Source organism: Stenotrophomonas sp. YJH_SMC_32, from assembly GCF_059369975.1.
Genome location: NZ_JCAFTE010000002.1, coordinates 223,256 through 278,009, shown reverse-complemented (window position 1 = coordinate 278,009; position 54,754 = coordinate 223,256). Strand labels below are relative to the sequence as shown.

55 protein-coding genes, 9 tRNA genes and 1 riboswitch (2 of these 65 cut by a window edge) are annotated in these 54,754 nt (G+C 66.4%); of the genes, 47 read left to right on the top strand and 17 right to left on the bottom strand.

Features of this window, described 5'->3' with window-relative positions:
• The 6 genes from pilV to AC5P7S_RS05320 form a co-directional block, all read left to right on the top strand.
• Positions 1-318, top strand: partial view of a type IV pilus modification protein PilV gene (gene pilV / locus AC5P7S_RS05345; RefSeq protein WP_005415962.1) — the 3' portion only. The gene continues 180 nt to the left of window position 1, outside the view; 318 of the gene's 498 nt are visible here — the last part of the coding sequence; its start codon lies beyond the left edge, outside the window; its stop codon occupies positions 316-318.
• Between the two features lie 8 nt (positions 319-326).
• Positions 327-1,484 carry a PilW family protein gene (locus AC5P7S_RS05340; protein WP_065186108.1) on the top strand — a complete coding sequence of 386 codons (1,158 nt, stop codon included), beginning with the start codon at positions 327-329 and terminating at the stop codon, positions 1,482-1,484.
• 5 nt (positions 1,485-1,489) lie between these two features.
• Entirely contained in the window at positions 1,490-2,011 is a 522-nt protein-coding gene (locus tag AC5P7S_RS05335) for a pilus assembly PilX family protein (RefSeq protein WP_095378756.1), read from the top strand.
• 13 nt (positions 2,012-2,024) lie between these two features.
• Positions 2,025-5,792 carry a pilus assembly protein gene (locus AC5P7S_RS05330; protein ID WP_095378759.1) on the top strand — a complete coding sequence of 1,256 codons (3,768 nt, stop codon included), beginning with the start codon at positions 2,025-2,027 and terminating at the stop codon, positions 5,790-5,792.
• A 23-nt stretch (positions 5,793-5,815) separates the two neighbouring features.
• A complete protein-coding gene (locus tag AC5P7S_RS05325; RefSeq protein ID WP_005415966.1) occupies positions 5,816-6,223 on the top strand; it encodes a type IV pilin protein in 408 nt (135 codons plus the stop codon).
• A 47-nt stretch (positions 6,224-6,270) separates the two neighbouring features.
• Positions 6,271-6,347, top strand: a tRNA-Asn gene (locus AC5P7S_RS05320).
• A 52-nt stretch (positions 6,348-6,399) separates the two neighbouring features.
• On the opposite strand, the gene AC5P7S_RS05315 is transcribed toward AC5P7S_RS05320, so the two are convergent.
• Positions 6,400-6,945, bottom strand: a complete 546-nt coding sequence (locus tag AC5P7S_RS05315; protein WP_005415967.1) for a GspH/FimT family pseudopilin — start codon at positions 6,943-6,945, stop codon at positions 6,400-6,402.
• A gap of 128 nt (positions 6,946-7,073) precedes the next feature.
• Here AC5P7S_RS05315 and uvrB point away from each other — a divergent pair, with 128 nt between their 5' ends.
• From uvrB to AC5P7S_RS05300, 3 genes are all read left to right on the top strand, one after another.
• A complete protein-coding gene (gene uvrB / locus AC5P7S_RS05310) occupies positions 7,074-9,098 on the top strand; it encodes an excinuclease ABC subunit UvrB (RefSeq protein WP_095378762.1) in 2,025 nt (674 codons plus the stop codon).
• 106 nt (positions 9,099-9,204) lie between these two features.
• Positions 9,205-9,279 (top strand) — tRNA-Val (locus tag AC5P7S_RS05305).
• A gap of 98 nt (positions 9,280-9,377) precedes the next feature.
• Positions 9,378-9,452, top strand: a tRNA-Val gene (locus AC5P7S_RS05300).
• A gap of 126 nt (positions 9,453-9,578) precedes the next feature.
• On the opposite strand, the gene AC5P7S_RS05295 is transcribed toward AC5P7S_RS05300, so the two are convergent.
• Positions 9,579-9,881, bottom strand: coding sequence for a hypothetical protein (locus AC5P7S_RS05295; RefSeq protein WP_005415969.1), 303 nt, complete (start codon positions 9,879-9,881; stop codon positions 9,579-9,581).
• Positions 9,882-10,063: 182 nt separating this feature from the next.
• On the opposite strand from AC5P7S_RS05295, the gene AC5P7S_RS05290 reads away from it, so the two are divergent.
• Positions 10,064-10,204 (top strand): hypothetical protein, encoded by a 141-nt coding sequence (locus AC5P7S_RS05290; protein WP_005415970.1) that lies wholly within the window; start codon positions 10,064-10,066, stop codon positions 10,202-10,204.
• A 96-nt stretch (positions 10,205-10,300) separates the two neighbouring features.
• On the opposite strand, the gene AC5P7S_RS05285 is transcribed toward AC5P7S_RS05290, so the two are convergent.
• Positions 10,301-10,585 (bottom strand): hypothetical protein, encoded by a 285-nt coding sequence (locus AC5P7S_RS05285; RefSeq protein WP_005415971.1) that lies wholly within the window; start codon positions 10,583-10,585, stop codon positions 10,301-10,303.
• Between the two features lie 31 nt (positions 10,586-10,616).
• A complete protein-coding gene (locus tag AC5P7S_RS05280) occupies positions 10,617-11,384 on the bottom strand; it encodes a MipA/OmpV family protein (protein ID WP_005415972.1) in 768 nt (255 codons plus the stop codon).
• Positions 11,385-11,529: 145 nt separating this feature from the next.
• Between AC5P7S_RS05280 and AC5P7S_RS05275 the strand changes: the two genes are divergently transcribed.
• The 19 genes from AC5P7S_RS05275 (at position 11,530) to AC5P7S_RS05185 (ending at position 31,463) form a co-directional block, all read left to right on the top strand.
• Positions 11,530-12,201, top strand: coding sequence for a response regulator transcription factor (locus tag AC5P7S_RS05275; RefSeq protein WP_005415973.1), 672 nt, complete (start codon positions 11,530-11,532; stop codon positions 12,199-12,201).
• Position 12,202: 1 nt separating this feature from the next.
• Positions 12,203-13,546 carry a sensor histidine kinase gene (locus tag AC5P7S_RS05270; protein WP_095378765.1) on the top strand — a complete coding sequence of 448 codons (1,344 nt, stop codon included), beginning with the start codon at positions 12,203-12,205 and terminating at the stop codon, positions 13,544-13,546.
• 59 nt (positions 13,547-13,605) lie between these two features.
• On the top strand, positions 13,606-16,005 hold the full coding sequence (locus AC5P7S_RS05265) for a DNA internalization-related competence protein ComEC/Rec2 (RefSeq protein ID WP_095378768.1): 2,400 nt from the start codon (positions 13,606-13,608) through the stop codon (positions 16,003-16,005).
• Positions 16,006-16,008: 3 nt separating this feature from the next.
• On the top strand, positions 16,009-16,671 hold the full coding sequence (locus AC5P7S_RS05260; RefSeq protein ID WP_061478482.1) for a MotA/TolQ/ExbB proton channel family protein: 663 nt from the start codon (positions 16,009-16,011) through the stop codon (positions 16,669-16,671).
• Between the two features lie 3 nt (positions 16,672-16,674).
• Positions 16,675-17,097 (top strand): ExbD/TolR family protein, encoded by a 423-nt coding sequence (locus AC5P7S_RS05255; protein ID WP_005415977.1) that lies wholly within the window; start codon positions 16,675-16,677, stop codon positions 17,095-17,097.
• Entirely contained in the window at positions 17,094-18,842 is a 1,749-nt protein-coding gene (msbA, locus tag AC5P7S_RS05250; protein ID WP_005415978.1) for a lipid A export permease/ATP-binding protein MsbA, read from the top strand. The genes AC5P7S_RS05255 and msbA overlap by 4 nt, the downstream gene beginning before the upstream one ends.
• Positions 18,842-19,861, top strand: a complete 1,020-nt coding sequence (gene lpxK, locus AC5P7S_RS05245; RefSeq protein ID WP_095378771.1) for a tetraacyldisaccharide 4'-kinase — start codon at positions 18,842-18,844, stop codon at positions 19,859-19,861. Before msbA ends, lpxK begins: the two co-directional genes overlap by 1 nt.
• Positions 19,862-19,936: 75 nt before the next feature.
• Entirely contained in the window at positions 19,937-20,710 is a 774-nt protein-coding gene (kdsB, locus tag AC5P7S_RS05240; RefSeq protein ID WP_005415980.1) for a 3-deoxy-manno-octulosonate cytidylyltransferase, read from the top strand.
• Positions 20,707-21,195 carry a low molecular weight protein-tyrosine-phosphatase gene (locus AC5P7S_RS05235; protein ID WP_095378774.1) on the top strand — a complete coding sequence of 163 codons (489 nt, stop codon included), beginning with the start codon at positions 20,707-20,709 and terminating at the stop codon, positions 21,193-21,195. The genes kdsB and AC5P7S_RS05235 overlap by 4 nt, the downstream gene beginning before the upstream one ends.
• Positions 21,192-22,604, top strand: a complete 1,413-nt coding sequence (locus AC5P7S_RS05230) for an NHL repeat containing protein (RefSeq protein WP_005415983.1) — start codon at positions 21,192-21,194, stop codon at positions 22,602-22,604. The genes AC5P7S_RS05235 and AC5P7S_RS05230 overlap by 4 nt, the downstream gene beginning before the upstream one ends.
• Positions 22,601-24,445, top strand: a complete 1,845-nt coding sequence (uvrC, locus tag AC5P7S_RS05225; protein ID WP_053500510.1) for an excinuclease ABC subunit UvrC — start codon at positions 22,601-22,603, stop codon at positions 24,443-24,445. Before AC5P7S_RS05230 ends, uvrC begins: the two co-directional genes overlap by 4 nt.
• An 18-nt stretch (positions 24,446-24,463) precedes the next feature.
• Positions 24,464-25,090: a CDP-diacylglycerol--glycerol-3-phosphate 3-phosphatidyltransferase gene (gene pgsA, locus AC5P7S_RS05220; RefSeq protein ID WP_005412825.1), complete on the top strand. Its 627-nt coding sequence runs from the start codon at positions 24,464-24,466 to the stop codon at positions 25,088-25,090.
• A gap of 235 nt (positions 25,091-25,325) precedes the next feature.
• Positions 25,326-25,401: transfer RNA gene (locus AC5P7S_RS05215), tRNA-Gly, on the top strand.
• Between the two features lie 138 nt (positions 25,402-25,539).
• A complete protein-coding gene (locus tag AC5P7S_RS05210) occupies positions 25,540-26,646 on the top strand; it encodes an NAD(P)/FAD-dependent oxidoreductase (RefSeq protein ID WP_095378797.1) in 1,107 nt (368 codons plus the stop codon).
• 116 nt (positions 26,647-26,762) lie between these two features.
• Positions 26,763-26,838, top strand: a tRNA-Gly gene (locus tag AC5P7S_RS05205).
• 369 nt (positions 26,839-27,207) lie between these two features.
• Positions 27,208-28,671 (top strand): TolC family protein, encoded by a 1,464-nt coding sequence (locus AC5P7S_RS05200; protein WP_095378776.1) that lies wholly within the window; start codon positions 27,208-27,210, stop codon positions 28,669-28,671.
• A complete protein-coding gene (locus AC5P7S_RS05195; protein WP_095378779.1) occupies positions 28,668-29,807 on the top strand; it encodes an ABC transporter permease in 1,140 nt (379 codons plus the stop codon). The genes AC5P7S_RS05200 and AC5P7S_RS05195 overlap by 4 nt, the downstream gene beginning before the upstream one ends.
• Before the next feature lie 10 nt (positions 29,808-29,817).
• Positions 29,818-30,546, top strand: a complete 729-nt coding sequence (locus AC5P7S_RS05190; protein ID WP_095378782.1) for an ABC transporter ATP-binding protein — start codon at positions 29,818-29,820, stop codon at positions 30,544-30,546.
• Positions 30,543-31,463: an HlyD family secretion protein gene (locus AC5P7S_RS05185; protein ID WP_095378785.1), complete on the top strand. Its 921-nt coding sequence runs from the start codon at positions 30,543-30,545 to the stop codon at positions 31,461-31,463. Before AC5P7S_RS05190 ends, AC5P7S_RS05185 begins: the two co-directional genes overlap by 4 nt.
• A gap of 6 nt (positions 31,464-31,469) precedes the next feature.
• Here AC5P7S_RS05185 and AC5P7S_RS05180 read toward each other — a convergent pair whose 3' ends face one another.
• The 3 genes from AC5P7S_RS05180 to AC5P7S_RS05170 all read right to left on the bottom strand — a co-directional run bounded on the left by AC5P7S_RS05180 (position 31,470) and on the right by AC5P7S_RS05170 (position 34,215).
• Positions 31,470-31,721 carry a hypothetical protein gene (locus AC5P7S_RS05180; protein ID WP_229301604.1) on the bottom strand — a complete coding sequence of 84 codons (252 nt, stop codon included), beginning with the start codon at positions 31,719-31,721 and terminating at the stop codon, positions 31,470-31,472.
• Between the two features lie 192 nt (positions 31,722-31,913).
• A complete protein-coding gene (locus AC5P7S_RS05175) occupies positions 31,914-33,626 on the bottom strand; it encodes a hypothetical protein (protein ID WP_095378788.1) in 1,713 nt (570 codons plus the stop codon).
• Between the two features lie 115 nt (positions 33,627-33,741).
• Entirely contained in the window at positions 33,742-34,215 is a 474-nt protein-coding gene (locus tag AC5P7S_RS05170) for a hypothetical protein (RefSeq protein WP_005415993.1), read from the bottom strand.
• A 133-nt stretch (positions 34,216-34,348) separates the two neighbouring features.
• Between AC5P7S_RS05170 and AC5P7S_RS05165 the strand changes: the two genes are divergently transcribed.
• From AC5P7S_RS05165 to AC5P7S_RS05145, 5 genes are all read left to right on the top strand, one after another.
• A tRNA-Gly gene (locus tag AC5P7S_RS05165) sits at positions 34,349-34,424 on the top strand.
• A gap of 142 nt (positions 34,425-34,566) precedes the next feature.
• A tRNA-Gly gene (locus tag AC5P7S_RS05160) sits at positions 34,567-34,642 on the top strand.
• Between the two features lie 66 nt (positions 34,643-34,708).
• Positions 34,709-34,782, top strand: a tRNA-Cys gene (locus AC5P7S_RS05155).
• Between the two features lie 117 nt (positions 34,783-34,899).
• Positions 34,900-35,814, top strand: a complete 915-nt coding sequence (locus AC5P7S_RS05150) for an ADP-ribosylglycohydrolase family protein (protein ID WP_095378791.1) — start codon at positions 34,900-34,902, stop codon at positions 35,812-35,814.
• 218 nt (positions 35,815-36,032) lie between these two features.
• Positions 36,033-36,302, top strand: coding sequence for a hypothetical protein (locus tag AC5P7S_RS05145; RefSeq protein WP_005415995.1), 270 nt, complete (start codon positions 36,033-36,035; stop codon positions 36,300-36,302).
• A 22-nt stretch (positions 36,303-36,324) separates the two neighbouring features.
• On the opposite strand, the gene AC5P7S_RS05140 is transcribed toward AC5P7S_RS05145, so the two are convergent.
• Positions 36,325-37,401: an alpha/beta hydrolase family protein gene (locus tag AC5P7S_RS05140; protein ID WP_095378794.1), complete on the bottom strand. Its 1,077-nt coding sequence runs from the start codon at positions 37,399-37,401 to the stop codon at positions 36,325-36,327.
• Between the two features lie 188 nt (positions 37,402-37,589).
• On the opposite strand from AC5P7S_RS05140, the gene AC5P7S_RS05135 reads away from it, so the two are divergent.
• Entirely contained in the window at positions 37,590-38,423 is an 834-nt protein-coding gene (locus AC5P7S_RS05135) for an AraC family transcriptional regulator (RefSeq protein ID WP_095377482.1), read from the top strand.
• Between the two features lie 3 nt (positions 38,424-38,426).
• Here AC5P7S_RS05135 and crcB read toward each other — a convergent pair whose 3' ends face one another.
• Positions 38,427-38,819: a fluoride efflux transporter CrcB gene (crcB, locus tag AC5P7S_RS05130; RefSeq protein ID WP_005415998.1), complete on the bottom strand. Its 393-nt coding sequence runs from the start codon at positions 38,817-38,819 to the stop codon at positions 38,427-38,429.
• 81 nt (positions 38,820-38,900) lie between these two features.
• A riboswitch (Fluoride riboswitch) is annotated at positions 38,901-38,964 on the bottom strand.
• Positions 38,965-38,986: 22 nt separating this feature from the next.
• Positions 38,987-39,388 carry a helix-turn-helix domain-containing protein gene (locus AC5P7S_RS05125; protein ID WP_005415999.1) on the bottom strand — a complete coding sequence of 134 codons (402 nt, stop codon included), beginning with the start codon at positions 39,386-39,388 and terminating at the stop codon, positions 38,987-38,989.
• A gap of 111 nt (positions 39,389-39,499) precedes the next feature.
• On the opposite strand from AC5P7S_RS05125, the gene AC5P7S_RS05120 reads away from it, so the two are divergent.
• Both AC5P7S_RS05120 and AC5P7S_RS05115 read left to right on the top strand, forming a co-directional pair.
• Positions 39,500-39,703 (top strand): helix-turn-helix domain-containing protein, encoded by a 204-nt coding sequence (locus AC5P7S_RS05120; protein ID WP_005416000.1) that lies wholly within the window; start codon positions 39,500-39,502, stop codon positions 39,701-39,703.
• 359 nt (positions 39,704-40,062) lie between these two features.
• On the top strand, positions 40,063-40,299 hold the full coding sequence (locus AC5P7S_RS05115) for a hypothetical protein (RefSeq protein ID WP_005416001.1): 237 nt from the start codon (positions 40,063-40,065) through the stop codon (positions 40,297-40,299).
• A gap of 9 nt (positions 40,300-40,308) precedes the next feature.
• Here AC5P7S_RS05115 and AC5P7S_RS05110 read toward each other — a convergent pair whose 3' ends face one another.
• Positions 40,309-41,358 carry a 4Fe-4S dicluster domain-containing protein gene (locus AC5P7S_RS05110; RefSeq protein WP_005416002.1) on the bottom strand — a complete coding sequence of 350 codons (1,050 nt, stop codon included), beginning with the start codon at positions 41,356-41,358 and terminating at the stop codon, positions 40,309-40,311.
• Positions 41,355-41,642, bottom strand: coding sequence for a hypothetical protein (locus AC5P7S_RS05105; protein WP_014036651.1), 288 nt, complete (start codon positions 41,640-41,642; stop codon positions 41,355-41,357). The genes AC5P7S_RS05110 and AC5P7S_RS05105 overlap by 4 nt, the downstream gene beginning before the upstream one ends.
• A gap of 179 nt (positions 41,643-41,821) precedes the next feature.
• Here AC5P7S_RS05105 and AC5P7S_RS05100 point away from each other — a divergent pair, with 179 nt between their 5' ends.
• Positions 41,822-42,262 carry a group III truncated hemoglobin gene (locus tag AC5P7S_RS05100; RefSeq protein ID WP_032954077.1) on the top strand — a complete coding sequence of 147 codons (441 nt, stop codon included), beginning with the start codon at positions 41,822-41,824 and terminating at the stop codon, positions 42,260-42,262.
• Positions 42,263-42,306: 44 nt separating this feature from the next.
• Positions 42,307-43,716, top strand: coding sequence for an oxygen-independent coproporphyrinogen III oxidase (gene hemN, locus AC5P7S_RS05095; protein ID WP_032954102.1), 1,410 nt, complete (start codon positions 42,307-42,309; stop codon positions 43,714-43,716).
• A 21-nt stretch (positions 43,717-43,737) separates the two neighbouring features.
• Here the strand turns inward: hemN and AC5P7S_RS05090 are convergent.
• A tRNA-Leu gene (locus tag AC5P7S_RS05090) sits at positions 43,738-43,824 on the bottom strand.
• A gap of 130 nt (positions 43,825-43,954) precedes the next feature.
• Here AC5P7S_RS05090 and AC5P7S_RS05085 point away from each other — a divergent pair.
• The 4 genes from AC5P7S_RS05085 (at position 43,955) to AC5P7S_RS05070 (ending at position 48,096) form a co-directional block, all read left to right on the top strand.
• Positions 43,955-44,389 (top strand): BLUF domain-containing protein, encoded by a 435-nt coding sequence (locus AC5P7S_RS05085; RefSeq protein ID WP_005416006.1) that lies wholly within the window; start codon positions 43,955-43,957, stop codon positions 44,387-44,389.
• A gap of 143 nt (positions 44,390-44,532) precedes the next feature.
• Positions 44,533-45,819: a nucleotide sugar dehydrogenase gene (locus AC5P7S_RS05080; RefSeq protein ID WP_095377481.1), complete on the top strand. Its 1,287-nt coding sequence runs from the start codon at positions 44,533-44,535 to the stop codon at positions 45,817-45,819.
• Between the two features lie 55 nt (positions 45,820-45,874).
• Positions 45,875-47,497: an FMN-binding glutamate synthase family protein gene (locus tag AC5P7S_RS05075; protein ID WP_095377480.1), complete on the top strand. Its 1,623-nt coding sequence runs from the start codon at positions 45,875-45,877 to the stop codon at positions 47,495-47,497.
• Positions 47,498-47,634: 137 nt separating this feature from the next.
• The gene (locus tag AC5P7S_RS05070) at positions 47,635-48,096 is read left to right on the top strand and encodes a GNAT family N-acetyltransferase (protein ID WP_053500365.1); all 462 of its coding nucleotides are present in this window, start codon (positions 47,635-47,637) and stop codon (positions 48,094-48,096) included.
• A gap of 39 nt (positions 48,097-48,135) precedes the next feature.
• Here the strand turns inward: AC5P7S_RS05070 and AC5P7S_RS05065 are convergent, their stop codons facing one another.
• Entirely contained in the window at positions 48,136-49,383 is a 1,248-nt protein-coding gene (locus AC5P7S_RS05065; protein ID WP_095377479.1) for a TIGR03862 family flavoprotein, read from the bottom strand.
• Positions 49,370-49,804, bottom strand: a complete 435-nt coding sequence (locus AC5P7S_RS05060; protein WP_005416011.1) for an FKBP-type peptidyl-prolyl cis-trans isomerase — start codon at positions 49,802-49,804, stop codon at positions 49,370-49,372. Before AC5P7S_RS05060 ends, AC5P7S_RS05065 begins: the two co-directional genes overlap by 14 nt.
• 70 nt (positions 49,805-49,874) lie before the next feature.
• On the opposite strand from AC5P7S_RS05060, the gene AC5P7S_RS05055 reads away from it, so the two are divergent.
• From AC5P7S_RS05055 to AC5P7S_RS05040, 4 genes are all read left to right on the top strand, one after another.
• On the top strand, positions 49,875-50,240 hold the full coding sequence (locus tag AC5P7S_RS05055; protein WP_095377478.1) for a DUF6164 family protein: 366 nt from the start codon (positions 49,875-49,877) through the stop codon (positions 50,238-50,240).
• Between the two features lie 436 nt (positions 50,241-50,676).
• A complete protein-coding gene (locus AC5P7S_RS05050; protein ID WP_005416013.1) occupies positions 50,677-51,444 on the top strand; it encodes a sulfurtransferase in 768 nt (255 codons plus the stop codon).
• 191 nt (positions 51,445-51,635) lie between these two features.
• Positions 51,636-52,631 (top strand): LLM class flavin-dependent oxidoreductase, encoded by a 996-nt coding sequence (locus AC5P7S_RS05045; RefSeq protein ID WP_005416014.1) that lies wholly within the window; start codon positions 51,636-51,638, stop codon positions 52,629-52,631.
• A gap of 70 nt (positions 52,632-52,701) precedes the next feature.
• The gene (locus tag AC5P7S_RS05040; protein WP_095377477.1) at positions 52,702-53,199 is read left to right on the top strand and encodes a pyridoxamine 5'-phosphate oxidase family protein; all 498 of its coding nucleotides are present in this window, start codon (positions 52,702-52,704) and stop codon (positions 53,197-53,199) included.
• Between the two features lie 112 nt (positions 53,200-53,311).
• Here AC5P7S_RS05040 and AC5P7S_RS05035 read toward each other — a convergent pair whose 3' ends face one another.
• A complete protein-coding gene (locus tag AC5P7S_RS05035) occupies positions 53,312-53,971 on the bottom strand; it encodes an exopolysaccharide biosynthesis protein (RefSeq protein ID WP_053501113.1) in 660 nt (219 codons plus the stop codon).
• On the bottom strand, positions 53,955-54,754 hold the 3' portion of the coding sequence (locus AC5P7S_RS05030; RefSeq protein ID WP_005416017.1) for a hemolysin family protein. 505 nt of this gene lie beyond the right edge of the window; 800 of the gene's 1,305 nt are visible here — the last part of the coding sequence; its start codon lies off the right edge, out of view; the stop codon is at positions 53,955-53,957. The genes AC5P7S_RS05035 and AC5P7S_RS05030 overlap by 17 nt, the downstream gene beginning before the upstream one ends.

Here is a 54,754-nt window from a genome sequence, read left to right as displayed (position 1 = left end):
GACCTGATCGAACTGATGCGCGCGCAGCGCACCGACACCCTGGCCGGTGGCGCCTATTCCTCGGCCTCGTTCTCGGCCGGCTCGGTGAAGCCCAGCGGCGCCTGCGCCTGGCCGACCGGCGCCGCCGTGACGCCGCAGGCGAACGTCGCGCGCTGGCAGTGCGAGGTCGCACGCACGCTGGGCGAGAAGGCCAGCGCACAGGTGACCTTCGTGCAGAGCACCGGCGAGGTCACCGTGGCCATCAGCTGGGGTGACCAGCGCTGGGATCCGAAGGACCCCGACAGCCTTACCACCTTCGGCCTGACGACCTTCCTGTGAACATGCCCATGAGTCCAATTTCGCGCACCCGAGGCCTGTCGCTGATCGAACTGATGATCGCCATGGTCATCGGCCTGGTCCTGATGCTGGGCGTCACCCAGATCTTCATCGCCTCGCGTGCGGCATCGCGCCTGTCCGAAGGTGCGGCCCGTACCCAGGAGAACGCGCGCTTCGCGCTGGACTTCCTGCAGCGTGACCTGCGCATGGCCGGCCACTTCGGCTGCGTCAACGACCAGGCCCATGTGGTCAAGAACACCGGCGATGTGGGTTATCACCTGGGCATCAGCTCGGGCAGTGGCGACCCGCAGGATTTCTCGGTTCCGGTGCAGGGGTATGAGGCGGCAGGTACGGCGCCGGGCGCCACCCTGACCCTGGGCCGCGCGTGGAGCGCGGCGCAGTCGGTGCCGAAGAGCATCGCCAACCTCAAGCCGGCGCCACTGCCGGGCAGCGACATCCTGGTGCTGCGCCTGATGAGTCCGGAAGGGGCCGTGGTGACCGGCATCTCCGTGGCCGCGGGCGCGACCACGCTGACCGTCTCCAGTGATGGCATGGCCCGGCTGAAGGCCAACGCCGCAGGTGCGCCGACGGTCTTCGGCATAGCCGACTGCACCCGTGCCGACGTGTTCCCGGCCACCATCAGCGGTTCGACGGTGAAGGTGGACAAGGTCGACCTGAGCAACTATTCGATCAACAACGCGATGACCATGCTGTATCGCGCCGATGGCATGGCGTACTACATCGCGACCAATCCCAATGGCGAGCCGGCGCTTTACCGGGCACGCGCGAATGGCGCCGGCGGCTACGCAGATGGCGAGGAGCTGGTGGAAGGCATCGAGAACATGCAGTTCCTGTACGGACTGGATGCCACCCCGGATATCGCCCTGCCCACGCCGCCGACCGGTCGCATCGTCGACCAGCGCGTGGCCAGTGCGGTCAGCACCGGTACCGATGCCACCGCCGCAGGGCAGTGGCGCCGCGTCGGCATGGTGCAGGTCGGCCTGCTGGCGCGCAGCCCGCAGCGTGCGTCGGCCGAGGCGCCGGGCAGCGCGGCCACCTATCCGGCCATCCTCGGGGTGGGCTTTGCCCCGGCCAATCCTTACGACCAGCGCCATCGGGGCGCCTATGAAGCGTCCGTTGCGCTGCGCAACCGCTTGTTCGGGAACTGACGACCATGCGCACTCATCCTTCCTCCCGACGCCGTCCCTTCGTTGCCCAGGCACGACAGCAGGGTGCCGTTCTCTACGTCGCGCTGATCATGCTGGTGCTGCTGGCCCTGCTGGGCGTCATCGGCATGCAGGTGGCCGGCATGCAGGAGCGCATGGCGGCCGGCTACCGGGCGACCAACATGGCGTTCCAGAACGCCGAAGGCGCGGCACGCAGCGCCGAGAACGCGGTGGAGAACATCGCCAATCGCAAGGATGCCGGTGCCAATCCGGCCGTAGCGTCCGCCGACATCAGCCAGCAGTGCGATGACGGCTTCGATCCGTCGGCCTGGGTCGCGAAAACCAAGCTGGGCGGCAAGCCGGCCATCTATGTCCGTGAGATCCAGGGTTGCATCCAGGGGGAGGGTGCGCTGGACATGGGCAAGTCGGTGGAGAAGCCAACGCCGGTCTACCAGATCACGACCTATGCCGGTGATACCACCAGTGATGCGACGTCGCGTGCGGCGATCGATACCGTATTCAAGCTGTGAGGGTGGGGAACCCATGAACACTCGCAACCGCAGGATCCTGGCAGGCGTTGGCCTTGCCGTGTTGGCCGCTGGCGGCTATCTGGCGCATACCTTGTTTGCCGCACAGGCGCAGGGCGTGCTGGCACAGGAGCCGATGAACGTGCAGACCCGCGCGACACCGGCGTTCATCATGGCGGTGGACGATTCGGGTTCGATGAACTTCGAGCGCATGTTCCCCGGTGGTGACGGCCGCATGCGCTGGAACAGCAACACCAACAGCTTCTTCAACAACGACGGAAGCTTCTTCAGCGTGGGCTCGGCGTGTGCCAACAACTCGGTGGACTGTTACCTCTACCTTTACCCGCACGCGGAATTCAACAAGGAATATTCACCGGGCCGGGCCATTCCGCCGTTGGACATCTACGGTTTCGCGCGTTCGCATGTCTACAACGCCAGTTACTTCAATCCGGCAGTGACCTACCGGCCGTGGACCAATGCCGACGGCACGCTGTGGCCGAATGCCTCGATCACCCAGACCCGCGCCGATCCCCGGTCCGGGCAGCGCGGCTACAATGCCGTGTACAACATGACCGTCAATCGCGCCGAGACGTCGGAGAAGTTCCAGTTCGTCAGCGGCATGCGGATTCCCGACCTGTCCGGCACCGGCAATGAATACTATGTCGACAACTGGTGGGATGGCGGGTGGAAGACCGCTGCGATCAGCAACACCGGCAATACCACATACGCGATCAGCTACTTCCCGGCCACCTTCTACCTGCCGGCCGCAGCGCCTGCACCGGACGGATACAAGACCGACGACGCCAGTCGCCCGGTGATCAAGGGTGCCTGTGGTCCGGGCTGCGACATGCGCCGCTACCAGATCAAGCCGGGCAACTACTCGAGCCCGGCCGCCTACAACGCCGCGATCCAGAATTTTGCCAACTGGTTCCAGTACCACCGCAACCGCGTGCTGGCGATCGTCGGTTCGTCGACTGCGGCGCTGGTGAGCGTCGATACGATGCGCGTGGGCTACTTCACCATCAACAAGCTCAGCAACGCGACCATGTATGACATGGTCACCAATCGTGCCGATCTCTACAAGCAGATCTACACGCTCACCGGCAATGGCGGCACGCCCAACCGCCGCGCGGTTGAATATCTGGTCGACCAGTTCCGTCGTACCGATGCCGACGCCCCCGTGCAGCTGGCCTGCCAGCGCAATGGCGGCATGCTGTTCACCGACGGCTACACCAACTCCGGCAATGCACCCAACGGATCGTTCGGTGATGCGGACTCGGTGAATTCCACGCACCTGCCGTCCATTCCGTTCGCCGATGGCTACAGCAATACCATCGCCGACATCGCGGCGGCGGCCTATGCCGGCGCCCGCACACCCCTGCGCACCGGCACCAGCTTCCCGGCCGGCCAGGTGCCGGTCAGTGACAAGTGCAGTTCGCTGGACAAGAGCAGCCCGGACTGGAAGCGCCTGGACTGCCAGACCGACCTGCACATGAACTTCTACGGCGTGACCCTGGGCGCGCAGGGCAAGATCTATGGCGTCAACCAGGCAGCGACCGACGATCCCTACAAGAACCCGCCGAACTGGGCTGGCAACGGCAACCCGCTGAATGTCGACGACGGTACGGTCATCGATGAACTGTGGCACGCGGCCGTCAACAGCCGTGGCGAGTTCATCAATGCGCAGACGCCGGCCGACGTCACCGAGGCCATGCGCCGGGTACTGTCCTCGATCACCGGTGGTGCGTCGCCTTCAGGCACGATCGGTATCAGTGGTGCACGCATCGGTACCGGTTCGCTGGCGGTCACCCCGCGTTATGACATCACCAACAGCGGCACTGATTGGTCGAGCAAGCTGACCGCGTCCAGCGTCAAGGTCAACGCCAACCAGGTGGCCGAGCTCACCGAGGTGTGGGAAGCCTCCAGCCGCCTGACATCGTCCGGTCGCCGGATCGTCGCCAACAAGCTGGGTTCGCCGGTGGATTTCAACAGCGCCCGCATCAGCCTGCAGGACCTGTGCAGCAAGCCCAGCGGCAAGTACGCGACGATGCTGGTGTGCTCCACCGACAAGCTGACGGCGATCAAGGCTGATCTGGCCAGTGCCATCAACTATCTCAGTGCCGACAGCTCGACCGAGGTCCGCAACGGCGGCAAGTATCGTGACCGCACTACGCCGCTGGGTGACATCGTCAATTCGGCGCCGGTGGTGAGCTCGCCGCTGGACGACTACGGTTACCGCCAGTTGGGTGGCACCTACGCAAAGAGCTATACGGACTACCTGGCCATCAAGGCCAAGTCGCAGCGGTACATGGTCTATGTCGGCGCCAATGACGGCATGCTGCACGCCTTCGACGGCGGCATGAAGGCCGATGCCAAGCAGGACGGCACCGGTGGCACGGAGAGCTTTGCCTACATCCCGGCCACCGCGCTGGGCCACATGGCCAACCTGCTGTTCCCCTACAAGTCCGACACGGCCGACCAGACCTTCCGTCATCGTTACTACGTCGATGGTCCGGTGACGGTGTCCGATACGTTCAACGGCACCGCCTGGCAGACCAGCCTGGTAGGCACCACGGGTGCGGGTGGCCGTTCGGTGTTCGCACTGGACGTCACCACGCCGGGCAGCTTCGGCACCGGCAACGTGCTGTGGGAAATCAGTGACATCAATTCGTCGCTGCGGGATGAGGTGCGCAACAACATCGGTTTCGTGCTGGGCAAGCCGGTGATCGTGCCGGTGAAGAGTGGCACCGGCGTGGCCTGGAAGGCGATCTTCGGTAATGGCTACGGCAGCGCCAACGGCAAGGCGGTGTTGTTCGTGGTCGATATGGCCAGTGGCGACATCCGGATGATCGAAGCCGTCGAGGGTACCTCGGGCGCTGGCATCTCCGGTGACAACGGATTGGGCAATGTGGTCGTTGTCGATCGTTGGACCGGTACCAATCAGGATGCGCGCGGTCGTGATGGCCTGGCCGACACCGTCTATGCCGCCGATCAGCGTGGCGCTGTGTGGAAGTTCGACCTGACCAGCAGTGCGAATACCACGTTGACCGTGCCGATGTTCACCAGCCAGGTTGCCCAGGACTCCTCCAACAGGACCTACCGTCAGCCGATCACCGGTGGCATGACCGCGGCGACCGGTCCTTCGGGCGGCGTGATGCTTTACTTCGGCACCGGCAGCTTCTCCTTCACCAGCGACAAGGATGACAAGTCGCAGCAGGCGCTGTACGCCGTGAACGATCTGTCGGGCAAGACGGTGACCTCGACGGTGACCGCTGCCAACCTGGTTCCGTACACGGCCGCGGCCGCCGCTGCAGGCGTTGATGAGCGCAAGATCACCGCGGGTGCGGCGCCGGCCAACGCCCGCGGCTGGATGATCCAGCTGCCTGCCGGCAACGGTGAACGCGCAGTAGGTAACCCGATCCTGGTCAGTGGCATTGTCTTCATGCCGACCTATGTACCCAACATGGAAACGGTTGGCTGTTCGACCAGTGGTTCGAACTGGCTGTTCGGGTTGTCGTCGATCAGCGGCCTGCCGATGCTGGAGAACGTCCGTTATGGCTCGCCGACCGGCAGCCGACCCGCCTCCGGCACCGCAGCCATTGCATTGAAGACAGGAGGAACCGCGCCGGTGCGTGACGTTTCGCTGTCGGTGTTGCCACGTCCGACGGACAACAAGGCACCGCCCGGTGGCAGCTCCTGCTGGATGGCGGTGGGCGCTGCGGGCAGCCAGTCGCTGTATCTGCCTTACCCGTGCGGTCGCCAGTCCTGGCGCCAGCTCCAGTAACCCAAGTGCGAGGATCCACGCCCATGTTGCACACTCCCATGCCTCGCCGCGCGGCTGGCTTCACGCTGATTGAATTGATGATCGTGGTGATCGTCATCGGCATCCTGGCGGCGATCGCCATTCCGTCTTACCAGGAGTACGTGCGCCGATCGCATCGCGCCGTGGTGAAGGCGGACCTGGCCGAGTATGCGCAGCGTGCGGAGCGCTACCACACCAGCAACAACTCCTACACCGGCTACGCACTGCCGACCAAGGTGTCGCCGCGTGATGGAGGAACTGCGCGCTACAACCTGGATTACAAGGGAGACGGCACCAGCTTCACCATCACCGCCACCCCGCAGGGCACGCAGGCCAAGGACAGCTGTGGCAAGTTGAGCGTGGACCAGGCCAACCGCAAGACGGCCGACGGTGGCGTTGCCAGCTGCTGGTGAAACAGGTGTTGATCTTCCTGTAATCGACCAGTACAATGCGCCTCCCCGCCCGAATAGCTCAGCCGGTTAGAGCACTTGACTGTTAATCAGGGGGTCGTTGGTTCGAGTCCAACTTCGGGCGCCAGATACTGCAGAAGCCGCGAGAAATCGCGGCTTCTGCTTTTCTGCGCAGGCATTCAGCAGGGTGTATCGCGGTTCACGCGCTCACTCCGGACGCGGCCGCCATTGTTGACGATCAATGCGCCATGCAGCTGGTTGCCCGCGCAGATGCGCAGGGTCAGGTTGGCCCCCGGGCTGCGTCCATCTGCCTGGAAGAACAGCAGCGGACGCCCGCTGCTGGCCTGGGCAAGGATCGAGACGTCCGAGCGCCCGGTGTGGTGGCTCAGGATCGCCTCCGGCGAGGCAGGCTCCCCGCGCTGGTCGCCGCTGCGGTAGATGATCCAGCCGGCGCTCCAGTCGTCACTGCAGTGCCGGCCGTCGACACTGGCGCAGAGGCCGATCAGCTCCCGTCTGCGCACGGCCTCGCTGCGTGCGCCGGACAGGCTGGCATGCAGGGTCAGTTGCAGTGCATCGGCGCGTTGCCGCAGCAGCAGGGGCTGCAGCGCCGGCCAGGACGCGGCCAGCAGCACCGCCAGCACAGTGATGACCACCAGCAGTTCGGTCAGGTGCACGCCCCGCGCAGAGCGGGGGCCGAGCGGGCAGGGGGCTTGGGCAGTGCGCATGCATCCAGCCTCCGCGCCCGGCTGTGCGGCCGCCATCGGGAAACCCCGTAGCGTCCTGCCCGGCAACCCCTCAGCCGGCCGTCACCCCTCGCCCCGTATACTGCCCCTTCCCGGGAACTGGCAACACCATGAGCGACAGTTTTGAACTTGTCTCGCCGTATTCGCCGGCGGGCGACCAGCCCAACGCCATCGCGAAGCTGACCAGCAACTTCGAGGCCGGCATCGCCAAGCAGACCCTGCTGGGCGTGACCGGCTCGGGCAAGACTTACACCATCGCCAACGTCATCCAGAACGTTCAGAAGCCGACGCTGATCATGGCACCGAACAAGACGCTGGCGGCGCAGCTGTATGGCGAGTTCAAGGCGTTCTTCCCGCACAACGCGGTGGAGTACTTCGTCAGCTATTACGACTACTACCAGCCCGAAGCCTACGTGCCGTCGTCGGACACCTTCATCGAGAAGGACAGTTCGATCAACGAACACATCGAGCAGATGCGGCTGGCCGCGACCAAGACCCTGCTGTCGCGCCCGGACGCGATCGTGGTGGCCACGGTGTCCGCGATCTATGGCCTGGGTGCGCCGGAAGACTACCTTTCACTGCGCCTGATCCTGTCCAAGGGCGAGCGCATCGACCAGCGCGACCTGATCAACCACCTGACCCAGCTGCAGTACACGCGCAATGAGTACGAGCTGCAGCGCGGTACCTTCCGCGTGCGCGGCGAAGTGATCGACGTGTTCCCGGCCGAGTCGGACAGCGAAGCACTGCGCCTCGAACTGTTCGATGGCGAGGTCGAGAAGATCGCCCTGTTCGATCCGCTCACCGGCGAGACGCTGCGCAACATGCAGCGCTTCACGGTCTACCCGAAGACCCACTATGCGACCACGCGCGAGCGCGTGCTGGCGGCGATCGAGACGATCAAGGTAGAGCTGAAGGAGCGGCTCGAGCAGCTCTACGCGCAGAACAAGCTGGTGGAGGCGCAGCGCCTGGCGCAGCGCACGCAGTTCGACCTGGAAATGATGGCCGAGGTCGGTTACTGCAACGGCATCGAGAACTACTCCCGGCACCTGACCGGCAAGAATGCCGGCGAGCCGCCACCGACCCTGTTCGACTACCTGCCGCCGGATGCGCTGCTGGTGATCGACGAATCGCATGTGACCATTCCGCAGATCGGCGCCATGTTCAAGGGTGACCGCTCGCGCAAGGAAACCCTGGTTGAGTTCGGTTTCCGCCTGCCGTCGGCGCTGGACAACCGCCCGCTGCGCTTCGAGGAATGGGAGGAGCGCTGCCCGCGCAGCATCTACGTGTCGGCCACGCCCGGGCCCTATGAACTGCGTGAAGCCGGTGACGAGATCACCGAACTGGTGGTGCGCCCAACCGGCCTGATCGACCCGGTGGTGGAGATCCGGCCGGTCGGTACCCAGGTCGATGACCTGATGAGCGAGGCCAACGCGCGCATCAAGGCGGGCGACCGCGTGCTGGTCACCACGCTGACCAAGCGCATGGCTGAAAACCTCACCGAGTACCTCACCGAACACGGTATCCGCGTGCGCTACCTGCACTCGGACGTGGATACGGTCGAGCGCGTGGAGATCATCCGCGACCTGCGCCTGGGCAAGTTCGACGTGCTGGTCGGCATCAACCTGCTGCGCGAAGGCCTGGACATGCCCGAGGTATCGCTGGTGGCGATCCTCGATGCCGACAAGGAAGGCTTCCTGCGCTCCACCGGCTCGCTGATCCAGACCATCGGCCGCGCCGCACGCAACGTGCGCGGCAAGGCGATCCTGTACGCCGACAAGATCACCCGCTCGATGCAGGCGGCGATCGATGAGACCGACCGGCGCCGTGCCAAGCAGGTCGAGTACAACGAAGAACATGGCATCGTGCCGCGCTCGGTGGCGCGCCCGATCGTCGATGTCCTCGAAGGCGCGCGTTCGGATGCCGCCGAGAAGGAAGCCAAGAAGGGTAAGGGCAAGGGCCGGGCGAGTGTGGCCGAAGAAGCGGCCGACTATCGTTCGCTGTCTCCGGCGCAGCTGGCGACCCGTCTCAAGGCGCTGGAACAACAGATGTACCAGCACGCCAAGGACCTGGAATTCGAAGATGCCGCACGGGTGCGTGACCAGATCCGGCAGCTGAAGGAAGCCAGCCTGGGCTGAACGTGGCAGTGCAGCATCATCTTCACAAAAGTGTTGCGCTTCACGGCCCGCATCCGTAATATACGCGGCCTGCACCGACGCAATCGCGGAAATGCAGAAGCAAAACGGGCGGTTAGCTCAGCGGTAGAGCACTACCTTGACATGGTAGGGGTCACAGGTTCGAACCCTGTACCGCCCACCACGAAGTCCTCGGAAGAGGGCTGTCGTGAACTGCAAAGCCCGGCCCTGGCGCCGGGTTTTTACGTAACAAGGCCAGCCTTCGGGCGGCAAGAACAAGATGGGCGGTTAGCTCAGCGGTAGAGCACTACCTTGACATGGTAGGGGTCACAGGTTCGAACCCTGTACCGCCCACCACCTGCTCCCGGCGTTGCCGGTGAAGTGGTGGAAACGATGAAAGCCGGCCCCGGGGCCGGCTTTTTTCGTTCCGGGGAGCCTGGCGTTCCCGCGAAGCTGCATCCGTGCCGGTTCAGTGGCATGAAATCAGTGGGTAATGCTGATCGAACGCTGGATGCGCCAGTGGCCGTCGACGCGTTCCCACAGCTGCGCCACACCTACCCGGGCCAGCGCAGGATGAGGGCTGGCGCCAGTGTCGTCTGGCGATTGCTGGCTGCCCAGCCGCAGCACGCGGTCCTGGCGCAGGTGATAGAGCTGAAGGGGCTGCGCTTCATGCATGGCCTGCCGATCTTCGTTGCGCAGGATCTGGCTGCGCAGGGCATCCTCGGTGGGCCCGCAGCCGTCGCCGAACAGGCTGGAGAACAGCAGGATCAGGGCAAGCATCGGCATGGCACGGTGCTCCAGCGGGAAAGTGCGTGCAGACTGGCATGGTCGGCCGGGCACCGCAGCCGGCCTGCGACGAAGGCGGGGATTGGGCCGCCAAAGGCAGGCAGATGGCGATGAATCCGGGCCGCGCAGGCGTAGACTCGGCGCTACTGCGCAACTGCGCAATTACTGCAAGGAACTGCCGCATGAGTGATCACGTCCCGGTGTCCAGGCCCAATCCGCTCCTGGAACGCCTGTTCGGCGGCAACATGCTGGAAGGCACGTTCAAGGCAGTGATCTGGGTCGCAATCCTGAGCGCGCTGCTGGCGTGGACCACGCTGCGCTGAACGACGCTGCCGCGCCCGGCCTGCCGGGTGGCGGGACCTGCTGACCCGATGGCTCCCGCTGCCGCTGGTGCGGCGGCAGTGCCTGTGCGGGTGCTGTCAGGCGCTGAAGGCCTGGCGCAGGCTGCGCAGGGTGGCCTGGCGATGTTCCCTGGCCGTTGGCTCGCCCATCTCCAGCTCCTGCAGGCGCAGTCCGACCAGAGTCATCGACAACGCATAGCCGCGTGCCGCGTCGGCAACGCGTGACAGGCCCACTGCACGGCGGGCCAGTGCATTCACATGTTCAAGGTCGGGCATCAGTCCCAGATAGGCGCGTTCTGCGCTGTCCAGGTCCGGTGCACGCAGGATCGCGTGAGCGTCTGCGGTGGGGAAGACGGAGGCCATGGGGGTCCTTGTCCGTAGCGGGGGCGCTCGTTCAGAACGAGCGCATCAGGGAAATGAAGGCCGAGGTCTGCGTGCCGCGTCGTGCCATCGGGCTGTCCTTCACTGCATCGCCGAACCACTGGTTGGCCACCACGCCGGTCGCGCGCCACTTCATGCCCAGTGGCGTGCTGACCGCGATCTGCAGACTCGGTGAGGTGGCACTACCCGGACGGTAGCTGGCAAGGCCTGAGCGCAGTGCCTCTTCGTCACTGATGCCGTAGTAGTAGTCGAGCAGCCGTGCACTGGAATGCACGACACCCACCCGCGGCACCCAGGTGAAGCGGCCTGCCTGGATCGGATGGCTGTAATGCAGGCGCGACTCGATACCACCGCCATGGCCGGTCACGTCCCGCATCACGCTGGCCTCGACCATGCCCCAGTCGGCACTGTACTCACCGTTGATGCCCGCCATGGCCGACATCTGCCGGCTGTGCAGGCGGCGCAGCTGAGCATCATTCACGTCGCCGGTCTTGAAGCGCAGGGTGTAGGGCGTGACCGCCGCCGACAGCCGCCACCCCTGATCCTTGTAGAGGTACATGCCAAGTGAACCGGGGCTGGCGAAGAAGCGCTCGCCCTGCCAGGCGATGGCCGGTACCACCAGCGGTTTGACGTCATAGTGCGCGTACGCACCGGAGGTCGCGCCAGCGCTGATGCCGGCCTGCACGCCGGGGTTCTGCCCGGCAGCGTGGGCGAGCAACGGCACGCCGAGGGCCGTGGTGAGCAGTAGCGGGCGCAGCAGGTGCGGGGACAGCGACGGCATCGATCAGCCACGTTGCAGGGGATGGCTGCGCATGGTGACGGGGCAACATTGTCAGAACATTGCGCCCGCGCGTTCGGCATGCATGGGCGCAAAATCACGGCGCCAGGCACTATGATCGGCAGCGTTTCCGGTTGACGAGTCCCTGATGCGCATCCTCCTGGTCGAAGACGATCCTGATCTGTCCCGCGCCCTGCAATCGGGCCTGGAGCGGCAGGGCGTGGTCGCCGATGTGGTCGGCAGCCTGGCCGAGGCCGCGCTCGCCTTGCGCGAACCGGTGCACCAGCTGCTGCTGCTCGATCGCCAGCTGCCCGATGGCGATGGCGCCGGATTCGTCGCGACGGCGCGTGCGCTGCGGCCGAACCTGGCGGTGATCATGCTCACCGCCAAGGGGACGCTGTCGGACAAGGTCGAAGGCCTGGACGTCGGTGCCGATGACTATCTGGTCAAGCCGGTGGCGATCGAGGAACTGATGGCACGCATCCGCGCGGTATCGCGCAGGCCTTCGGCGATGGTGACGCCGAGCCTGCGGCTGGGGCGGCTCGAGTTCGATTTCGAATCGCTGCAGGCACAGGTGGAGGGCCAGCCCCTGGCATTGCCACGTCGGCAGGTGCTGGTGCTGCAGGCGTTGGCGATGCGGCAGGGCCGCACGGTTACCCGCAGTGCCCTGGAGGCTGCAGTGTACGGGTTCGATGATGAGATCCAATCCAATGCGCTCGATGCGCATATCTCCAAGCTGCGCAAAGCGCTGCAGCAGGCCGGGGCGGGGGTGGAGATCCACGTGATCCGCGGCGTCGGCTACCTGCTGGCGGAGGCCTGAGATGGCCCGTCCGATCCGTTCGATCACCCTTGGCCTGGCTTGGCGCCTCTTCCTGGCGCAGGCCTTCACCGTACTGTTCGCGGTGGTCGCATTGATCCTGACCTGGGGTGACAAGGACTCCTGGGGCATGGACATGTTCGTTGCCGAGGCGGTGGCCAAGGCGGTGCACAGCGAAGGCGGGCGCCTGGTGCTGGACCAGGCGCGCTGGGACAAGCTCGATGCCAACGCCGGGGGCAATCTCTGGTTCGCCGCGGTGGATGACAAGGGCATGTGGCTCGAGCGCGGCACCATCCCAGCCATCCACGCGCCGATGCTCGCGCGGCTGCCGACCGTGGGCGCCACGGAACTGGGCTCGCTGGTGCCCCCCTATCTGGACGTGGCGCGGGTGATGATCCGCAACGAGGACGGGCGCCGCATCACCGTGATGGTCGGTGGCGCGCCCAAGGGCGGGCTGCTGGATGGCGCGCTGATGGTGCTGCGCCTGATCGGCCTGTGGTTCTTCCTGCCACTGATCGTGGTCACCCTGCTTGTGATGCCGACCGTGATCCACCGTGCCATGCGCGGCGTGCGCCGTTCTGCGCAGCAGGCCAAGGAACTGGATATCGGCCAGCCCGGTGCGCGGCTGGATGCGCGGCTGGTCTCCACGGAAGTGGCGCCGCTGGTGGAAGCCTTCAACGATGCCATCGACAAGGTGCAGCAGGGCTATGCAGCGCGCGACAAGTTCCTCGCCGACGCGGCGCACGAATTGCGCGTGCCGATCGCCGTGGTGCAGGCGCGACTGTCTCAGCTGCCGCAGGGCGAGCTGAAATCGCAGTTGCTGACCGATGTGGCGCGGCTGGGCAATGTTGCCGAGCACCTGCTTGATCTGCAGCGCCTCGACCGCAATGTCGGCGCATTGCAGCGGCTGGACCTGGCCCTGCTGGTGCGTGAGGCAGCCGCGGACCTGGCGCCGTTGGTGGTGGGCGCCGGCTATGGATTCGAAGTGGACGCGCCGGAATCGCCGGTGTGGATCCACGGCGACAGTCTGGCGCTGGGGCGGGTGATTGCCAACCTGGTGCACAACGCGATCGTGCATGGTGGTGGCCGTGGCACCATCTGCGTGCGGTTGGATGCGCGCGGCTTGCTGGAGGTCAGCGATCAGGGTGCGGGCATTCCAGTGAGCGACCGCGAGGCGATCTTCGAGCCGTTCCATCGCCTGCGCGCGGCGGGCAGCGGCAGTGGCCTGGGCCTGCACCTGGTGAAGGAGATCGTGCAGCACCACGGTGGCTCGGTCAGTGTCGGTGAGGCTGCGGGAGGCGGCGCAAGCTTCCGGGTCAATTTCCATCGCGGTAGCGTCCGGCGCTGACGCGTTTGCGGGGAAAGTCCCGATAGGCAAGCTGCCGCCGGTAGCGGCAGGCTGGACCCATGGCCGTCCAGCTTTCCCCGTCTCCCTTGCTGGGCAGTGGCGCCGCTGCGGCGCTGACACTGGGGGCGCTGGCCTGCGTGCAGCTGCCGCGGCTGCCGCCGCTGTGGGTCTGCACGGTGATGATCGTGCTTGGCATGGCGGGGTGGGGCCTGCGTTGGCGGGGGCGCCTGCCCGCGGTCGTGCTGTTCGGTGCCGGATGGACGGCGCTGCACGGGCACTGGGCAATGCAGGAACAGCTGCCGCCAGGCCAGCCAGCACGGGATGTGGTGGTCAGTGGACGGGTCATCGATCTGCCGGACCATGGAGCCGCGCACACCCGCTTCCTGCTGCAGGTCAGCGAGAGCAGCGAACTGCCATCGCTGCGCGGCAAGCGCCTGCAGGTCACCTGGAACGATGCCTGGCGTGCCGCTGACGCCACCGACGCCGGGCGTGGGCGCCATCAGGTCCTGGCCGGCGCGCAGTGGCATCTGGCCTTGCGCGTGCGGGCGCCGCGTTCGCGGATCAATCCCGGTGGTTTCGACGGTGAACGCCACGCGCTGCTGCGCGGCGTGTCCGGCAACGGCACGGTGCGGGCGCCGGCCAGCGCGCGCGAGCTTCAGGCCGCGCATGGCCTGCCGGCATGGCGTGAACGCACCAGCGCCGCCATCGCCGCGCAGGTGGCCCATCCAGCCGCGCGCTTCGTGCAGGCACTTGCCCTGGGCGATACGCGTGGCCTGTCCGACGCCGATTGGGATCAGCTGCGGGCGCTGGGCCTGACCCATCTGGTGGCCATTTCCGGATTCCATGTCGGGGTGGTGGCCGGGCTGGGGGCGTTGCTGTGTCGAGGGCTGTGGTGGCTGTGCCCGCTGCTGGCCCGGCATTGGCCACGCCCCCAGGCGGCGGCCTGCGCCGCGGCCCTGTCCGCAGCGGGCTATGCGGTGCTGGCCGGCGGTGAATTGCCGACCGTGCGCACTGCACTGATGATCGGGCTGGTGGCGCTGGCGCGTAGCGGGCGGCGCCCACTGGGTCTCGTGCAGGGGCTTGCACTGGCGGCGCTGGCGCTGCTGCTGCCGGCGCCCCTGTCAGTGCTGTCCGCGGGCTTCTGGCTCAGCTTCGGCGGCGTCCTGTGGCTGGTCTGGTGCCTGCCGCAGGGACGTCCGCGTGGGGTGGTCGCCAACCTGCGCGGGTTCCTGGCCGCACAAGGGGTGGCCAGCGTCGGCCTGTTGCCGCTGGGCATCGCCTTGTTCGGTGGCACCGCCTGGCTGGGGCCGCTGGTGAACCTGCCGGTCATCCCGTGGTGGACATTGCTGGTGGTGCCCTTGTCGCTGCTCGGCACCGCCCTGCAGGTGCTGCATGACGGCGCCGGGCGCTGGGCGTGGCGCGCAGCGGCGTGGTTGTTCGAAACCAGCTGGCAGGCCCTGCAGCCACTGGCGGCGCATCCACAGGCGATGTGGTGGTTGGCCGAGGCACCGGCCTGGGCAGTGCCGGCGGCGCTGCTGGGCGTGTTCTGGTGGCTGCTGCCACGCGGTGCCGGGGGCGGGCTGGCTGGCCTCCTGCTGTGCCTGCCGCTGCTGTGGCCGTTGCGCGAGCGGCCGGCCGAGGGAGAGCTGGAGCTGCTGGTGCATGACGTCGGGCAGGGCACGGCGGTATTGCTGCGTACCGCGCGGCATGCGCTCTGGTACGACGTGGGGCCGCCGATCGGAGGTGAGGGCAGCGAGCGGGTCCTGGTTCCGTCATTGCGGGCGCTGGGGCAGGCACGGCCCGACCGCGTGCTGATCAGTCACGACGATCTCGATCATGCCGGCAACCTGCCGAGCCTGCGCCTTCAGTTGCCGGAGCTGCCCCTGTTGGCGCCGCCGGGCAGCACGATCGCCGGGGCCGGGCGCTGCCAACGCGGCCTGCGCTGGCGCTGGGACGGCGTCGACTTCCAGGTGCTGCACCCGGATGCAGGCAGCCAGCGGGCTGAAAACGAGGACAGCTGCGTGCTGCGCGTGGCCAGCGCGTATGGTGGGGTCCTGTTGCCAGGGGACATCGGCCGCCCGGCCGAACAGGCGCTGCTGCGGGCGTCTCCGGCGGCGCTGAAGGCGGATGTGGTGCTGGTGCCGCACCATGGCAGCGGCGGCAGCTCCAGCGCGCCCTGGGTGGCGGCGGTGTCAGCCCGGCTGGCGCTGGTTTCGGCCGGGCACCAGAACCGCTTCGGCCACCCGCGCCGGGACGTGGTCCGGCGCTGGCAGGCGCAGGGAGCCGAGGTGGTGTCCACTGCGGAGTCCGGGGCGATCCGCGTATGGCTTGGCGCACAAGGGCTGCAGCTGCGTGAACAGCGTATCCATGCATCCCGGTGGTGGGATGCCGCTGGGCGGGCGCGGTCGGCTGTTATCCTATCGCCGATCAAACAAGCGGCCGTTGGGCCGGAGGGTTGAAACGTGTGGGAACTGGTCAAGGCCGGTGGCTGGCCGATGGTGCCGCTGCTGCTGTTGGGCGTACTGGCTTTGGCGATCATCCTGGAGCGTTTCTGGTCCCTGCGGCGGACTGAAGTGCTGCCGCCCGGCCTCGGCCAGGAAGTGCGCAACTGGGCCGCACGCGGCAAGCTTGACCCGGCGCACCTGCAGACCCTGCGTGCCAACTCGCCGCTGGGCGCATTGCTGGCGGCCGCGCTGGAAGCCCGCAATCGTCCGCGCGACCAGATCCGCGAGCGCATCGAGGACACCGGCCGCCACCTGGTGCACCGCATGGAACGTTTCCTCAACGCGCTGGGCACCATTGCCTCGGCCGGCCCGCTGCTGGGCCTGCTGGGCACGGTGATCGGCATGATCCAGATGTTCCTGGGCATCCTCGACCATGGGGTGGGCGACGTGAACCAGCTGGCCGGCGGTATCGGCAAGGCGCTGGTGTGCACCGCCACGGGCATGATCGTGGCCATTCCGGCACTGATGTTCCATCGCTACTTCAAGGGCCGCATCCACGGCTACGTGGTGGAAATGGAGCAGGAAGCCAGTGCCCTGCTGGACACGCTCGACGGTCGCCCCGGGGTGATGAACCCGGTCGCGCCGGCGCGACCGGCCAACGCCGCTGCGGCGAAGGCCTGATCGATGCGTATCGGCAATGACCGCTCCCAGGATGAACCGCATATCGATCTGGTCCCGCTGATCGACGTCATCCTGGTGCTGATCATCTTCTTCGTGGTCACCACCACCTTCGATGCGCGCTCGACGCTGCAGGTGCAGCTGCCTACCGCCAGCCAGCAGCCCAACAACGAGCCGCCGCGTTCGCTCAGCGTGCTGATCAACGCCGAAGGCCGCTATTTCATCAATGACCAGGAAGTGCTGCGCAGCGACGTCGAGTCGGTCAAGCAGACCATCGCGTCCGTGGCCGGCAGTGACCGCAGCCAGCCCGTGCTGCTGCGCGCCGACGCACGCACTCCCTACCAGGCCGTGGTGACCGCGCAGGACGCGCTCGGTCAACTCGGTTTCCGTCGTATCGCCATTGCAACTGCGCCAGAGGTGCGTCCATGAGTTCCCATCACGCGCCGGTGTGGCCGATCTACAAACGTCTGCTGGGCTACACCCGCACCTACTGGGTGTTCATGGTGGGCGCGGTCATCGCCATGGTGGTCGAGGCCCTGGCCGGCTACCACTTCACCAAGCTGATGGAGCCGCTGGTCAACGAAGGTTTCGTCGACCCGCAGCCGCGCGCGGCCGTGGTGCTGCCGCTGACCATCCTCGGCCTGTTCCTGATGCGTAGCGTGGCCACCTGGGTCAGTGACTACACGCTGGCCAAGACTGGCCGCAGCGTGGTCCGCGACCTGCGAGAGCAGGTGCTGCAGAAGTACCTGCACCTGCCGTCGTCGCACTTCGATACCGAAGCGACGCCGGTGATGGTCAGCCGCCTGAACTTCGATACCGAGCAGGTCACCCAGGCCAGCGCCGACGCGCTGAAGACCGTGGTGGCCGACACCCTCACCATCATCGCGATGCTGGCGGTGATGCTGCAGATGAGCGTCAAGGTGACCTTGGCAATGCTGCTGGTGGTGCCGCTGATCGGTGGCATCGTGTCCTACGTGGGCAAGCGCTACCGGCGAATCAGCCGCGGCATCCAGGACGGCATGGGCACCATGGCGCAGACTGCCGAGCAGTCGCTGGCCGCGCAGCAGGAAGTGAAGGTGCACGGCACCCAGCAGCATGAGATCTCGCGCTACTCGCGCCTGGCCAACCGCATGCTGGCGCTGAACATGAAGGTCGAGGTCACCCGCGCCGCCGCCTCCAGCGTGGTGCAGTTCCTGGCCGCACTGGCGCTGGCGGTGATCGTCTGGGTATCGACCCGCGAGGCCCTGGCGGGCCGGCTCAATGCCGGCCAGTTCATGGGCCTGATGACATCGATGATGGCCATCATTCCATCGCTGCGCCGCCTGACCAGCGTACAGACGTCGATTTCGCGCGGTGTCTCTGCTGCCGAGCGCCTGTTCGGCATTCTCGACATGCCAGTGGAGCGCGACCAGGGGCAGCGACACGTGCAGCGCGTGCGGGGCGAACTGGCGTTCGACCACGTCATGCTGCGTTACCGCGAGGACAGCGGCATCGCCCTGGATGACATCAGCTTCGTTGCCAAGCCAGGCACGGTGACGGCCATTGTCGGCCGTTCCGGCAGTGGCAAGACCAGCCTGATCCGGCTGGTGCCACGCTTCTACGAGCCCAGCGGCGGTGTCATCACCCTCGACGGCGTGGCACTGGACGACTACCCGCTGGCCGACCTGCGCCGGCAGGTGGCAATGGTCGGGCAGAAGGTCATGCTGTTCGATGACACCATCGCTGCCAACATCGCCTATGGCATGGAAGCGACCGACGAGCAGATCCGCGCGGCGGCCGAGGCCGCCAACGCGTGGGAGTTCATCGCACGCATGCCGCAGCAGCTGCAGACCCCGGTGGGCGAGAATGGCGCGCTGCTGTCCGGTGGCCAGCGCCAGCGCCTGGCGATTGCCCGCGCGATCCTGCGCGACGCCCCGATCCTGATCCTCGACGAAGCCACTGCGGCGCTGGACAACGAATCCGAGCGCCTGGTGCAGGACGCGCTGCAGCGCCTGATGCCCGAACGCACCACGCTGGTCATCGCGCACCGGCTGTCGACCATCGAGCATGCCGACCAGGTACTGGTCATGGATCATGGCCGCATCGTTGAACGCGGCACGCACAAAGAGCTGCTCGAACTGGGCGGCCTGTACCAGCATCTGCACAGCATGCAGTTCCGCGAAAGGCAGGACTGATGGCCGGCAAGGGCACCCAGACCCCGCCGTACTGGTATGACGGCACCCCGGTTCCGTGGGCGATGCGCCTGCTGGCGCCGCTGTACGCAGGTGTCACCGCAATGCGCCGGCGCGCCTATCGGCGTGGCTGGCGCAAGCGCCACTCGCTGCCGGTGCCGGTCATCGTGGTCGGCAACATCACCGCCGGTGGTACCGGCAAGACGCCGCTGACGATTGCCCTGGTCGAGCGCCTGCGCGCGGCCGGCTGGAAGCCGGGCGTGGCCAGCCGCGGCTATGGTCGCGAAGACGCCGACAAGCCGCTGTGGGTGCAGGCCGATACGCCAACCGCGAAGGGCGGTGACGAACCGGTGCTGATCGCTTGGAAGACCGGCGTGCCGGTGCGCGTGGACCGTGACCGTGTCGCCGCCGGCAAGGCGCTGATCGAGGCCGGCTGCGATGTAATCGTCTGCGACGACGGTTTGCAGCACTACCGGCTGGCGCGCGACATCGAGATCGAAGTGGTCGATGCCCAGCGTCGCTATGGCAATGGCCGGATGATCCCGGCCGGGCCGTTGCGCGAGCCGGTCAGCCGCGCGAGCGAGTGCGATTTCCGCGTGGTCAACCTCGGCCAGGCCGATGAGGAGACCGCGGCACAGGCCTGTGGCTTCGGCCAGTGGCCAATGTCCCTGTACATCGACAGTGCGCAGCCGCTGGCCGGTGGCCGCGCGCGCCCGCTGGCGTACTTCAAGGGCCAGCGCGTGCACGCGGTGGCCGGCATCGCCCATCCACAGCGCTTCTTCGACATGCTGCGCGCGCGCGGGATCGGCGTGGTGCCGCATGCGTTCGCCGACCACCAGGCCTACCAGCCGCAGGATCTGTCCTTCGGCAGCCAGTTGCCGGTACTGATGACCGAAAAGGATGCGGTGAAATGCCGGGCGTTCGGCAACGACTGGCACTACGCGGTTCCGCTGCGCGCCGAGTTGCCCGCCGCGTTCTGGGTGGCGTTGACCGATCGCCTGGACAAGCTGCGACCGAACTGAGTGGCGCGGCGGCGCTTGCATTCACGCGCCGCTGGCCGCATTCCCGTTGTAACGAGCCTGCCGAGAACCGCCCGCATGACCGAATTCGTCGTCGCCATTCCGGCCCGCTTTGCCGCCTCGCGGCTGCCGGGCAAGCCGCTGCGCCCGCTGGGCGGTGAGCCGCTGGTGCTGCATGTGGCGCGCCGCGCGCTGCAGGCCGGTGCCCGCGAGGTCTGGGTGGCGACCGACGACCAACGCATTTCCGATGCGCTGTCCGGGTTGGCCGAGGTGAAGGTGGCGATGACCGCGACCACGCATGCCTCGGGCACCGATCGCCTGGCCGAGTGCGCACGCATTGCCGGCTGGGCCGATGACACGGTGGTGGTCAACCTGCAGGGCGACGAACCGTTCGCGCCGGCGACCGGCATCCGCGCGGTGGCCGATGCGCTGGTCGCTGGCACTGCGCCGATGTCGACTCTCGCCACGACCGTCGAGGACGCGCACACCCTGTTCGACCCGAACGTCGTGAAGCTGGTGCGCAACGTGCGCAACGAGGCGATGTACTTCAGCCGCGCGCCGATCGCCTGGCACCGCGACGGCTTCGCACGCAGCCGCGACACGCTGCCGGACGGCCATCACTGGCTGCGCCACATCGGCATCTATGGCTATCGCGCCGGCTTCCTGCAGCGGTTCGCGGCGATGCCGCCGGGCCAGCTGGAGCAGGTCGAATCGCTGGAGCAGCTGCGCGTGCTGGAAGCGGGCTACCCGATCAGCGTGGCGATCTCGCCCGAGCCGTTCCCACCGGGCATCGATACGCCCGAGGACCTGGAGCGCGCCGAGGGGCTGCTGCAGGCGATGGCCGCGCGATGAGGCTGCTGGTCGTCTGCCTCGGCAACATCTGCCGTTCGCCGATGGCCGAAGGCGCGCTGCGCGCACGCCTGGATGCCTCGCCGCTGGCCGGGCGGGTGCAGGTCGATTCGGCCGGCACGGGCGACTGGCACGTGGGCGAGCCGCCGGACCGCCGCGCGATCGCCTGCGCGGCCGGGCACGGCGTGGACATCGGCGGCCTGCGCGCACGCCAGCTGCAGGCCGTGGATTTCGAACGTTTCGACTGGATCCTGTGTGCCGACGAGGCCAACCTGCGTGATGCCGGGCGCCTGGCGACGGCGGCCCAGCGTGAACGGCTGGCGTTGTATCTGCCCTGGACCGGCGGGCAGGGGCGGGTAGCCATCCCTGATCCCTACACCGGCGGCAGCGATCATTTCGAACAGGTCTGGTCGCTGGTCGACGATGCTGCAAAACGTGCGGTGGCACGACTGTTGCATGACGCCGACTCCGGCATAATCAGGTCATGAACGTCCAGCCCGTCCCGGACCTGCCCGAATTCGCCACCTGGCTCAATGCCACCCCCTGCACCCTGACCGAACTGCGCGGCCGGCCGGTCGCGCTGCTGTTCGTCAATGCGGCCTCCGCCTGGAGTGCGCAACGCCTGGCCGAGTTCGGCCAATGGCTGTCGCGCCACCCGGGCAAGCTGCAGCCGCTGGTGCTGCAGGTGCCGCGTTTTGATTTCGAACGCGATGCCACGGCCGCACTGAAGCTGCTGCGCCGTCAGGGCCTGACCATGCCCGTGCTGCTCGATGCCGACTGGGATGGCTGGCGCCGCTTCGGCGTCACCGCCTGGCCGACCATGGTGCTGCTGGACGCGCAGGGCCGTGAACAGCAACGGCTGGTCGGGCAGGGCGCGCCCGGTGAACTGGAGCGCGCCTTGAACGCGCTGTGCCAGGGCGCACCTTCGGCGCCGCCGCGTGGCGGCAGCGAACTGCATCCGGAACCGCGCCAGGCCCTGCGCTTCCCGCAGGGGCTGGCGGTCAGCACCGAACGTCTGTACATCGCCGACAGCGGTCATCACCGCATTCTTGAATGCAGCCATGGCGGCCGCATCCTGCGTCAGTTCGGCCTCGGCACCGCCGATTTCATGGATGGCAATCTCGCCGAAGCGGCGTTCCACCGCCCGCAGGCGCTGGTGCTGGAGCGCGATTCGCTGTACGTCGCCGATACCGGCAACCATGCCGTGCGCCGCATCAATCTGCTGACCGGCATCGTCGACACGCTGTGCGGCAACGGGCGACCCGGCGCGCCGGTGGAGGGCCCGGTGGCGCAGGCGCGGCAGGTCTCGCTGGACCATCCGGTTGGCCTGGCCATCGCCGACAACCAGCTGCACATCGCAATGGCCGGCGACAACCGCATCTGGAGCTACCACCTGGGCCAGCGCAGCCTGCAATGGCGCGCCGGCAGTGGTTCCATCGACGAGCGTGATGGCAGTGGTCATCTGGCTGCCTTCGCGCAACCGACCGCGCTGGCCGTGGTGCAGCAGGTGCTGTACGTCGCCGATGCGTTGGGATCCTCGATCCGTGCACTGCAACTGCGTGGTGACCTGGTGCAGACACTGGTCGGGCAGGGGCCGTGGCGCTTCGGCAGTGAAGACGGCCCGCGCGCGCAGGCCAGCCTGCAGTTCCCGCAGGCGATCGCACTGGGCGCGGACGCCCCGCTGCTGTGGATCGCCGACACCGGCAACGGTCGCCTGCGCACGCTGCGCCTGGGCGGCGGTGAACTGACCACCCAGCCGCTGCCGCGCCGCCTGCACGGCCCGGCTGGCCTGGCCGTGGGCGCAGGTGCGGTGTGGATCGCCGAGACCGACGCCCATGCCGTGCTGCGATTCGACCCCGACAGCGGCGTGCTCAGCGAAGTCCCGATCAGCGAATGACCGACGTTCCCGCCCCGGCCTTCGACGGCAAGGCCTTCGCGGCCCAGCTCAGCACCGCCCCCGGCGTGTACCGCATGTACGCGGCCGACGACACCCTGCTGTACGTGGGCAAGGCGCGCGCGCTGCGCAACCGCGTCGGCAGCTATTTCAACGGCAGCCCGAAGAACGCGCGGATCATGTCGATGATCTCGCAGATCACGCGCATGGACGTGACCGTGACGCGCTCGGAAGCCGAGGCGTTGCTGCTGGAGAATCAGCTGATCAAGTCGCTGTCGCCGCGCTACAACGTCTCGCTGCGCGACGACAAGACCTACCCGCATGTGCTGCTGACCCGCGAGGACTGGCCGCGCATCGCCCTGCATCGTGGCCCGCGCGCCATTCCCGGCCGCTATTTCGGGCCGTATCCGGGCGTGACCGCAGTGCGCGAAACGCTGAACCTGATGCACAAGCTGTTCAAGCTGCGCAGTTGCGAGGACAGCGTGTTCCGCAACCGCTCGCGGCCGTGCCTGCAATACCAGATCGGCCGCTGCAGCGCGCCCTGCGTGGAGCTGGTGCCGGCCGCGGACTACGCCGAATCGGTGCGCCGTGCTGCGCTGTTCCTGGAAGGCAAGAGCGACGAGCTGACCCGCGAGCTGGGCGAGCAGATGCAGGCCGCCAGCGAGGCCCTGGAGTTCGAGCAGGCCGCGCGACTGCGCGACCTGATCTCCTCGCTGCGCAGCATGCAGACGCGCCAGTACGTGGACGGCCGCGCCGCCGACCTGGACGTGCTGGCGGTGGCCATGCAGGGTTCGCAGGCCTGCGTGCTGCTGCTGGCTTTCCGCGATGGCCGCAACCTCGGCACCCGCCCGTTCTTCCCGCGTACCAACGGCGAGGAGAGTCCGGAGGAAGTGCTGGCCGCGTTCGTCTCGCAGTACTACATCGAATTCGAGCCGCCGCGCGAGATCCTGCTGGATCGCGAGATTCCCGATGCCGACCTGCTGGTCGCGGCGCTGTCGGCCTCGGCCGAGCGCAAGGTGCAGCTGAAGTGGAACGTGCGCGGCGAGCGCGCCGGCTATGTGGAGCTGGCCAGCCGCAACGCGCAGCTGACCCTGGCCACTGAACTCAACAGCCGCAATGCGCAGCATGCGCGCAGCGATGCACTGCGCGAGATGCTGGGCCTGGCCGAGCCGGTCAAGCGGGTCGAGTGCTTCGATATCAGCCATACGCTGGGCGAGGCCACTGTGGCCTCGTGCGTGGTGTTCGACGCCGCCGGTCCGGTACGCGCGCAGTACCGCCGCTTCAACATCAGCGGCATCGAGCCGGGCGACGACTACGCCGCGATGCGCCAGGCCATCGATCGGCGCTTCCGCCGTGCGGTGGAAGAGCAGGGCGTGCTGCCGGACGTACTGCTGATCGACGGTGGTGCCGGTCAGCTGGCGCAGGCGCAGGCCGCGCTGGCCGACCTGGGCGTGGAAGGCGTGCTGCTGGTGGGCGTGGCCAAAGGCGTTGAGCGCCGCGCCGGCCACGAAGCGCTGGTGATGCCCGATGGCCGCGAGCTGCGCCCGGGCGCGGCCAACCCGGCGCTGCAGTTCATCCAGCAGGTGCGCGACGAGGCGCATCGCTTTGCCATCACCGGCCACAGGGGGCGCCGCCAGAAGGCGCGGATGACCAGCAAGCTGGAGGATATCCCCGGCATCGGGCCGCGCCGCCGCGCCAGCCTGCTCAAGCATTTCGGCGGTCTTGTGGGCCTGAAAGCCGCTGGCGAAGCGGAAATCGCCAAGGTGGAAGGCATCAATGACGCCCTCGCGGCACGTATCTACGCTAACCTGCACGGGTTGGCCACGCCTGATGCGGCCGAGTAGAGAGAGAAGCACGCAAGCATGAAGTTGACCCTGCCCACCTGGCTGACGTTGTTGCGGATCGTGATGATCCCGGTGCTGGTGCTGGTGTTCTACCTGCCCTACACCTGGACCAACTTCGCTTCGGCGGCGATCTTCGGCCTGGCCGCGATCACCGACTGGCTCGACGGCTGGATCGCACGCCGTTACCAGCTGGAGTCGGCCTTCGGCGCCTTCCTCGACCCGGTCGCGGACAAGCTGATGGTGGCAGTGGCACTGTTCCTGATCGTGCAGGGCCACCCGACGCCGTGGATGGCGTTCTGGGCGGCGGTGATCGTCGGCCGCGAGATCGCGGTATCGGCGCTGCGAGAGTGGATGGCCGAGCTGGGCCAGCGCGCCAAGGTGCGCGTGGCGATGATCGGCAAGATCAAGACCACCGCGCAGATGGTCGCGCTGCTGTGCCTGCTGTATTCGGTGGCGCCGAACGTGCCGGTGGAAGACATCTGGATGGGCTGGCCGGTGTTCCACATCGGCGACTGGACCCTGGCCATTGCCGCCGTGCTGACCCTGTGGTCGGGCCTGCAGTACCTGCACGCCGCTTGGCCGAGCCTGCGCGATGACGAGCGCGCCGCGCGCGAGCGTGCACGGCAGAAGAAGCTGGGCAACTGAGCCCGGGGTCGGATCCCTTTCCGAAGGAAAGGGCTCTGACCCCATTGATGCGCCCATCCACGCATGGCGTGGATCTACTGGAAATGCTGCGTCCACCGATGGTGCGGATCCATCGGTTTGTGGGAATCCTGTAGTAGATCCACGCCATGCGTGGATACGCGGTGCAAGGCGCCTCGCAGGCCCCGAAAAAACCGCTTGACGCCATTCCCAGAATAGGTAGAATTTCGCCTCCCAAGCGGGAATAGCTCAGTTGGTAGAGCGCAACCTTGCCAAGGTTGAGGTCGCGAGTTCGAGTCTCGTTTCCCGCTCCAGATTCAAGAAGAACGCTCCCGCAAGGGGGCGTTTTTCGTTTGCCTGGCGCCTGCTTCATCCCCACTTCACCGCCACTCCTTCGCCTCGCCACGCGCCAGTTGGAAGCTGCATCTGTGTTCCTCCAGAACGATGCAGCCATGCCCCAAACTCCTTCCGCCTACGACCATGATGTGGTCATCGTCGGCGCCAGTTTCGCTGGTGCCGCCTGCGCACTGGCTGCCGCCCAGTACGGTCTGCGCGTCTGCGTGCTGGAACGCAAGGCCGACCCCGGCGGGCGGCTGCACACCACCGGCATCGTGGTGAAGGAAGCGATGGAGCAGACCTGGCTGGGGCGCATGCCCGAACATCTGGTGCAACGGGTCGCCAACGTGCGCCTCTATGCGCCGAACCTGCGCAGCGTATTGCTGGCCGCACCGGGTTACTACTTCCTCACCACCGATACGCCGAACCTGATGCGCTGGCTGGCCAGCGAACTGCACGCGAACGGCGTCGACCTGCGCCTGCAGCAGTCCTTCACCGACGCCCGTCGCCGCGGTGACGGCTGGCAGGTGGAAGGGGCAGGGAGCTGCGCCTATCTGGTTGGCGCCGATGGCGCGCGCTCACGCGTGGCCCGGCGCACCGGCCTCGGCCAGGTACGTGACAACCTCTACGGCGTAGAACGTGAGTTCGCCGGTCAGCAGGTGGTGCAGGGCGATGCGCTGCATTGCTTCGTCAGCAAGCGCTACGCCCCGGGCTACATCGGCTGGGTCGCCCAGAATCCGAGCGGTCTGCAGGTCGGGTTGGCGCTGCGTCACGATCCGCAACGGGTGCGGCCGCCGGACATTGAGGGTTTCCTCGACCACGTGCGCGGTGTGGTCAACATTCCGCCTTCGGCGCGCCCCTCGGCCACCCGCGCCGGCCTGGTGCGCTGCGGCCGACCGGATGGCCCGATCACTGGCCACCGGCTGATCCTGACCGGCGACGCGGCGGGCATCGTCTCGCCGCTCTCCGCCGGGGGTATCCACTCCTCGTGGCGGCATGGCTGGGCGGTCGGCGAGGCGATTGCCCGCCATCTGCGTGGGCAAGGGCCAGAAGCGGAACGGGTGGCGCGTCAGGTCGCCCCGGCGTTCCATGGCAAGCGCGTGCTGCGCTGGGCGATGGATCATCTGCAGGCCGATTGGCCGCTTGATGTACTGCTGCATACAGCGGTCATGCGGCGCATCGCCGAACAGGTCTACTTCCATCGCCGCGGGCTGCGCACGTGAAGGGAACAGGCAGGGGCGCCTGAACGCCACCCCTGACCCCACGTGAAAATTCCTGTTGACGCCGTGCAGCGATATCGACACAATAGCGCTCCTTCGACGCAGGTCGAACGAAATCTGCGGGAATAGCTCAGTTGGTAGAGCGCAACCTTGCCAAGGTTGAGGTCGCGAGTTCGAGTCTCGTTTCCCGCTCCAGATTCAAGAAGAACGCTCCCGGAAGGGAGCGTTTTTCATTTGTCATGATGTTGGCGGCAGGGGCCGCTACAGTCGCGCCACGGCATCTTCATAGCGGGCGTGATATCACTCGCCCGGCGTGACGAATCCGAGGTCAGTGTCGCAATCGGAATGGCGGGACGCATCGGTCGTGGGGACGACCGCAGGCGAGGGAAGCGGAGAGCGCGTCAACAAGACGCAATGGCCTGGATGTTGCACCAGCGTTCCGCGCGTCGCATGCACTGAAAGGCTGGCGAAAGGCCAACACCATCGTTGCCTGAACCGCACGCGTGTTGTGACCGTTTTCGGACCAATTCTCCATGTTCGCTCCACAATCGCACGGTAGCCTTCATGCTCCTTCTACACGTTGGCGGGCTGGTGGTCAGGCGTATCACTCCAGTGGCAGTGCCCAGGACCGGGCGCGGACTCTCCCTGCAGGCATTGCTGCGCCCGAGCGCACTGCTGACCAGCCTGGCGCTGGCAGGTTGCATGTCGGTGCCGGCTCCGGGCCTGCCTGATCGCACCCCCAGCACCTGGACCCAGGTGCCGCAGGGCCAGGGCGTGGCGGTGGAGGCCAGGCAGTGGTGGAAGGTGCTGGCCGACCCGGCGCTGGACGGCCTGGTCGATCAAGCCATCGCCGGCAACCTTGATCTGCAGCAGGCCACGTTGCGCCTGCAGGCAGTGCGGATTGTCGCCGGCACCTCGGATTCGCGCTTCCTGCCGGAGATCTCGGCCAGCGCCAAGCAGGTACAGGACGCCGCCGCGGTCGACACCTATTTCCATGCGGGCATCGAAGCGATCTGGGACCTGGGCCTGTTCGGCGCCGCCGAGAGTGCCCATCTCAGCGCGCAGGCCTCGGCCGGTAATGCCGAGGCGTTGCGCAATGCCGCACAAGTGGCGGTGATTGCCGACGTGGTGCGCAGCTATCTGGACCTGACCGTAGCGCAGGCCCAGCAGGATCTGCTGGTCAGACAGCAGGCCGTGGATGATCGCGGCGAACAACTGGCACGGGTTCGCCTGCGCCTGCGCCTGGATGAGCCGGGCGAGCTGGAACGCCTGCGCGCGCGCCAGGCGGCGACCCGGGCAGCGACGGCGCAGGCCCGCGAAAATGCGGACAACGCGGCCCGCGCGCTGGCGCTGCTGCTGGGGCGTGACGGGCCGGATCCCGCCTGGCGCGCGTACCGCGCGCCGCCGAAGCTCGGTGCATTCTCGCTGCAGCAGGTCCCTGCGGATCTGCTGCGCCACCGCCCGCAGATCCTGCTGGCCGAATCAGAGGTGATGCAGGCAGCGGCCAGCAAGGGTTCGGCGCGCGCAGCGATGTATCCACGGGTCAGCCTTGGCGGCTCCATCCTGTACGCGTACAACCTCACCCAGAACGCCCGCTCCAATTCCGATTCGAGCCCGTCGATCGGCCCGTACATCGATATTCCGCTATGGGACTGGGGCCAGCGTCGCGCGCGCTTCCATGCCAATGAAAAGCAGCTGGATGCCGCCTTGCTGGGATACCGCAAGGCGGTGCTGGAAGGCGTGAGCGAAGTGGAAGGCGCGCTGGGCAGCCTGGCGCGGCAGGACAGCAGCATCCAGTCGTTGCGCGCGGCCAACGACGCCGCCGGGCAGCAGGTCAAGCGCCAGGCGCGGCAGGTGCAGCTGGGTCTGTCCAGCGAGTTCGATGGACTCGACACGCAACGCGCCGCACTCGCCTCGCAGGCTGATCTGATCGCTGCGCAGGGTGCACGCGTGCTGGCCTTTGCATCGCTGTACCGCGCCCTCGGCGGCGCCCCGCTGCCTGCCGAGGGTGAGGGCGAACCACAATGATCGCACTCGCCCGCAAGACCCTGGCCTATGAGTGGCGCCGGTTCCTGCCGGTGGTGCTGGCGATGTGTTTTGCCGGTGTGCTGTTGATCGTGCAGGCCGCACTGGTGCTGGGCATCTTCGGTACCGCTGCGATCTATGTGAAAGCGTCCTCGGCTGATATCTGGGCCGGTTTCCCCGGCACCCAGAGTGTGAATTACGGCCATGCAATCAGCGCGGATGTGGAAAGCCATCTGCGCATGGACCCGGATGTCACTCGCGTCGAGCCCTACGAGTGGGTCGATGGCGAATGGCGATCCGGCGCGCAGGGCACCGGCAATGTGTCGGTGTACCTGTCCGGTATCTCCACCCGGGACGATGCGATGATGTTCGCGCGCATCCTCCCTGCCAACCTGCGCGCGCAGCTGCGCGAGCCGGGTGCGGTGATCGTCGACAGCGCCGATCTGGATACGCTGGGCGTGGACCTGCAGAACAACCGTGCCTGGATCAATGGCAAGGCGGTGCGCGTGGTCGCTGCACAACCGGGCCTGCGGGGCCTGGGCGGCGTCAACGTGCTGGCCTCGCTGGATACTGCGCGTGCCATCGCCGGTACCGACCCACATGAGGGCAGTACCTACTTCGTGGCGGGCCTGCGCTCGCCGGACCTGGCCGGTCGTGTGCGTGACCGCTTGTCCGCGTCGATGGGCCGGGCCACGCCGGTCGAGTTCTGGACCGCGCCGGAATTCGCCAGCCGCTCTCAGCAGTACTGGTTGTTCGATACCGGCGCGGGCATCGCGGTGTTGTTCATGGCCGTCATCGTCTGCTTCGTCGGCGCGGTGATCACCAACCAGTCGTTCGCCTCGGTGGTGGCTGGCTCAGTGCGCGAGTACGCCACGCTCAATGCGCTCGGTGCCGGTCGCTACGCGCTGGCGCGGGTGGTGTTCGAGCAGGCCTTGCTGATCGGCGGCGTGGGCATGTTGCTGGCGGCAGCCTTCAGCACGGTGGTGCTGTTGATCGCGCAGACCCAGCGCGTGCCGGTGCAGCTGACACCGATGGTGATCCTCGGCTGCCTGGCGCTGGTGGCGGTGATGGCCATGCTCTCCAGCATCATGGCGGTGCGCAGTGTCGTCCGCTCCGATCCATCGTTGCTGCTGCGTTGAGGACCGGCCGATGACTTCCGCACGCACCATCGCCCCGACCCTGCAGGCCGACGCATTGGAAAAAGGCTTCATGTCCGGTGATGTGCAGGTGCCGGTGCTGCGTGGCCTGTCGCTGGACATCTATCCCGGCGAGCTGACCCTGGTATCAGGCCCGTCCGGCTGCGGCAAGAGCACGCTGCTGTCGCTGCTGTCCGGCCTGTCCGCGCCCGATGGCGGTCGCGTGCACGCGCTGGGCCAGGATGTGGGCCACATGACCCGCAGTGAAGTGGAGCGTTTCCGCCTGCACCATGTCGGCTTCGTGTTCCAGGGCTTCAACCTGTTCCCGGCACTGACCGCGCTGGAGCAGGTGCAGCTGCCACTGGGCTACCGCGGCATGCGCAATCGCGAAAGCGAGCCGCTGGCCCGCAAGGCGCTGGAAGAAGTCGGCCTCGGCCATCGAAGCCACATGCGCCCGGCGCAGCTGTCCGGTGGCGAGAAACAGCGCGTGGCGGTTGCCCGCGCGTTTGCCAAGTCGCCGACCCTGATCTTCGCAGACGAACCCACCAGCGCGCTGGATGCCGAGAACGGCCAGCGCGTGATCGACATCCTGCATCGCTACGCACGTGCGCATGGCGCCACCGTGCTGTGCGTGAGCCACGATCCGCGCCTGATCCGGCATGCCGATCGGGTGATCGCCATGGAAGACGGCATGGTCCGTGATGACCGCCGCCAGAACGAAACCGTAGAGTCCGCCCCATGACCAAGACGTCGCATCTGCTTCCCCTCAGCCTGGCCCTGTCCGCGGCACTGCTGCTCGGCGCCTGTTCCAGGGAGGCGCCCACCGCTGCATCGGCCCCCTCAGGCAAGGAGGGTACTGCCGCCGCCGGCAAGGTCGCCGTGGCGCAGGGCATCATTGACGTCGAAGGTGGCCTGATCGCGCTGGCACCGCCGGTGGATGGCTCAATCATCGCCGCACCGGTGAAGGAAGGCGCCACGGTGAAGAAGGGGCAGCTGTTGTTGTCTCTGGATGGTGCCCTGCTGCAGCAGGAGGTGGCGATGGCCAGCGCCGATCTGGCCTTGGCCAATGACCGCCTGAAGGGCAGCCAGGCGCAGCTGCGCGAACTGGAGCGCAACGCCACTCGCCTGTCCACGGGCGCCAGCGAAGGCGTGTCCTCGAACCAGCAGGCCGATGCAGCCAAACAGCAGCTGGCCGGCGTGCGCGCCGATGTCGACGTGGCCGGTGCGCAGGTCGACATGGCGCAGCACAAGCTGGAGCACGCGAAGCTGAGACTGCAGCAGATGTCGTTGAGCGCGCCGGAAGCCGGCACCGTGGTCGGCCAGGTGCCGGGCGTCGGCGCCTTCGTGCAGGCGGGCAAGCCGGCGATCTCGTTGCTGCCGGCGCGCCCGCTGCAGGTGCGCGCCGAACTGAGCGCCGCCTACGCCGATGCGGTGCAGGTAGGCATGAAAGCGGCGGTGGTACCGGACAGTGATGGTGCCGAGAACACCGGCACGCTGCCGACCGCACGCGTGGTACGCATCAGCCCTGTGTTCGCGCAGGCACGCCTGCCTGAAGATGCAGGGCGTGGCGTGGCCAAGGTGGTGGAGTGTGTGCTGGAGTTCGATGGCGAGGCCAAGGCGCGCTTCGGCCAGCATGTGCGGGTAGAGTTCCGGAAGTAGGTCCGGTCAGCCGTTGAGCCAGCGGCGTAGGCGCGGGCAGGCGGAGGCCGCGACCACGACCAGTAGTGCCACAAGAAGAAAGGCGGCAACGGCGAGCACCCAGTTCAAATGCACATCGCGCACGGGTGATTGGTGCCTGGCGGTCACGCCCCAAAGTACTGTCCAGCCCAGCCAGGGAAAGGCACAGACAAACATCCGCAGCCACAGGCGGTGAAACCGCCATGGCTGCACGATCAGGCCCAGGACAACAATCTCCACCAGAATGATCAGCGCGAAGGTGAAGACTGAATCTGTGGGGTAAGGCAGTGTCCCGGGCTCGATGTGACACAGTTGCCAGTAGTCTGGCTTGAAGCCGGCATGGATGAGTGCGAAGGCCAGCAGCAGCCATATAACGGATGCGGATAGCTAGAAGGCCTGGACTGCCGTCGGTTTCTGAAAGAACTCTGGCATCTACTCGGGCAGGTATCCCTGCTGCTTCCAGAAGTTCACCGCGAACGCATGATCTTTTGCGAAGTAGGGTGTTCTTCCTTTCAGTAGGCCTGAATTTGTGCCGTGCATTTCCCTTGCGCCACGCTTGAAAAGTTGTAGTGCGTCGGCCAGCGCCTCCCCTCCGACAGGATCTATCTGAACCGGCGAGTCTTCAGTGCGCAGGTCTGCCTTGTAACGAATGTGAACGCGCTCCCGTCCATCCATGCAGGTCTCAACGTAGTAGTAGTAGCTTTCGGTGACGCTGCTACCGTCGGTCTGTTGAAGTTCCCGTGAAAGTCGGAGCATGGGCCCCTCGCTGCCGGGCCCGCGTTTCTCTTGGCGAAACGCCGCATGACAGTGACCCACCCACAATCCGCAACGGTCACCATCGCCATAGTCGTCGTATGGCTGACAGATCGGAAGCGCCAGTAGACCGCGTATCTCGGCCGCTGAAATTGTCTCCGCAGTCCTTTTTCGGTTCGATGCGCCTTCCTCAAGAAATCGCCACCCGCCGAGGATGAGTGCGATGAAGGGTGGCTGGATGTCATGTGACTCAACCTCGTCCCATTCGCGCTGATCCTGTCCAGCATCGCTGCAGATGTACTTCAGTAGGCTCCAGCCAGATCCAGCACCTCCTATGTAAGAGGCCGTGGTGCTGGCGGTTGCATCGGTGCGCCACATTACGAGGCGTGCAGCGATGTTCTTCGAAGGATCTTCCATCTGCACGGTGTATACGCGGGCGTCGGCGTCGGCGTCGGCGTTGGCGGTGCCAGCACTTGCTAGAAGTGAGATGCCGCTGCGGTGGAATTCATAGGTCCGGGTATCCATGGGAAGCATGTCTTCTCCACAAATGCGTAGCAGGCTTTCTGCACTGACAGTGGCGTCGCTAAACAGGTTCATTGTGCATAGCATCGGGTCTCGCGCTGACAGACCCTCCGCACGGATGACGCTCTTCCCGGCAGTGAGCCTTTGCAGCATGGCTCCCGCGTCCAATGACCAGAAGCTGTCCGGACCCTCGGATTCGCGTAACAGACAATCGGGTTCGATGATCTGCTCAATTCCGTCGTCAATGATGGCTTCGTCGTCCATCCTGCGAATGCAGTGAACCGAGCCATCGAATTGCATGGAGTAGTCGGTCTGAATGAGAAGCGCTGCCTGGGTGTTCCCGACCACGTGCAGTTCCCCGTGGTTGTAGTCGCCCCAGAACAGCTCGCGGACCAGTAGGTTGCCGCCTACGCGGATTTCCTGTCCGCCGACGATGGCATTGGTTGTCGTCAGGTCGCCCGAGACAAGCAATCCGCATGCGCCGTCGGTTTCAAGGCTGTGAACATGGCGTGCTATCTCTGCATTGCCGCGAACCAAGATGAAACGGATGTACGCACCAAGATCTTCTTCCCGCCACGGGGCCAGCGGGTCGTCCAGGTCCAGCGTGTCGAGCTTGAGGTCGCCATCAACCAAGAGAACCAACTCATCGGGATCACCCCAGACGTAGTGCTCTGGTGCGTATGTTGAGTCCTGCGGTACCTCATCCTTGATGTCGGCGTATCGGACGACCTGAAAGGGGCAGGCTGCGGAAAGTCGCGTGGCAAGTTCCAAGGGCGTAATCGGGCGGTCTCCAGCCATTGCTGGCAACGCTGCGTCAAGCGGATCCGCGTCGTCGGGGAGCTGTGATGCCCGCTGGCTCGACTGCTGCATGATTTATCCCGGTTTGGCAGAGGCATATGCAGAGCAGCGGCAGTGAAAGTATTGTCGGCGCTGTGGGCCTCGGGTCAGGTACTGTCCTTCGCCGGTCCGCTGCGGGTCCATGCAACTATTCTGAAATGCGTAGGCCATCTCTGCGCGTCTTCTCCCTGCGGCAGCCATGCGGTGAGCTTATGAACGCCCGCCATGCACTCACCGCCGACACCCCGCACAGCGCCAGCAGCAATCCCACGTCCAGCAGCAGCAACCACAGCAGGTGCATGCCTTGTACCGGCGGCTGGTGCATCGCCGACAGCATCCACGGTATCGACCACACCAGCAGCAGGGCGAAGGCGATCAGCAGGCGCAGCCACAGGCGTTTGAGTTTCCACGGGCGCACGATCAGCGCCGCCACCACCAGTTCAACCGTGCCCAGCAATGCGAACACGATGACGGTGCTGGTCGGATAGGGCAGCTGGGCGCCTTCCAGGCGATGCAGCAGCCAGTAGTCCGGAGTGAAGCCAGCATTGACAAGTGCGGCGATCAGCGCCAACCAGGTCAGCGCGACCAGCAACCAGAACAGGCGGACGTAGCGTCTCGGCATCGGGGGTGTCCGTGCTTGGGCGGGGCAGCGTAACCCAGTGCGGACGCCCGTGACCGCATGATGTGAAGACTGTTGACGGCGTGAAGGAATTTGGACACAATAGCGCTCCTTCGACGCAGGTCGAATGGAATCTGCGGGAATAGCTCAGTTGGTAGAGCGCAACCTTGCCAAGGTTGAGGTCGCGAGTTCGAGTCTCGTTTCCCGCTCCAGATTCTACAGGGCCCCGGTAGGGGCCTTGTTTTTCTCCCGCCACGGCAAGGCGGGGCACGTTGGGCCACAAGGCTTTACGCGCAGTCAGAAAAGTGAAATCGCTGGTGTGTTTTCCGGATTTCCGGTAGCATGTCGGCTTACGCGGGAATAGCTCAGTTGGTAGAGCGCAACCTTGCCAAGGTTGAGGTCGCGAGTTCGAGTCTCGTTTCCCGCTCCATGTTCCGACAGGCCCCATCTTGGGGTTTTGTCTTGTCAGGGCTAGGTTCCTGGCGCGCAGTACGTTGGCCTCATGGCAGAGTGGCTATGCACCGGATTGCAAATCCGTTTACAGCGGTTCGATTCCGCTTGAGGCCTCCAATTGAAAAGCCCTGACTCCGGTCAGGGCTTTTTTGTTTGGCTGCGATCGATTCCCCGCTCGCGCGATCACCGCTCGGCAGTCAGTCATGGCAGATGCGGTGGCGCTACACTCGTGTGATGAACCAGATTGATCACTTCCGCGGCGCCTTGCTCGGCCTCGCGTGCGGCGATGCCGTCGGTACCACGCTGGAGTTCAAGCCTCGTGGCAGCTTCACCCCGATCACCGACATGGTGGGTGGTGGGCCGTTCCAGCTGCAGCCGGGGCAATGGACCGACGATACCTCCATGGCGATGTGCCTGGCCGAGAGCCTGGTGCGTTGTGACACCTTCGATGTGCACGATCAGATGAACCGCTACGCCAACTGGTACCGGCATGGGTACTGGAGTGCGACCGGCGAGTGCTTCGATATCGGTATGGCAACGCGGGCTGCCATCGACCGGTTCCTGCAGGACGGCCAACCGCTGGCGGGTAGTGACGACCCACGCAGCGCTGGCAATGGCTCGATCATGCGTTTGGCGCCGGTGGCATTGCGCTACGCCGGGACTCCCGACCTGCAGGCAATGGCCGAGCTGAGTTCGCGAACGACGCACGCTGCGCAGGAGTGCCTGGAGGCGTGCCGCTTGCTGGCGGTCGCGCTGGAGCGGGCGTTGGCAGGTGGCACCCGTGACGCGGTGCTGGATCTCAGCAATGTCCCTGTCGAGAGCGCACGGCTGCAGCAGATCGCGGCGGGCGGCTACCGCGGTGCCGCGCGTGAGCAGATCCGTGGCAATGGCTATGTTGTCGACAGTCTGGAAGCTGCACTCTGGTGCTTTGATCGCCACGACACCTTTGAAGCCGTCGTACTCGAGGCGGCCAATCTTGGCGAGGACGCCGACACCACGGCCGCCATTGCGGGGCAGCTGGCGGGCGCATTCCATGGTGCGCGCGGAATCCCCGGGCGGTGGTTACAGCGGCTGGCCCTGCGTGCCGAAATCCAGGCGCTGGCCGATGCGCTGCACGCCTTGAACCAGGGCAGCGACCGCGCTGCGTGAGTCGGGTTCCCTGCCTGTGAACTGCGCCGGCAGGATGCTCCCTGCCGCCGCCATTTCCGACGCCGCGCTGCATCACCTGCAGCAGTCCGCCACGCCCCGGTCGCCAGTCTCAGCGGGCCACGACATGGAAAGGCGCTATGGTCGAGTTCCACGTCTCAGGGAGCCGCAATGGCGAGCAAGGACATCACGCGTCGTTCCAGCCACGGAGCGAAACGGAAATGAGCAAAGTCACGGCAGATGTGCGCTGGTTGACCTTCCGCTTGAAGAACGGGCAATCCATTGGCCCGGATCGGCTGAAGGACGGATGGGTCATCGCCTCGGAAACCGCCCGCTGCGGGGTGCGCCGCGAGCATATTGAAGGGTCGGGCCTGGTGTATGCCCTGTACGCGCCGGCCAACCTGGCCTCACCACGGCGCGCGGAAATGCGCATGCGCGAATTCCTGATGAGCTCGGGCTACACCTTCACGATGGGCACGCTGGGCGGCTGAGCTGCGCGCGGGCCGCGATTGCTCAACGCTGCGCGGCCTTCAACGCCTCGATGATCTGCGCGCCGGAGAAGCCACAATGGCCTTCGCCAACGCGCGGCAGCACCTGTGGCAGCGGACGGGCGCCGGCCCGTGCGGCCGTCTGCGGATACACCGTCTGCATGCGCGGCACGATCGTCGGGTCGTTGTTGTTGAACTGGATCACCAGCGGTCGCCTCAACGCACCGCTCAATGCCAGCTCCCTGCGGACAGCGGCCTGCGCGGCAGGCACGGCGTCGACACGTTGCACGCCGGCATTGAACGCCCTGTCGTCACCGAAGCCGCTGTAAGCCACACCTCTGTTGCCCACCGGCATGCCGCCACTGCGCGTGGCCAGTTCGTGCAGGACCAGTGAATGCAGGCTGATCGTGCCGGCCAGTGCATCAGCGGACACCTGCAGCCGCTGTGCCAGCAACGCGGCATGCGAGGGGCTGCGTTGCAGCGCATTGGAGATGCCTTGGTACAGTTCGCCCTGTGGCAGCGCAGCCGCTTCGCGTGAGACCAGTCCCGCAGCCGGCAGGCCTTCGGCCTTGGCAAAGAAGTAATCGAAAGCGACCAGCGTGGTCAGCAGATTACTCGCGATCTGTTCGCCACTGAGATTGGCGCCGCATAGCGACACACCACCGGCGTAGTGTTGCGGGAACCGCTCGAGGCTGGCGAGGGTCACGGCGCCGCCCATCGAAAATCCCAGCATCCAGACATGGCGCACATGCTTGAGTTCAGCCACTGCATGCCGGCGCAGGCGTTCCATGTCGGTGATCGCATCGGCCACCGCCCAGCCCTGGCTGGCATAGGCGCTCTGCGCGACGGCGTAGCCTGCCGCCAGCAGTGGCGCGGTGCCGTCATTGGCGGCCATCGGCGTAGCACGTGGCACGCCTACCGGCTCGTAGCCGTGCGCCAGCATCACCAGGTCACCGTTCCAGTCGGCCGGCACGTCCAGGCGCCACGGCGCGCCCTGCAGCTCGCCGCTCAGCGTGCGTGCCGCCGTTGGCGCTGACGCCAGCAAGGTCGTCGAAGGCAGCAGCAGGCCGAGGGCGAGGGCGCATCGAAGCAGGGCGGGCATCGGGGTCATTCCATGCGGGAATGACCCCGAGCATAGATGCCAGCGAAATGTTGCGCGCGCTGCACTGCCGCAGGAAGGGCGGGCTGGGGGGGGGACACCCGCTCCCCGAGTTGATCACGTCCGCTACGGGGGTGATTCCGATACGATGTGTCGCCTTGATCTCTTTCTACTTTACCCAGGGTCCCGTCATGGTCGACCGTCTCGCCATTCTGCTTGAACGCTTTGCGGTTACCGCCTCGGTGTTCCATGCCGGCGCGCTGTGCGGCATCAACTCGCTGGCGGGCGAGGATGACGCTGGGCAGCTGCATCTGGTGCGACGTGGCCCGTTGCAGGTCAGCCATGGCCAGCAGACTGTCCAGGTCGAGGTGCCGAGCCTGCTGCTGTACCCACGGCCGATGCCGCATCGGTTCAGCACCGATCCGCAGCACGGCGCCGACATGGCCTGCGCTAATCTGAATTTCGAGGGCGGGCGGCTCAACCCGATCAGCGCGGCGTTGCCCGATTTCATCTGCCTGCCGCTGGCCGATCTGTACGGCGGCAACGCAGCGCTGGAGCTGCTGTTCGAAGAAGCCTTCGAGCAGCGCTGCGGTCGTGCGGCGATGGTCAACCGGCTGTTCGAGGTGGTGATGATCCAGGTGCTGCGGCAGCTGATGGAAGGGGGGGAGATGCGTGGTGGCCTGTTTGCCGGGCTGGGGCATCCGCGGCTGCGGCTGGCGCTGGTGGCGATGCATGAAGCGCCCGCACAGTCCTGGACCCTGGAAGACCTGGCCGAGGTGGCCGGCATGTCACGCAGCGTATTTGCTGCCAGTTTCCGTGAGGCGATGGGTACCACCCCGGGCCAGTACCTGCAGGGCTGGCGGGTGGGCCTGGCGCAGCAGGCACTGCGTCAGGGGCGCCCGTTGAAGCGGATCGCTGATGACGTTGGCTATGGTAGCGAAGCCGCGCTGTCGCGCGCATTCAAGGCACATACCGGGCAGTCGCCGCGGGAGTGGCGCGGACAGGCCCGCGCCGGCGCGGGCTGAGCCTCAGCCCAGCACCAGCCGGGCCAGTTTCATGCCAGCGAACAGGCCAACCAGGCCCAGTGCCACCGAACCGCCGGCGTACAACGCTGCCAGGCCATGCTGGCCGCGCTGCAGCAGCAGACCGATTTCCAGCGCGTAGGTGGAGAACGTGGTGTAGCCGCCGAGGACGCCGGTGGCCAGCAGAAGGCGCAGCTGCGGCGACGCGCCATTGCGCAGGGCGAAGGCTTCGACCAGCGCGCCCATCAGCAGTGCACCGCTGATGTTGATCAGGAAGGTCGACCACGGCCACGGGCTGCCGACCGCTACCCGCGTACCGATCAGGTTGCAGGCATGGCGAAGGCAGGCGCCGAGCCCGCCGCCGACGAAGACCAGCAGATAATTGTTCAATGCGTGCATCACATGCCTCGGTTGCGGGTTCGCTGATTCGATGGCGAACGCCGACGACAGGCATGGCCCGCCATCGACGAACGCCGGTTCGTCCTGGCAGGAGCCATCAGCCCTTTCAGGCGGTTATCGGGGGAGCCCCATCCCCATCCGCGACCATGCTACCAGTGGTAGTGCATTCACGTCATCGAGGTCGTCAGCACCCGGATGACCTTGCTGCGGCTGAAGCCGTCCATCAGCAGTTCGAAGGCCAGCAGGTCCAGGGCCGCGTGGCGGCGGTGGTCGATCTCCAGCCCTTTCTCCTCCACCAGGTGGCTGACCAGTTCATAGGCGTCCTGCCAGACATCCAGGTGGGCCTGGCTGGGGATATAGGTATTGCCCCGCTCACCGACGCCAAGCCCGCTCACGCCGTACAGCAGTTCACGCGCGTCCAGTTTGGCCGCATCGGCGATGCGGAACAGCTGTTCGGCCTTCACATGGGCGGGGCTGACATGGTCGTTGAGCCAGTTGCTGATGGTTGCCGTCGTCGAATCGGCGGCGCGGGCCAGATCGGCCGGGCGAGGGTGCCCGGCTTTCTTCATGGCAATGGCGAGTCGTTGGCCGAGAGTATTCATCTATGCAAGCCAGCTTAACGCGTGGATCGCAAAGTTCCCTTGTTCCAAGAATAAGTCTGGTTAACAGAAGGACCGACCGTGACCGAATTCTGGAGCAAGGGGCAGGTACGCGCCCGGCTGGGTTTCCGGACCGATGCCGAACTGGCGCGCTTTTTTGGCATAAGCCGATCTGCCGTGTCGCAATGGCCCAAGAACTTCCCGATTCCTGCGCTACGCCAATACATCCTGCATCAGCGCTATCCCAACCTGTTCCCCGCGACTGAGGATACGCAGGGCGAGTAAGCCTCAACTGCGCCGCCTTTTGTCGCATATAGCACCCTAAGCGGCATTTGCTAAGTATGCTTAGCAATATTGGAAACTTCGATGAAACGGGGCTGGCCCATCGATGGCGCCTACCAAGGCGGGACCGGGGAAATCGGGGCAGTGTGTCGGGTCCGACCCATCCGGGCACCCCGTCTCCCCGTATGTGGTTTCGTGAACGATTAATAATTTCGATCACGAAAGTCGCGGTATGTAATTGACCTGTCGTGAAATCTATGACTAATTGGGATCAACCGGACGTGAAGCCCGGGAGTCTTTCAGTAGCTCGCAAGTGAGTCGGTAGACCGTCAACGATGCAGAACAAGTCCAACGGAGGTCGTATGGAATACGGCATGCATGGCTTGGCTGAACGGGTACGCCGCGAACTGGAAGCCAGTTATCACAAACACGGATGCGGTCCGGCGTTCTGGGATACCTACCAGCAGGTGCTGGACCGCCTGGTCCCGCAGGGGACCGAGCGTACCGAAGTCACCAATGAAATGGCGCTGATCATCGAGCAGCTGGGCATCGTGCGACGTGCGCAGCTGGTGCCGCCGCACGCCAACGGGCCGCGTTGATCCGTTGATTCAAAGCAGGCGCCAGGCGCCGCAGGCCAACAGCGCCAGCAGCATCGACAGCAGTGCCAGGGTCCGCGGTCGCCACCATTGCCGCGGTTGCCCGGCCATGGCCTGCGGACTGCAGTAGCGCACCAGCCCCGGGCCGAAACCGGCCTGGTGCTGCTGCCGCGAGCAGGCCTCCAGGCAGGCGCCGCAGGCCAGGCAATCGGCCTGAGGTCCCTGGCGGATATCCAGTTGCATCGGGCAGGCGCTGACACAGGCAGCGCAATCGGTGCAGTCGCCCAGGCGGTCGGCGCTGAAGGTGGGCATCGGTCCGGCCAGCAGCGGATGTGCAGCGCGGAACACGTAGTCCTGTGCGGTGGTCGGGTCGAGCAGGCCACGGCCGCGTCCGAGCACGCCCCCCAGCCCCGACGGACGCATGCCGCGCGGTTCGCCGCGGCGCGCGTCGTACAACATGCGGGGTGTATGCGGATCGGTCAGCAGCGGCTGCAGGCGCGCGAACGGGCACAGCGAACGGCACACCTGCTCGCGCAGGAAGCCGGCATTGCCCCAGGTGGCGGCGGCATAGAACAGCACCCAGAACGTTTCCCAGCCGCTCCAGCCGGCATGCGGCGCGGCGGCCACCAGTTCTTCGATCGGGCTGAACAGACCGACGAACGTGACGCCGGTCCACAGCGACAGCAGCCCCCATGCCACCTGGGTGGCAGGGCGCACGGCGGGCGCTGGCAAGGCCCGGGCCATGGCGCGCGCAATCCAGTCGAAGGCGCGGCGCCATAGCGTCTGTGGGCAGGCGTGGCCGCACCAGATGCGGCCGGCGAGGTGGGTGAGCAGCGCGAGGCCCACCGCCAGCACCGCCAGCAACCCTATCAGCACGCCAACATCGCCGGGCCACAATGTCCAGCCAAACAGGTCAAAGCGCCGTGCGTTGATGTCCAGCAGCAGGGCCTGCCGCCCATTCCAGCGCAGCCATGGCAGGGCATAGAACAAGGCCAGCAAGAGCATGCTGAGCGCGGCGCGCCAATGCCAGCGGCGTGGGATTCCGGTGCAGGCCGTACTCATCCCAGCGGCAGCTCGTCGTCGTCGTCGCTTGGCATCGGTCGCTGCAGGTACCAGGTGACCGCGCTGGACAGTGCGGTCACCGACCAGAACATGAAGAATCCTGCCGTATAGCCCAGTTCGCGGCTGATCGCCGTACCCGGAAAGCTGATCGCCTGCAGACGCAGCGGGTCGACAAAGGCGAAGAACACCACGCTGGCCAGGCCTGCAGCGATGAAGCTGGGCCAGAGGATGGCGCCCCAGTGCTGGATCAGCTGCTGGCGGCGGCTGGGAGAGGGTCTGTTCATGCTGTCCCGGGTCGGAGTGAGGGCGGCGCGTATACTCCGCCGAGGCTGGCGCAGCATCCGCAGGGCATGCTTCCTGCAGGAATGCCAGACTAGGTGCAGCGGACTGCGCCGACATTGATCTGGATCAACGGCGGTGCCGGCCAGCTACGGCACACTGCCGGCAAGCTTTGGGTACCCCGATGAACGCAATATCGCCGCCTGTCCTGCCCGTCGCCTCGCCCGGGCTGTGCACTGAGCAGGAAGTGACCCGCCTGGTCCACGACTTCTATGCACGCGTGCGCGAGGAAGAGCGGTTGGGGCCTGTGTTCGAGGCACACGTCCACGACTGGCCGGAACATCTGGCGCAGCTGGTCGATTTCTGGTCGGCAATGCTGCGCGGCACGCGCCGCTTCAAGGGCTCGCCGATGTCCAAGCACATGGCCATCGAGCTGGACAAGGACCTGTTCGACCGCTGGCTGGTGCTGTTCCGGATCACCACCGCCGAGTGCGGCAACCCGCCCATGCAGGCGCTGGCCAACGACGTGGCCGCGCGCATCGGTGACACCTTCTGGAAGCGCTACCAGATGCTGCGCTGGCCGCAGGTCGGCCTGCCGGTGCTGGAAATCCCCACCCGCGATTGATCTGGGTCAAGGCGGTGGCGTCCGCCCGGCGCGATGCTGGCGGCATGGACACGTTCTCACCCGCCGCCGGCGGTCTTGCCTGGACCTTCGACCCCGACCTGCTGCGCCGGCATGACCGGCCGGGGCCGCGCTACACCTCGTATCCGACCGCGCCTCATTTCCACGATGGCTTCGATGCGCCGGCACTGCGCCAGGCAATCGCCGACAGCAACCAGCTGGCCCGCGCGCTGTCGCTGTACGTGCATGTACCGTTCTGCTCCAGTCCCTGCTTCTACTGCGGCTGCAACCGGGTGATCACCCGCGACCGCGGCCGTGGCCACAGCTACGTCGCGCGCGTGCTGGCCGAGGCCGACCTGCTGGCGCCGCAGTTCGAGGACGGCCGTGAAGTCATCCAGCTGCACCTGGGCGGTGGCACGCCGAATTTCCTCGAGGCCGAGGCGATGACCACGCTGGTGGAAGGGCTGCGCCGGCGCTTCGATTTCAGCGATTCACCGCAGCGCGATTTCTCGATCGAACTCGATCCGCGCTTCATCGATACCCGCGATGTCGCCATGCTGGCGCGGCTGGGCTTCAACCGCGCCAGCCTGGGCGTGCAGGATTTCGACCCACAGGTACAGGAAGCGATCAACCGCGTGCAGGGCGTGCAGCAGACGCTGGACATCCTGCAGGCCTGCCGCGACAGCGGCATGCGTTCGGTCAACGTCGACCTGATCTATGGGCTGCCGGGACAGAGCCTGGAAGGGTTTGGCCGCACCCTGGAACGGGTGCTGGCATTGCGCCCGGATCGCCTGGCGGTGTACGGCTACGCACACCTGCCGCATCTGTTCCGCGCACAGAAGCAGATCGACGAACGCCGCTTGCCTTCGCCGGAAGACAAGCTGGCGCTGCTGGGCCTGGCGGTGGAGAGGCTCTCCACTGCGGGCTACCAGTACATCGGCATGGATCACTTCGCACTGCCGGAAGAAGATCTGTCACGCGCGCAGCGCGCCGGCCAGCTGCATCGCAATTTCATGGGCTATACCACCCACGCCGATACCGATCTGCTCGGCCTGGGCGTGAGTGCGATCAGCCACATCGGTGCCACCTACAGCCAGAATCCGCGCGACCTGCCGTCATGGGAGGATGCCGTGGACCAGGGGCAGTTGCCGGTGTGGCGCGGCGTGGCGCTCAGCGCCGACGACCAGCTGCGCGCAGAACTGATCCAGCAGCTGATGTGCCAGGGCGAAGTGGACGGTGCGGTGCTGGGCCAGCGCCATGGCGTGGATTTCGAGCAGTACTTCGCCGAAGACCTGCGTTCGGTGCAGCGGCTGCAGGAGGACGGTCTGGCCGAGTACCGTGACGGTATAGTGCGCGCCAGCGAGCCTGGACGGCCGTTGCTGCGGCTGCTGGCGATGTGCTTCGACCCGTACCTGCGTGCGGCCTGCGAGCAGCCGCGCTACTCGCGTGCGATCTGACGTTCGTCGTGAAAAGTGCGATGGTGCCCGGAGCCGGAATCGAACCGGCATGGGGTTGCCCCCGGCGGATTTTAAGTCCGATGCGTCTACCAGTTTCGCCATCCGGGCCTGCAGCGCGGCGCCGATTGTAGCCCAGCTGCGGAATCCCGACTGGATTGCAGTGGAGCGGCGGTGTGCTTAACTGTCGCTCCCATTCATGTCATAGTCCAAAGCATCGTTCCCAGGGGGGAGCCACCCGATGTCGCTGCACGCGATTGCCTATGCCAGCGAGGCCCGCGCCGACCTGCAGACAACCGATCTTGACCGCCTGCTGGCCGATGCCACCGCATTCAACCGAGTGGCCGGTGTCACGGGTGTGCTGATGTTCGATGGCAGCCGTTTCCTGCAGTACCTGGAAGGCCCGGAGGATGGCATCGATTCGGTGTACCAGCGCATCGCCAATGCGCGTAGCCATGGACAACTGAAGGTGCTGTGCCGCGCGCCGGTGGCGCAGCGGGCATTCCCGCGCTGGTCGATGGGGACCCGGCGCATTGAGGCAGAACTGCTGGTACAGATCGTCGACGCCTCATGGCCGGGCTTCGTGCTTGGCTGCGGTGGCTTCGAGCGCCTGCTGCAGGCCTGGACCGGCGCCGATGGTGAACTGGAGCCGGCCGCGGTCGCACTGGGCTCCTGACCCCACCTTGGCGGCCGGGCACCCGGGCCGTTAGGCTGTAGCCTTTCTGGCATGGATCTTCCCGGAGTGGCAAAGCGAATGAGTAGGTCGGCCATGCCCATGGCAGTACGCATGCGATTTCAGCCGTTGCATGGGATGCGGCGTTGAGCGCGCCGCTTGCGGCAGCAGCGGCGCCGCGCTTCGCGGTGATCGGGCTGGGCTACGTGGGCCTGCCGCTGGCGGTGGCCTTCGGCCGGCACTGGCCCACGCTGGGCTTCGACATCGATGCTGATCGCATCGCCGAGCTCCGCGACGGCCAGGACCATACGCTGGAAATGGAGGCCGATGAGCTGGCCAGTGCACAGCAGTTGCAGTACGGCAGCGATCCGGCATTGCTCGATGCCTGCAATGTCTACATCGTTACCGTGCCGACCCCGATCGACGCCTATGAGCAGCCCGATCTGGAGCCGCTGCGTTCGGCAACGCGGCTGATCGCCAGCCACCTGCGTGCGGGTGACCTGGTGATCTACGAATCCACGGTGTACCCCGGCACCACCGAAGAGGTCTGCGTGCCGTTGCTGGAGCAGCTTTCCGGGCTGCGCTTCAACGAAGACTTCTACTGTGGTTACAGCCCGGAGCGGGTCAGCCCCGGCGACCGCCAGCGGCGCCTGGCCGATATCCGCAAGATCACCTCGGGGTCGACACCGGAAGTGGCTGCGGTGATTGATGGCCTGTACCAGCGCATCATCGCCGCCGGCACCTTCCCGGCGCCGTCAATGCGTGTGGCCGAAGCGGCCAAGGTGGTGGAGAACATCCAGCGTGACGTCAACATCGCGCTGGTCAATGAGCTGGCGCTGATCTTCGACCGGCTCGGCATCGACACCCAGGATGTGCTCGACGCCGCCGGCAGCAAGTGGAACTTCCTGCCATTCCGGCCGGGCCTGGTCGGCGGCCACTGCATCGGCGTGGACCCGTACTATCTGCTGCACAAGTCCGAGAGCGTGGGCTACCACCCGGACCTGATCCACACCGCGCGGCAGGTCAACAACCGCGTCGGCGAGCATGTGGCGTCGCGTGTGCTGGCAATGCTGGCCGAACGTGGCCGCGTACCTGCGCAGTCGCGTATCCTGGTGCTGGGCGTGACCTTCAAGGAGGATTGCCCGGACCTGCGCAACAGCCGCGCGCTGGAACTGGCGCAGCGCCTGCGTGATGCCGGCGCACAGGTGGAGGTCAGCGACCCGTGGGTCGGCCCGGCGGCATTGGCCGACGCGGGCGTGCACTGGCTGGCCGAGCCGGTGGCGGGGAGTTACGACGCCGTAGTCCTGGCAGTGGCCCATGCCCTATTCAAAGCCATGGATGACGCCGCAATCCAGGCGCTGCTGGCACCCGGCGGCATCGTCTACGACGTGAAATCGGCCTGGCCGCGCAATGTGGTTGACGGTCGCCTGTAAACGCCGGTGACGGCCGGCGCGGTAGACTCGCAGGCAGTTGCAACCAAGGAACGCCATGCACCGGTATATCGTCTACCTGCTCGCCATCCTGATGTTTCCCATCTGCCTGTGGTTGGCCACGATCTGGCCGGCCTGGTACTGGGGCGTCGGCCTGACTGCCGCGATGGTGGCGCTGGGGACCTGGGATCTGCTGCAGAAGCGCAGCACGCTGCGCCGCAACTATCCGGTGATGGCGCATTTCCGCTATGGCCTGGAATCAATCGGCCCGGAAATCCGCCAGTACTTCGTGCAGAGCGACCTGGAGGACGTGCCGTTCTCGCGCCAGCAGCGTGCGCTGATCTACCAGCGCGCAAAGAACGAAATGGACACGGTGCCCTTCGGTACCCTGCGCAGTACCTATGCGGTGGATTACGAGTGGATCAACCATTCGCTGGCTCCCACCTCCATTGCCAAGCATGATTTCCGCGTGCTGATTGGGCCGAACTGCGCCAAGCCTTATTCGGCCAGCGTGTTCAACATCTCGGCGATGAGCTTCGGTTCGCTCTCGGCCAACGCGATCCGCGCATTGAACGAAGGTGCGCGGCGCGGCGGCTTCTACCACGACACCGGCGAAGGTTCGATTTCGCCCTACCACCGCGAGATGGGCGGCGATCTGGTCTGGGAAATCGGCTCGGGCTACTTCGGCTGCCGTGACGAGAAGGGTGGATTCAGCGAAGAGCGCTTCGTCGCCAACGCTACCGATGACCAGGTCAAGATGATCGAGATCAAGCTGTCGCAGGGTGCCAAGCCGGGCCACGGCGGCGTGCTGCCGGCACCAAAGGTGACCGCCGAAATATCGGTGACCCGTGGTGTTCCGATGGGGGTGGACTGCGTATCGCCGTCGCGTCACTCGGCATTCTCGACGCCGGTCGAACTGTTGCAGTTCGTGGCCCGGCTGCGCGAGTTGTCCGGTGGCAAGCCGGTCGGTTTCAAGCTGGCCATCGGCCACCCCTGGGAATGGTTCGGCATCGCCAAGGCGATGCAGGAAACCGGGCTGCTGCCGGACTTCATCGTGGTCGATGGCGCCGAGGGAGGCACCGGCGCGGCGCCGGCTGAATTCGTCGACCATGTCGGCGTGCCGATGCATGAAGCACTGCTGCTGGTGCACAACACCCTGGTCGGCCTGGACCTGCGCGAGCGCATCCGCATCGGTGCCGCTGGCAAGATCACCAGTGCGTTCGACATCGCGCGCACCATTGCGCTGGGTGCCGACTGGTGCAATGCCGGCCGAGGCTTCATGTTCGCGCTGGGCTGCATCCAGTCGTTGAGCTGCCACACCGACAAATGCCCGACCGGCATCGCGACCCAGGACCCTGCGCGCTGGAAGCATCTGGATGGACCGGACAAGGCCACCCGTGTGTACAGCTATCACGAGCACACGCTGCATGCCTTGAAGGAACTGTTGTGCGCGGCGGGCCTGAACGATCCGGCCGAGCTGGGGCCGGAGCACATCCTGCGTCGCGTGTCGCCGGTGGAAATCCGTTCGCTGGCGTCGCTTTACCGCTACCTGGAACCGGGCGAGCTGCTGCACAAGGTGCCCGACCATGCGGTATTCCATGCCTTCTGGGCCGATGCGCGCAGCGACTCGTTCCAGCCGCCGCCGAAGATCCAGGCTCTGCGCGCCAGCAAGTCGCGGTAGCGTGATGTTGTAGAGCCGAGCCCATGCTCGGCTGTTCTTCGTTCCGACCTCGCGATGACTGATTGAAAAGCAGTCAAGCATGGCTTGACTCTACAGAAAGGCAGCCGAGCATGGGCTCGGCGCTACAAGGAGGCGCCATGCAGTTCAGGACCGGTAGCATCGACGATGTCGCCACGCTGTGGGCGCTGCGCACGCGCTGTGTGCGCGAAACCTGCAGCAGCCATTACCCTCCCGAGGTCATTGCACCGTGGTCGGCCTCGCCGCCACCGTCGCAGTACGCGCGGCTGTTGTCGCAGGGCGGATGCGTGGTGGCCGAGGACGGGCAGGGTGGCCTGCTCGGCTTCGGCGTCTTTGATGTCGATGCCAATGAAGTCGACGCGTTGTTTGTCAATCCCGATCGTGGCGGCGAGGGGATCGGCCAGGCGCTGATGCAGCGCCTGTTGGCAATGGCCGATCGTGAGCGCGAGGTGGTGCTGTCGGCGTCGCTCAATGCCGTGCCGTTCTATCAACGGCAGGGCTTTGTCAGCGTGCGTGAGGAAGCCTATGCGCATCCCAGCGGTGTGGCGTTGGCCTCGGTGAGCATGCGCAGGCCGTGGTGATGTGGCGTCGAGCATGGGCTCGACGCTACGCCGCAGGCGTCACCGCTCCGCCAACCAACCGATCACGCCCTCGGCGGCACGCCGGCCACTGGCGTAGCACGCGGTCAGCAGGTAGCCGCCGGTGGGGGCTTCCCAGTCCAGCATTTCACCGGCGCAGAACACGCCGGGAACTGCCCGCAGCATCAGGCCGTCATCCAGCGCATCCAGGCGCACGCCACCGGCGGTGCTGATCACCTCGGCCATCGGCCTTGGGCGCAGCAGGCGCAGCGGCAGGCGCTTGAGCGTGGCAGCCACAGCCGGCAGGTCGTTGCCGGCCTCCCTGCCAAGAATCTCGAACACGAGTGCGGCCTTCACCGCATCCAGACCCGCCTGGCGGCGCAGGTGCTCGCCGAAGCTTCGGCCCTTGCGCGGACGTGACAGGTCGGCCAGCAGGCGCGCCTCGTCGCGACCCGGCACCAGGTCCAGCCACAGCATTGCGTGGCCATCGCGGTTGATGGTCTCGCGCAGGTCGGCGGCCAACGCGTAGACCAGGCTGCCTTCAATGCCATATTCGCTGGCCACGCACTCGCCCTGCAGCGACCGCGGTTGTCCAGCCAGGTCGATCCAGTGCGCGACCACCGGCTTCAATGGTGCGCCGGCATTGCGCTGGGCAAAGAACGGCGTCCAGTCCACGTCGAAGCCACAGTTGGCTGACTGCAGCGGCGCGATGTCCACGCCACCCGCCTGCAGTGGCACGACCCAGGCGCCATCACTGCCCAGCTGCGGCCAGCTGCCCCCGCCCATCGCCAGCACGGTGGCATTGGCGCGGACATCGACTTCGCCCGCATCGGTGGCAAAGCGCAGGGCGCCGTCGTCGCTCCAGCCGATCCAACGGTGGTTGGCGTGCAGGCGCACGCCCTGTTCCTTCAACCGGCGCACCCAGCCGCGCAGCAGCGGCGCCGCCTTGCGGTCGACCGGGAACACGCGGCCGGAGCTGCCCACATAGGTTTCCACGCCCAGGCCGTTGGCCCAGTCACGCAGTGCCTGTGCGTCGAAGCCGTCCAGCCAGCTGCCGACCACAGCGGCCTGCTCGCGGTAGCGGCTGTCGAACAACGGCCGCGGATCGGAATGGGTGAGGTTGAGGCCGCCCTTGCCGGCGATCAGGAACTTGCGGCCAGGCGACCCCTTGGCCTCGTACAGGTCGACCTCCAGCCCAGCGGCACGCAGGTGTTCGGCGGCGAACAGGCCGGCCGGGCCGCCGCCAATGACGACGACCCGATGGGGCATGGCGGCATTACGGTTTGACATCGAGCAGCTCGACGTCGAACACCAGCGACGAGCCCGCCGGAATCGGGCCGACCTTGCGGTCCCCGTAACCGTAGTCCGGCGGAATCATCAGCGTGCGCTTGCCGCCGACCTTCATGCCGGCCACGCCCTCGTCCCAACCGCGGATGACCTGGCCGGCGCCGAGCGCGAAGGTGAACGGCTCGCCGTGCTTGAAGGAGCTGTCAAAGGTCTTGCCGTGCTTGGTCTCGGTACGGTTGTCGTAGATCCAGCCGGTGTAGTGCACCGTGACCTTGCTGCCGGCGATGGCTTCGGCGCCGGTGCCGGGCACGGTATCGATCCGCTCGAAGGTGGTCAGCGTGCCGCCGGGCGGCGGGCCGGATGGTTCGGTCGAGCAGCCAGCGGCGGCGAGGGACAGCAGCAGGGGAAGCAGCAGGCGGCGCATCGGGCGTCTCCAGAAGGGCGCGGGGCGAGGGCGGCAAGGGTAGCGCATCGGCGCCGGGTATCATGGGGCCATGGCAAAACTCCTGCTCAATCTGCGCAACGTCGGCGACGACGAATATGCCGATGTCTGCACGCTGCTCGACCAGCACGGCATCGCCTGGTATCGCACTGAACCCAGCCCGTGGGGCATTTCCAATGGTGGCCTGTGGCTGCGCGACGACGATGATCATCCGCGTGCGAAGGCGTTGATGGCCGAGTACCAGGCGGCGCGCGGCGTGCGCGTGCGGGCTGAACGCGAGCAGGCATTGCGCGAGGGGACGGCGGAGACATTCGGCAGCCTGTTCCGGCGCCGGCCGGCCTATGTGGTGCTGGTGCTGCTGGCGATGGCCGGTGCCGCGGCGCTGGTGCTGCTGCCGTTCCTGCTGTTGCGGGGGTAACGGGTTTCGGCCGGGTTGCACCCGGCACCCGCAGAGGCAACGGCAACGTCAGAAGCGGGTTTCCGTGGGATGGCGCGGCGGTGTGGGCAGGCGGGACACGCCGTAGACCCCGCTTCGCGGTCCGGCCCAGCCGCTGGCGGCTGTGCGTTCGGGCGCCTGCGAAGCAGTGCTTCGCAAGCAAAGCGCCTCACCCCTGGCGGCTCGATGGCGCCTTGCTCGTGTGCGCTGTCCTGCGCACACGGCAAGACCGGGGTTGGGCGTCCTGCCCAACCCGCCCGAGGCATGCCTCGGGCCCATGGCGCCAACGGTCCCGCCTGCCCACACCGCCCCGCCTCTGACAAGTTCTGGGTACCTGCCGGGGTCGGATCCCTCTGCCGCGCAGAGGGCTCTGACCCCTGAATCTGTCTGTGCGGGCGGGAGGCGCTAAAATGGCGGGATGATCGCCAATACCGCTGCCTATCATTTCGCCGTCATCGACGCCCCCCGGGCCCTGTGCGACCAGCTGCTGGCCCGTGCCGAGACGGCGGAGTTGCGCGGCACGATCCTGGTGGCGGGCGAGGGACTGAACCTGTTTCTGGCGGGGGCGCCGGAGGCGGTTGAGGGCTTCTATGCAGCGCTGCATGCCGATGCGCGTTTCGCCGGCATGCGGGTCAAGACCAGCCTGAGCAAGCATCAGCCGTTCGCGCGGCTGAAGGCCAAGGTGAAGGACGAGATCATCAGCTTCCGCCGCGATGACGGCCAGCCGCTGGACTATCCGCGCGCACCGTCGGTCGATCCGGCCACCGTGCAGCGCTGGCTGCGGCAGGGCCATGACGATGCCGGCAAGCCGGTGGTGATGCTCGATACGCGAAATCTGCAGGAAGTGGAGTACGGCACCTTCAAGGATGCGCTGGTGTTGCCCATCCGCAAGTTCACCGACCTGCCCGAGGCGCTGGCGCCGCATCGCGATGCGCTGCGGGACAGCACCGTGGTCAGTTTCTGCACCGGCGGCATCCGCTGCGAGAAGGCCGCGCTGTGGATGGTCAATGACGGCATGGACAATGTGCTGCAGCTCGATGGCGGCATCCTCGGCTACTTCGAGGAGGTGGGCGGCGAAGGCTACGAAGGCCGCTGCTTCGTGTTCGATGAGCGTGTGGCGCTGGATGCCGAGCTGAAGCCGATGGTCGACCAGCCGCTGCCCGAGCCGCGCCCCAGCGCGTTCTGACGCTTGCCCGGTAGAGCCGGCCGCTGGCCGGCTGCCAGGGCACGTTGCCCGCCGGCCAGCGGCCGGCTCTACCGGACCAAGCGCGGTGGGCGCTGAACCTGCCCTACGGGAATCAGCATCCCGCCACCGTCACTGGCCGCCGCGCCCGGCCGCCCCCATGCAAGGGTGATCCTGTGACGGAAAACCGCCTGATGATCCCGTTGTCGATCCTTGACCTGGCCCCGGTCTGCGAGGGCAGTGACACCACTGCCGCCTTCGCCAACATGCTGGAACTGGCCCAGCACGCCGATGCGCTGGGCTACCGCCGCTACTGGCTGGCCGAACACCACAACATGCCCGGCATCGCCAGTGCCGCCACCGCCGTGCTGATCGGTCATGTTGCCGGTGGCACCCAACGCATCCGGGTCGGCGCGGGCGGCATCATGCTGCCCAATCATGCCCCGCTGCAGGTGGCCGAGCAGTTCGGAACGCTGGCCTCGCTGTATCCGGACCGCATCGACCTTGGCCTGGGCCGTGCGCCGGGCACCGATCAGCCGACCGCACGTGCACTGCGCCGCTATTTCGACAGCGCCGACCAGTTCCCGCAGGACGTGCGCGAGCTGCTGCACTACTTCGAGCCGGTCCAGCCTGGACAGGCGGTGCAGGCCGTTCCGGGTGGTGGCCTGCGGGTGCCGACCTGGATCCTGGGATCAAGCCTGTTTGGCGCACGCATGGCGGCCTCGATGGGCCTGCCGTATGCATTCGCCTCGCATTTCGCGCCGGACGTGATGGACGAAGCGCTGGCGGTGTACCGCCGCGAATTCCGTCCCTCGGCCACGTTGAAGCAGCCGCACGCGATGCTGGCCCTGAACGTTGTTGCCAGCGACAGCGAGGCCGAGTCGCGTCGCCTGTTCACCAGCCAGCAGCAGAGTTTCGTCAACCTGCGCCGCGGCCGGCCGGGCAAGATCCCGCCGCCGATCGACGACATTGAAGCCTTCTGGGAGCCGCACGAAAAGTTCGGCGTGGAACGGGCCCTGGCCTGCACCGTGCTGGGCGATCCGCAGCAGGTGGCCGAGGGTATCGCCGCTTTCGTTGAGCGGCACAAGCCTGACGAGCTGATGCTTACTGCCAACCTGTATGACCATCGTGCGCGCCTGCGTTCCTTCGAGCTGGCGATGAACGCCTGGCATGGCCGCCACGCGGGCTGAACAACCGCGTCACGGCCCGTTGCGGCCGATCCGCGTCTGATGGGGGCTCCCCACTTCTGGAATCCCCACCATGGCCGAGACCCGCGCCGAACACATTGCCCAGCTGGCTGAACTGATCAAGGACGTGGAGGTGGCGATGTTCACCACCACCGGCGTCGACGGGCGACTCTACAGCCGGCCGTTGGCCACCCAGCAGGTCGCCTTCGACGGTGACCTGTGGTTCGTGATCACCGCCGACAGCCCGAAGGTGGCCGAGATCGCGCTCGACCCGCGCGTCAATGTGGCCTATGCCTCGCCATCGAAGAACACCTATGTGTCTGTGGCGGGGCGGGCGCGGGTTGTCGATGATCGCGCGAAGATCGAAGAGCTGTGGTCGCCGGCGATGAAGCTGTTCTTCCCCGCCGGCAAGGAAGACCCCAACCTTCGCCTGATCCACGTGCGCGCCGATAGCGCCGAATACTGGGATGGCCCGGGCACCTTGCTGGGCAAGGCGTTGAGCTTCGTGCTGTCGGCGGTGCGGGACGATCCGGCACCGCTGGCGGACAACGGATTCGTCGACCTTCGGTGATTGCTGCATCCATGCGTGGCGTGGATCTACCGGATGCGGGTAGTGCCAGCCGCTGGCCGGCAACCCTGGAAACGTGGCAGCCGGCCAGCGGCCGGCTCTACCGGATGCCACTTCAGAACCAGCGCTGGAACAGCTCCACTGTATAGCCCACCAGCTGCCCGGAACTGAAGCCGAAGAACGCGATCGCCACCAGCGCTGCGATCCAGTTGAACAGCATCAATGCACCATCGCGCTCCAGCAGCGCCAGCGAGAACAGCAGCAGCTGGAAGCCGAACAGGAAGTTGGTGAACGGAATCGGCAACGACAGCAGGATGCCCAGCAGTACCAGCAGCAGGCCGCTGAAGGCGTGCGCGGGCAGCGGTGTCAGCAACTGCGGCAGGCGAGGCTTCAGCATCCTGTCCAGCCGCCGCAACGGGCGATCGATACGGTCCAGGAAGCGGTGCATGGTGCCGCGCTTCGGCCCGCGTCGGGCAATGAAACCGGGCAGCCAGGGCCGGCGCAGGCAACACAGCATCTGCAGTCCGATCAGGACCACGAGTGGGCCGCTGACCGCCCCCCCCATGCCCGGGATCGGGATGAACGAGGGCAGGATCGCCACGAACAGGAACACGCCAAACGCGCTCTGCTGCAGGTTGCTGAGGATCTGGCCAAGCGGCATGTGCTCGGCAGGATCGCCGGAGGCGAACATCTCCAGCAGGGTGCGGATGCCCTCGTTGCGGTAGGTCGGGCGCTGCGCGCCCTGGCCCTGGCCGGCCTCAGGCGGTGAGCTCATCGGCCTGCTCGTCGGACAACGTGCGCAGCAGCAGCTTGTCCACCCGCGCACCGTCCAGGTCGACCACCTCGAAGCGCCAGCCGGCCCAGTCGAAGTACTCGCCTGCGTGCGGGATGCGGCCGAAGTAATGGATGCACATGCCGGCCAGCGTGTAGTAGTCGCCATCCTCGGCATCGGGCAGGTCGTTGCTGCCGATCAGCTCGCGCAGGTCCTCGATCGGCAGCGAGCCGTCGACCAGCAGCGAGCCGTCCTCGCGGGTCACCACCAGTGCGTCTTCATCGGCATTCTCCACCGCCTGCAGGCGGCCAACCACGGCGCCCATCAGGTCGCTGATGGTCACCAGGCCCTGGATCTCGCCGTACTCGTCCACCACCAGCGCCATCGACTGCTGCTCCTCGCGGAAGATCTCCAGCAGCTTCATCGCGTGGGTCGATTCGGAGACGTACAGCGGTTCGCGCAGGGTCTGGAACAGCGCGTTGTCGCCGCGCGCCATGCGCGTGGCCAGCGATTTCAGCTCCAGCACGCCGACCACGTCCATGTCGTTGTCGCGGTACACCGGGTAACGGGAGAACTCGTGCTCGGCCATGATGTCCAGATTGCGCTCCAGCCCGGCCTGGGTGTCGAGCCAGGCGATGCGGTTGCGCGGCGTCATCAGGCTGTCGGCGGTGCGGTCGCCCAGGCGCATGACGCGGTTCATCATGTCGCGCTCGTGGGCGTCGATCACGCCGGCCTCGTGGCTCTCGGCCACCAGCATCCGGATCTCCTCTTCAGTCACCTGCGCGG

Bases quoted from the DNA above. Each gene is read 5' to 3' on its own strand.
- AC5P7S_RS05340 (WP_065186108.1), top strand. From the start codon at position 327: ATGAGTCCAATTTCGCGCACCCGAGGCCTGTCGCTGATCGAACTGATG.
- AC5P7S_RS05335 (WP_095378756.1), top strand. From the start codon at position 1,490: ATGCGCACTCATCCTTCCTCCCGACGCCGTCCCTTCGTTGCCCAGGCA.
- AC5P7S_RS05330 (WP_095378759.1), top strand. From the start codon at position 2,025: ATGAACACTCGCAACCGCAGGATCCTGGCAGGCGTTGGCCTTGCCGTG.
- AC5P7S_RS05325 (WP_005415966.1), top strand. From the start codon at position 5,816: ATGTTGCACACTCCCATGCCTCGCCGCGCGGCTGGCTTCACGCTGATT.
- AC5P7S_RS05315 (WP_005415967.1), bottom strand. From the start codon at position 6,945: ATGCGCACTGCCCAAGCCCCCTGCCCGCTCGGCCCCCGCTCTGCGCGG.
- uvrB (WP_095378762.1), top strand. From the start codon at position 7,074: ATGAGCGACAGTTTTGAACTTGTCTCGCCGTATTCGCCGGCGGGCGAC.
- AC5P7S_RS05295 (WP_005415969.1), bottom strand. From the start codon at position 9,881: ATGCCGATGCTTGCCCTGATCCTGCTGTTCTCCAGCCTGTTCGGCGAC.
- AC5P7S_RS05290 (WP_005415970.1), top strand. From the start codon at position 10,064: ATGAGTGATCACGTCCCGGTGTCCAGGCCCAATCCGCTCCTGGAACGC.
- AC5P7S_RS05285 (WP_005415971.1), bottom strand. From the start codon at position 10,585: ATGGCCTCCGTCTTCCCCACCGCAGACGCTCACGCGATCCTGCGTGCA.
- AC5P7S_RS05280 (WP_005415972.1), bottom strand. From the start codon at position 11,384: ATGCCGTCGCTGTCCCCGCACCTGCTGCGCCCGCTACTGCTCACCACG.
- AC5P7S_RS05275 (WP_005415973.1), top strand. From the start codon at position 11,530: ATGCGCATCCTCCTGGTCGAAGACGATCCTGATCTGTCCCGCGCCCTG.
- AC5P7S_RS05270 (WP_095378765.1), top strand. From the start codon at position 12,203: ATGGCCCGTCCGATCCGTTCGATCACCCTTGGCCTGGCTTGGCGCCTC.
- AC5P7S_RS05265 (WP_095378768.1), top strand. From the start codon at position 13,606: ATGGCCGTCCAGCTTTCCCCGTCTCCCTTGCTGGGCAGTGGCGCCGCT.
- AC5P7S_RS05255 (WP_005415977.1), top strand. From the start codon at position 16,675: ATGCGTATCGGCAATGACCGCTCCCAGGATGAACCGCATATCGATCTG.
- msbA (WP_005415978.1), top strand. From the start codon at position 17,094: ATGAGTTCCCATCACGCGCCGGTGTGGCCGATCTACAAACGTCTGCTG.
- lpxK (WP_095378771.1), top strand. From the start codon at position 18,842: ATGGCCGGCAAGGGCACCCAGACCCCGCCGTACTGGTATGACGGCACC.
- kdsB (WP_005415980.1), top strand. From the start codon at position 19,937: ATGACCGAATTCGTCGTCGCCATTCCGGCCCGCTTTGCCGCCTCGCGG.
- AC5P7S_RS05235 (WP_095378774.1), top strand. From the start codon at position 20,707: ATGAGGCTGCTGGTCGTCTGCCTCGGCAACATCTGCCGTTCGCCGATG.
- AC5P7S_RS05230 (WP_005415983.1), top strand. From the start codon at position 21,192: ATGAACGTCCAGCCCGTCCCGGACCTGCCCGAATTCGCCACCTGGCTC.
- uvrC (WP_053500510.1), top strand. From the start codon at position 22,601: ATGACCGACGTTCCCGCCCCGGCCTTCGACGGCAAGGCCTTCGCGGCC.
- pgsA (WP_005412825.1), top strand. From the start codon at position 24,464: ATGAAGTTGACCCTGCCCACCTGGCTGACGTTGTTGCGGATCGTGATG.
- AC5P7S_RS05210 (WP_095378797.1), top strand. From the start codon at position 25,540: ATGCCCCAAACTCCTTCCGCCTACGACCATGATGTGGTCATCGTCGGC.
- AC5P7S_RS05200 (WP_095378776.1), top strand. From the start codon at position 27,208: ATGCTCCTTCTACACGTTGGCGGGCTGGTGGTCAGGCGTATCACTCCA.
- AC5P7S_RS05195 (WP_095378779.1), top strand. From the start codon at position 28,668: ATGATCGCACTCGCCCGCAAGACCCTGGCCTATGAGTGGCGCCGGTTC.
- AC5P7S_RS05190 (WP_095378782.1), top strand. From the start codon at position 29,818: ATGACTTCCGCACGCACCATCGCCCCGACCCTGCAGGCCGACGCATTG.
- AC5P7S_RS05185 (WP_095378785.1), top strand. From the start codon at position 30,543: ATGACCAAGACGTCGCATCTGCTTCCCCTCAGCCTGGCCCTGTCCGCG.
- AC5P7S_RS05175 (WP_095378788.1), bottom strand. From the start codon at position 33,626: ATGCAGCAGTCGAGCCAGCGGGCATCACAGCTCCCCGACGACGCGGAT.
- AC5P7S_RS05170 (WP_005415993.1), bottom strand. From the start codon at position 34,215: ATGCCGAGACGCTACGTCCGCCTGTTCTGGTTGCTGGTCGCGCTGACC.
- AC5P7S_RS05150 (WP_095378791.1), top strand. From the start codon at position 34,900: ATGAACCAGATTGATCACTTCCGCGGCGCCTTGCTCGGCCTCGCGTGC.
- AC5P7S_RS05145 (WP_005415995.1), top strand. From the start codon at position 36,033: ATGAGCAAAGTCACGGCAGATGTGCGCTGGTTGACCTTCCGCTTGAAG.
- AC5P7S_RS05140 (WP_095378794.1), bottom strand. From the start codon at position 37,401: ATGCCCGCCCTGCTTCGATGCGCCCTCGCCCTCGGCCTGCTGCTGCCT.
- AC5P7S_RS05135 (WP_095377482.1), top strand. From the start codon at position 37,590: ATGGTCGACCGTCTCGCCATTCTGCTTGAACGCTTTGCGGTTACCGCC.
- crcB (WP_005415998.1), bottom strand. From the start codon at position 38,819: ATGCACGCATTGAACAATTATCTGCTGGTCTTCGTCGGCGGCGGGCTC.
- AC5P7S_RS05125 (WP_005415999.1), bottom strand. From the start codon at position 39,388: ATGAAGAAAGCCGGGCACCCTCGCCCGGCCGATCTGGCCCGCGCCGCC.
- AC5P7S_RS05115 (WP_005416001.1), top strand. From the start codon at position 40,063: ATGGAATACGGCATGCATGGCTTGGCTGAACGGGTACGCCGCGAACTG.
- AC5P7S_RS05110 (WP_005416002.1), bottom strand. From the start codon at position 41,358: ATGAGTACGGCCTGCACCGGAATCCCACGCCGCTGGCATTGGCGCGCC.
- AC5P7S_RS05105 (WP_014036651.1), bottom strand. From the start codon at position 41,642: ATGAACAGACCCTCTCCCAGCCGCCGCCAGCAGCTGATCCAGCACTGG.
- AC5P7S_RS05100 (WP_032954077.1), top strand. From the start codon at position 41,822: ATGAACGCAATATCGCCGCCTGTCCTGCCCGTCGCCTCGCCCGGGCTG.
- hemN (WP_032954102.1), top strand. From the start codon at position 42,307: ATGGACACGTTCTCACCCGCCGCCGGCGGTCTTGCCTGGACCTTCGAC.
- AC5P7S_RS05085 (WP_005416006.1), top strand. From the start codon at position 43,955: ATGTCGCTGCACGCGATTGCCTATGCCAGCGAGGCCCGCGCCGACCTG.
- AC5P7S_RS05075 (WP_095377480.1), top strand. From the start codon at position 45,875: ATGCACCGGTATATCGTCTACCTGCTCGCCATCCTGATGTTTCCCATC.
- AC5P7S_RS05070 (WP_053500365.1), top strand. From the start codon at position 47,635: ATGCAGTTCAGGACCGGTAGCATCGACGATGTCGCCACGCTGTGGGCG.
- AC5P7S_RS05065 (WP_095377479.1), bottom strand. From the start codon at position 49,383: ATGTCAAACCGTAATGCCGCCATGCCCCATCGGGTCGTCGTCATTGGC.
- AC5P7S_RS05060 (WP_005416011.1), bottom strand. From the start codon at position 49,804: ATGCGCCGCCTGCTGCTTCCCCTGCTGCTGTCCCTCGCCGCCGCTGGC.
- AC5P7S_RS05055 (WP_095377478.1), top strand. From the start codon at position 49,875: ATGGCAAAACTCCTGCTCAATCTGCGCAACGTCGGCGACGACGAATAT.
- AC5P7S_RS05050 (WP_005416013.1), top strand. From the start codon at position 50,677: ATGATCGCCAATACCGCTGCCTATCATTTCGCCGTCATCGACGCCCCC.
- AC5P7S_RS05045 (WP_005416014.1), top strand. From the start codon at position 51,636: ATGATCCCGTTGTCGATCCTTGACCTGGCCCCGGTCTGCGAGGGCAGT.
- AC5P7S_RS05040 (WP_095377477.1), top strand. From the start codon at position 52,702: ATGGCCGAGACCCGCGCCGAACACATTGCCCAGCTGGCTGAACTGATC.
- AC5P7S_RS05035 (WP_053501113.1), bottom strand. From the start codon at position 53,971: ATGAGCTCACCGCCTGAGGCCGGCCAGGGCCAGGGCGCGCAGCGCCCG.